This is a genomic window from Pseudomonas sp. MWU347 (assembly GCF_017947305.1).
Classification (GTDB): domain Bacteria; phylum Pseudomonadota; class Gammaproteobacteria; order Pseudomonadales; family Pseudomonadaceae; genus Aquipseudomonas; species Aquipseudomonas putida_A.
Genome location: NZ_JAFGZB010000003.1, coordinates 173,015 through 228,799, shown reverse-complemented (window position 1 = coordinate 228,799; position 55,785 = coordinate 173,015). Strand labels below are relative to the sequence as shown.

Annotated in this window: 56 protein-coding genes, 3 tRNA genes and 4 pseudogenes (2 of these 63 only partly in view); 41 read left to right on the top strand and 22 right to left on the bottom strand. The window is 59.5% G+C overall.

The genetic code is table 11. The features are described 5' to 3' along the window. Positions 1–492 carry the 3' portion of a hypothetical protein gene (locus KCG87_RS07460; RefSeq protein WP_027612700.1) on the top strand. 255 nt of this gene lie to the left of the window's left edge, so the window shows 492 of its 747 coding nt (coding positions 256–747); its start codon lies off the left edge, out of view; it ends in the stop codon at positions 490–492. A gap of 45 nt (positions 493–537) precedes the next feature. Continuing rightward, a complete protein-coding gene (locus tag KCG87_RS07455) occupies positions 538–1,860 on the top strand; it encodes a hypothetical protein (protein ID WP_098964145.1) in 1,323 nt (440 codons plus the stop codon). Between the two features lie 86 nt (positions 1,861–1,946). On the opposite strand, the gene KCG87_RS07450 is transcribed toward KCG87_RS07455, so the two are convergent. Beyond that, positions 1,947–3,272, bottom strand: coding sequence for a sigma-54 dependent transcriptional regulator (locus KCG87_RS07450; RefSeq protein WP_134786491.1), 1,326 nt, complete (start codon positions 3,270–3,272; stop codon positions 1,947–1,949). Positions 3,273–3,618: 346 nt separating this feature from the next. Here KCG87_RS07450 and KCG87_RS07445 point away from each other — a divergent pair, with 346 nt between their 5' ends. From KCG87_RS07445 to nhaB, 3 genes are all read left to right on the top strand, one after another. Continuing rightward, positions 3,619–3,885, top strand: a complete 267-nt coding sequence (locus KCG87_RS07445) for a hypothetical protein (protein ID WP_003225374.1) — start codon at positions 3,619–3,621, stop codon at positions 3,883–3,885. 278 nt (positions 3,886–4,163) lie between these two features. Continuing rightward, positions 4,164–5,453, top strand: coding sequence for a hypothetical protein (locus KCG87_RS07440; RefSeq protein WP_134786492.1), 1,290 nt, complete (start codon positions 4,164–4,166; stop codon positions 5,451–5,453). Between the two features lie 67 nt (positions 5,454–5,520). Further along, a complete protein-coding gene (gene nhaB, locus KCG87_RS07435) occupies positions 5,521–7,023 on the top strand; it encodes a sodium/proton antiporter NhaB (RefSeq protein ID WP_096796548.1) in 1,503 nt (500 codons plus the stop codon). Between the two features lie 317 nt (positions 7,024–7,340). Here the strand turns inward: nhaB and KCG87_RS07430 are convergent, their stop codons facing one another. Genes KCG87_RS07430 through gnd form a run of 3 tightly spaced genes read right to left on the bottom strand, consistent with a single transcriptional unit; the run spans position 7,341 to position 10,647 of the window. Continuing rightward, positions 7,341–8,150: an HAD family hydrolase gene (locus KCG87_RS07430; RefSeq protein WP_096796547.1), complete on the bottom strand. Its 810-nt coding sequence runs from the start codon at positions 8,148–8,150 to the stop codon at positions 7,341–7,343. Beyond that, positions 8,147–9,670 carry a glucose-6-phosphate dehydrogenase gene (zwf, locus tag KCG87_RS07425; protein WP_210557244.1) on the bottom strand — a complete coding sequence of 508 codons (1,524 nt, stop codon included), beginning with the start codon at positions 9,668–9,670 and terminating at the stop codon, positions 8,147–8,149. The genes KCG87_RS07430 and zwf overlap by 4 nt, the downstream gene beginning before the upstream one ends. After that, a complete protein-coding gene (gene gnd / locus KCG87_RS07420) occupies positions 9,667–10,647 on the bottom strand; it encodes a phosphogluconate dehydrogenase (NAD(+)-dependent, decarboxylating) (RefSeq protein WP_210557246.1) in 981 nt (326 codons plus the stop codon). Before gnd ends, zwf begins: the two co-directional genes overlap by 4 nt. A gap of 274 nt (positions 10,648–10,921) precedes the next feature. Here gnd and KCG87_RS07415 point away from each other — a divergent pair, with 274 nt between their 5' ends. Both KCG87_RS07415 and KCG87_RS07410 read left to right on the top strand, forming a co-directional pair. Next, entirely contained in the window at positions 10,922–11,104 is a 183-nt protein-coding gene (locus KCG87_RS07415) for a DUF6026 family protein (protein ID WP_007964649.1), read from the top strand. A gap of 199 nt (positions 11,105–11,303) precedes the next feature. Further along, positions 11,304–13,052: a phosphoethanolamine transferase CptA gene (locus KCG87_RS07410; protein WP_135295891.1), complete on the top strand. Its 1,749-nt coding sequence runs from the start codon at positions 11,304–11,306 to the stop codon at positions 13,050–13,052. Between the two features lie 341 nt (positions 13,053–13,393). Here the strand turns inward: KCG87_RS07410 and galU are convergent, their stop codons facing one another. Beyond that, on the bottom strand, positions 13,394–14,233 hold the full coding sequence (gene galU / locus KCG87_RS07405; RefSeq protein WP_007912230.1) for a UTP--glucose-1-phosphate uridylyltransferase GalU: 840 nt from the start codon (positions 14,231–14,233) through the stop codon (positions 13,394–13,396). 258 nt (positions 14,234–14,491) lie between these two features. On the opposite strand from galU, the gene KCG87_RS07400 reads away from it, so the two are divergent. Beyond that, a complete protein-coding gene (locus tag KCG87_RS07400) occupies positions 14,492–14,677 on the top strand; it encodes a hypothetical protein (RefSeq protein WP_007964653.1) in 186 nt (61 codons plus the stop codon). Between the two features lie 150 nt (positions 14,678–14,827). Then, positions 14,828–15,115: a hypothetical protein gene (locus KCG87_RS07395; protein WP_007964655.1), complete on the top strand. Its 288-nt coding sequence runs from the start codon at positions 14,828–14,830 to the stop codon at positions 15,113–15,115. Positions 15,116–15,118: 3 nt separating this feature from the next. Here KCG87_RS07395 and KCG87_RS07390 read toward each other — a convergent pair whose 3' ends face one another. Continuing rightward, positions 15,119–15,349 carry a hypothetical protein gene (locus tag KCG87_RS07390; RefSeq protein WP_007964656.1) on the bottom strand — a complete coding sequence of 77 codons (231 nt, stop codon included), beginning with the start codon at positions 15,347–15,349 and terminating at the stop codon, positions 15,119–15,121. A 72-nt stretch (positions 15,350–15,421) separates the two neighbouring features. Next, positions 15,422–15,778, bottom strand: coding sequence for a hypothetical protein (locus KCG87_RS07385; protein ID WP_027612690.1), 357 nt, complete (start codon positions 15,776–15,778; stop codon positions 15,422–15,424). Positions 15,779–15,990: 212 nt separating this feature from the next. Between KCG87_RS07385 and KCG87_RS07380 the strand changes: the two genes are divergently transcribed. The 5 genes from KCG87_RS07380 to ada all read left to right on the top strand — a co-directional run bounded on the left by KCG87_RS07380 (position 15,991) and on the right by ada (position 19,125). Further along, entirely contained in the window at positions 15,991–16,293 is a 303-nt protein-coding gene (locus KCG87_RS07380) for a DUF1883 domain-containing protein (protein ID WP_024164475.1), read from the top strand. 30 nt (positions 16,294–16,323) lie between these two features. Beyond that, the gene (locus tag KCG87_RS07375) at positions 16,324–16,494 is read left to right on the top strand and encodes a hypothetical protein (protein WP_096796544.1); all 171 of its coding nucleotides are present in this window, start codon (positions 16,324–16,326) and stop codon (positions 16,492–16,494) included. 95 nt (positions 16,495–16,589) lie between these two features. Continuing rightward, positions 16,590–17,300 carry a 2OG-Fe(II) oxygenase gene (locus KCG87_RS07370; protein WP_210557249.1) on the top strand — a complete coding sequence of 237 codons (711 nt, stop codon included), beginning with the start codon at positions 16,590–16,592 and terminating at the stop codon, positions 17,298–17,300. Between the two features lie 5 nt (positions 17,301–17,305). After that, positions 17,306–17,971: a DNA oxidative demethylase AlkB gene (gene alkB / locus KCG87_RS07365; RefSeq protein ID WP_210557432.1), complete on the top strand. Its 666-nt coding sequence runs from the start codon at positions 17,306–17,308 to the stop codon at positions 17,969–17,971. Between the two features lie 86 nt (positions 17,972–18,057). Beyond that, entirely contained in the window at positions 18,058–19,125 is a 1,068-nt protein-coding gene (ada, locus tag KCG87_RS07360; protein WP_210557251.1) for a bifunctional DNA-binding transcriptional regulator/O6-methylguanine-DNA methyltransferase Ada, read from the top strand. Here the strand turns inward: ada and KCG87_RS07355 are convergent. Further along, complete coding sequence (locus KCG87_RS07355) at positions 19,122–19,580, bottom strand: GyrI-like domain-containing protein (protein WP_139053887.1); 459 nt, start codon at positions 19,578–19,580, stop codon at positions 19,122–19,124. The two genes, ada and KCG87_RS07355, sit on opposite strands and share 4 nt — an antisense overlap. 61 nt (positions 19,581–19,641) lie before the next feature. Further along, the gene (locus tag KCG87_RS07350; RefSeq protein WP_210557252.1) at positions 19,642–20,625 is read right to left on the bottom strand and encodes an MDR family oxidoreductase; all 984 of its coding nucleotides are present in this window, start codon (positions 20,623–20,625) and stop codon (positions 19,642–19,644) included. Positions 20,626–20,815: 190 nt separating this feature from the next. Here KCG87_RS07350 and KCG87_RS07345 point away from each other — a divergent pair, with 190 nt between their 5' ends. From KCG87_RS07345 to KCG87_RS07280, 14 genes are all read left to right on the top strand, one after another. Further along, positions 20,816–23,278, top strand: coding sequence for an autotransporter (locus KCG87_RS07345; RefSeq protein WP_210557255.1), 2,463 nt, complete (start codon positions 20,816–20,818; stop codon positions 23,276–23,278). A gap of 101 nt (positions 23,279–23,379) precedes the next feature. Beyond that, positions 23,380–24,444 carry a nitronate monooxygenase gene (locus KCG87_RS07340; protein WP_210557256.1) on the top strand — a complete coding sequence of 355 codons (1,065 nt, stop codon included), beginning with the start codon at positions 23,380–23,382 and terminating at the stop codon, positions 24,442–24,444. 168 nt (positions 24,445–24,612) lie between these two features. Then, positions 24,613–25,380 carry a molybdate ABC transporter substrate-binding protein gene (modA, locus tag KCG87_RS07335; RefSeq protein ID WP_210557258.1) on the top strand — a complete coding sequence of 256 codons (768 nt, stop codon included), beginning with the start codon at positions 24,613–24,615 and terminating at the stop codon, positions 25,378–25,380. Further along, on the top strand, positions 25,381–26,061 hold the full coding sequence (gene modB / locus KCG87_RS07330) for a molybdate ABC transporter permease subunit (protein ID WP_003225407.1): 681 nt from the start codon (positions 25,381–25,383) through the stop codon (positions 26,059–26,061). A 3-nt stretch (positions 26,062–26,064) separates the two neighbouring features. Continuing rightward, positions 26,065–27,144 carry a molybdenum ABC transporter ATP-binding protein gene (modC, locus tag KCG87_RS07325; RefSeq protein WP_210557259.1) on the top strand — a complete coding sequence of 360 codons (1,080 nt, stop codon included), beginning with the start codon at positions 26,065–26,067 and terminating at the stop codon, positions 27,142–27,144. A gap of 69 nt (positions 27,145–27,213) precedes the next feature. Next, the gene (locus KCG87_RS07320) at positions 27,214–28,242 is read left to right on the top strand and encodes a DNA topoisomerase IB (protein ID WP_096796534.1); all 1,029 of its coding nucleotides are present in this window, start codon (positions 27,214–27,216) and stop codon (positions 28,240–28,242) included. A gap of 145 nt (positions 28,243–28,387) precedes the next feature. Next, a complete protein-coding gene (locus KCG87_RS07315) occupies positions 28,388–30,013 on the top strand; it encodes an ABC-F family ATP-binding cassette domain-containing protein (protein WP_210557262.1) in 1,626 nt (541 codons plus the stop codon). 70 nt (positions 30,014–30,083) lie between these two features. Then, positions 30,084–30,314 (top strand): hypothetical protein, encoded by a 231-nt coding sequence (locus KCG87_RS07310; RefSeq protein ID WP_027612678.1) that lies wholly within the window; start codon positions 30,084–30,086, stop codon positions 30,312–30,314. A 122-nt stretch (positions 30,315–30,436) separates the two neighbouring features. Beyond that, a complete protein-coding gene (locus tag KCG87_RS07305) occupies positions 30,437–30,667 on the top strand; it encodes a hypothetical protein (protein WP_007964939.1) in 231 nt (76 codons plus the stop codon). Between the two features lie 107 nt (positions 30,668–30,774). After that, positions 30,775–31,059 (top strand): hypothetical protein, encoded by a 285-nt coding sequence (locus tag KCG87_RS07300; RefSeq protein WP_210557264.1) that lies wholly within the window; start codon positions 30,775–30,777, stop codon positions 31,057–31,059. 207 nt (positions 31,060–31,266) lie between these two features. After that, positions 31,267–31,773 (top strand): peptide-methionine (S)-S-oxide reductase MsrA, encoded by a 507-nt coding sequence (gene msrA, locus KCG87_RS07295; protein ID WP_139053880.1) that lies wholly within the window; start codon positions 31,267–31,269, stop codon positions 31,771–31,773. A 201-nt stretch (positions 31,774–31,974) separates the two neighbouring features. Then, positions 31,975–32,136: a hypothetical protein gene (locus KCG87_RS07290; protein ID WP_166495875.1), complete on the top strand. Its 162-nt coding sequence runs from the start codon at positions 31,975–31,977 to the stop codon at positions 32,134–32,136. Positions 32,137–32,422: 286 nt separating this feature from the next. Then, positions 32,423–32,773 carry a hypothetical protein gene (locus tag KCG87_RS07285; RefSeq protein WP_210557266.1) on the top strand — a complete coding sequence of 117 codons (351 nt, stop codon included), beginning with the start codon at positions 32,423–32,425 and terminating at the stop codon, positions 32,771–32,773. A gap of 346 nt (positions 32,774–33,119) precedes the next feature. Next, entirely contained in the window at positions 33,120–33,458 is a 339-nt protein-coding gene (locus tag KCG87_RS07280; protein WP_098964164.1) for a YceK/YidQ family lipoprotein, read from the top strand. Positions 33,459–33,496: 38 nt separating this feature from the next. On the opposite strand, the pseudogene KCG87_RS07275 reads toward KCG87_RS07280, so the two are convergent. Continuing rightward, a pseudogene (locus tag KCG87_RS07275) lies at positions 33,497–33,844 on the bottom strand (hypothetical protein). Next, positions 33,841–34,177: pseudogene (locus KCG87_RS07270) on the bottom strand (MFS transporter). Before KCG87_RS07270 ends, KCG87_RS07275 begins: the two co-directional pseudogenes overlap by 4 nt. Positions 34,178–34,205: 28 nt before the next feature. On the opposite strand from KCG87_RS07270, the pseudogene KCG87_RS07265 reads away from it, so the two are divergent. Further along, positions 34,206–34,391: pseudogene (locus KCG87_RS07265) on the top strand (IS4 family transposase); the annotation flags it as partial. Positions 34,392–34,434: 43 nt separating this feature from the next. Here KCG87_RS07265 and KCG87_RS07260 read toward each other — a convergent pair. Next, positions 34,435–34,848 (bottom strand): hypothetical protein, encoded by a 414-nt coding sequence (locus KCG87_RS07260; protein ID WP_210557268.1) that lies wholly within the window; start codon positions 34,846–34,848, stop codon positions 34,435–34,437. A 245-nt stretch (positions 34,849–35,093) separates the two neighbouring features. Next, positions 35,094–35,441 (bottom strand): hypothetical protein, encoded by a 348-nt coding sequence (locus tag KCG87_RS07255; protein WP_098964167.1) that lies wholly within the window; start codon positions 35,439–35,441, stop codon positions 35,094–35,096. A gap of 229 nt (positions 35,442–35,670) precedes the next feature. Between KCG87_RS07255 and KCG87_RS07250 the strand changes: the two are divergent. Beyond that, positions 35,671–36,159: pseudogene (locus KCG87_RS07250) on the top strand (tyrosine-type recombinase/integrase); the annotation flags it as partial. A gap of 82 nt (positions 36,160–36,241) precedes the next feature. On the opposite strand, the gene KCG87_RS07245 reads toward KCG87_RS07250, so the two are convergent. The 8 genes from KCG87_RS07245 to KCG87_RS07210 all read right to left on the bottom strand — a co-directional run bounded on the left by KCG87_RS07245 (position 36,242) and on the right by KCG87_RS07210 (position 41,168). Then, a tRNA-Leu gene (locus tag KCG87_RS07245) sits at positions 36,242–36,328 on the bottom strand. Positions 36,329–36,522: 194 nt separating this feature from the next. Further along, positions 36,523–36,596 (bottom strand) — tRNA-Cys (locus tag KCG87_RS07240). A gap of 46 nt (positions 36,597–36,642) precedes the next feature. Next, a tRNA-Gly gene (locus tag KCG87_RS07235) sits at positions 36,643–36,718 on the bottom strand. Positions 36,719–36,778: 60 nt separating this feature from the next. After that, positions 36,779–37,339, bottom strand: a complete 561-nt coding sequence (gene pgsA / locus KCG87_RS07230) for a CDP-diacylglycerol--glycerol-3-phosphate 3-phosphatidyltransferase (protein WP_003225417.1) — start codon at positions 37,337–37,339, stop codon at positions 36,779–36,781. Between the two features lie 32 nt (positions 37,340–37,371). Beyond that, positions 37,372–39,195, bottom strand: a complete 1,824-nt coding sequence (uvrC, locus tag KCG87_RS07225) for an excinuclease ABC subunit UvrC (protein ID WP_027612674.1) — start codon at positions 39,193–39,195, stop codon at positions 37,372–37,374. 2 nt (positions 39,196–39,197) lie between these two features. Beyond that, positions 39,198–39,839, bottom strand: coding sequence for a UvrY/SirA/GacA family response regulator transcription factor (gene uvrY / locus KCG87_RS07220; RefSeq protein ID WP_024012761.1), 642 nt, complete (start codon positions 39,837–39,839; stop codon positions 39,198–39,200). A 127-nt stretch (positions 39,840–39,966) separates the two neighbouring features. Beyond that, positions 39,967–40,410: a GNAT family N-acetyltransferase gene (locus tag KCG87_RS07215; protein ID WP_210557270.1), complete on the bottom strand. Its 444-nt coding sequence runs from the start codon at positions 40,408–40,410 to the stop codon at positions 39,967–39,969. Then, complete coding sequence (locus tag KCG87_RS07210; RefSeq protein ID WP_210557272.1) at positions 40,407–41,168, bottom strand: carbon-nitrogen hydrolase family protein; 762 nt, start codon at positions 41,166–41,168, stop codon at positions 40,407–40,409. Before KCG87_RS07210 ends, KCG87_RS07215 begins: the two co-directional genes overlap by 4 nt. A gap of 615 nt (positions 41,169–41,783) precedes the next feature. Between KCG87_RS07210 and KCG87_RS07205 the strand changes: the two genes are divergently transcribed. Further along, a complete protein-coding gene (locus KCG87_RS07205; RefSeq protein ID WP_210557274.1) occupies positions 41,784–42,848 on the top strand; it encodes a 3-deoxy-7-phosphoheptulonate synthase in 1,065 nt (354 codons plus the stop codon). 73 nt (positions 42,849–42,921) lie between these two features. Here KCG87_RS07205 and KCG87_RS07200 read toward each other — a convergent pair whose 3' ends face one another. Beyond that, on the bottom strand, positions 42,922–44,100 hold the full coding sequence (locus tag KCG87_RS07200; RefSeq protein ID WP_210557276.1) for a hypothetical protein: 1,179 nt from the start codon (positions 44,098–44,100) through the stop codon (positions 42,922–42,924). A 337-nt stretch (positions 44,101–44,437) separates the two neighbouring features. Here KCG87_RS07200 and KCG87_RS07195 point away from each other — a divergent pair, with 337 nt between their 5' ends. From KCG87_RS07195 to KCG87_RS07150, 10 genes are all read left to right on the top strand, one after another. Beyond that, the gene (locus KCG87_RS07195) at positions 44,438–45,307 is read left to right on the top strand and encodes a triacylglycerol lipase (protein WP_210557278.1); all 870 of its coding nucleotides are present in this window, start codon (positions 44,438–44,440) and stop codon (positions 45,305–45,307) included. A gap of 96 nt (positions 45,308–45,403) precedes the next feature. After that, on the top strand, positions 45,404–45,685 hold the full coding sequence (locus tag KCG87_RS07190) for a peptidylprolyl isomerase (protein ID WP_039758565.1): 282 nt from the start codon (positions 45,404–45,406) through the stop codon (positions 45,683–45,685). Between the two features lie 135 nt (positions 45,686–45,820). Beyond that, positions 45,821–47,689, top strand: coding sequence for an extracellular solute-binding protein (locus tag KCG87_RS07185; RefSeq protein ID WP_139053683.1), 1,869 nt, complete (start codon positions 45,821–45,823; stop codon positions 47,687–47,689). Then, positions 47,689–48,750, top strand: a complete 1,062-nt coding sequence (locus KCG87_RS07180; protein WP_027612667.1) for a microcin C ABC transporter permease YejB — start codon at positions 47,689–47,691, stop codon at positions 48,748–48,750. Before KCG87_RS07185 ends, KCG87_RS07180 begins: the two co-directional genes overlap by 1 nt. Continuing rightward, on the top strand, positions 48,750–49,772 hold the full coding sequence (locus KCG87_RS07175) for an ABC transporter permease (RefSeq protein ID WP_098964175.1): 1,023 nt from the start codon (positions 48,750–48,752) through the stop codon (positions 49,770–49,772). The genes KCG87_RS07180 and KCG87_RS07175 overlap by 1 nt, the downstream gene beginning before the upstream one ends. A 9-nt stretch (positions 49,773–49,781) precedes the next feature. Further along, complete coding sequence (locus tag KCG87_RS07170; protein ID WP_135295905.1) at positions 49,782–51,356, top strand: ABC transporter ATP-binding protein; 1,575 nt, start codon at positions 49,782–49,784, stop codon at positions 51,354–51,356. A 169-nt stretch (positions 51,357–51,525) separates the two neighbouring features. After that, on the top strand, positions 51,526–52,941 hold the full coding sequence (locus KCG87_RS07165; protein ID WP_210557280.1) for a sigma 54-interacting transcriptional regulator: 1,416 nt from the start codon (positions 51,526–51,528) through the stop codon (positions 52,939–52,941). Between the two features lie 277 nt (positions 52,942–53,218). After that, entirely contained in the window at positions 53,219–54,610 is a 1,392-nt protein-coding gene (locus KCG87_RS07160) for a GntP family permease (protein ID WP_027612663.1), read from the top strand. Between the two features lie 7 nt (positions 54,611–54,617). Beyond that, positions 54,618–55,391, top strand: coding sequence for a 3-hydroxybutyrate dehydrogenase (hbdH, locus tag KCG87_RS07155; protein WP_047294787.1), 774 nt, complete (start codon positions 54,618–54,620; stop codon positions 55,389–55,391). A gap of 139 nt (positions 55,392–55,530) precedes the next feature. Continuing rightward, positions 55,531–55,785 carry the 5' end (the start) of an acetoacetate--CoA ligase gene (locus KCG87_RS07150; RefSeq protein WP_210557282.1) on the top strand. 1,701 nt of this gene lie beyond the right edge of the window, so only the first 255 of its 1,956 coding nucleotides appear in the window; its start codon is at positions 55,531–55,533; its stop codon lies beyond the right edge, outside the window.

Here is a 55,785-nt window from a genome sequence, read left to right as displayed (position 1 = left end):
TCGACCATCAAGGAACAGGGCAACGGCAGCACCCCGACGCCGGGTACTGGCAATGTCATTGGTGGCGCGGCGCTCAACAGCAGCCAGGGCGTGACCCAAAGCGTACGCGCCGCCGGCGACGGCAACACCGCCAGCAACAATGTGGCCATCAATGTAAAAGAAGCCAACACCCCTCCTCCGCTGGCACCCGCACAAGGCCAGGCCCTGATGGCCGGGCAGACCATCGGGGCCAGCAATGCCGCTGGCAGTGTCGCCGTTTCGGCCACCAACAGTGGCGTGCAAATGGCCATTCAGGCCTCGGGCAATCAAGGCACCGCCCTGCAACAAGTGGCCCAGGGTGGCCTGCTGCAGAACACCCGCCTGCTCGGCAGCGCCAACGTGGTCAACAACATGACCCAACTCAATGTTGTGCTTAACAATAACGGCATCAGCCCCGGCGCACTGGACTGCAACCTGACTCAACTCAGGGCACTACGCAATATCGGATATTGAACTACGCTGAGTCTCGATCATTGGGCTTAAAGGGACGGCTTATTCATGTATCGATCAGTATCACTGCGTGCCGCTGTATGTCTGAGTACTCTTCTACCCGCGGCGATGCTGCAAGCAGCACCCGACGCAGATGTGGAGACCCTGAAACAGGAACTTCTGGAGCTGAAGCAACGATACGAAGTGCAACAAAAGGCCCTGGCGGTGCTCGAACAACGGGTCCGTCAGGTCGAAGATCAACCGGCAGCCCCGCAACCCAAACGGCTGGCCAAGTCGCCGTCTGACATGAAAGGCAATCCAAAAGTCGCGACCGGTACCGGGGCTCCCGGAGTTGGCGCGGCAGCAGCATCGGGGGGCGCCGCCGGGGGCAGCGGCGCTTCTTACGGCCAGTCGCTGGCCGACGATTCGCAACCGGCCCAGAGTGTGTCCAACCTCTACGACGAGGCCAGCGGCTTCTTCGGCGGCGGTAAATTCAGCTTTGAAACCGGCGTGACCTATTCGCGTTACGACACCCGGCAGCTGATCCTCAACGGCTTCCTCGCGCTGGACTCGATCTTTCTGGGCAACATCAACCTCGACCGGATCAAGGCCGACACCTGGACGCTGGACCTGACCGGGCGCTACAACTTCGACAACCGTTGGCAGTTCGACGTGAACGTGCCGGTGGTTTACCGCGAATCGACCTACCAGTCCGGTGGCGGCAACGGTGGTGCGTCCAACGTCACGACGGAACAGGATGTTTCGCGCGATCCGACCATCGGCGACGTCAACTTCGGTATTGCCTACAAGTTCCTCGACGAGTCGGTCAACACGCCGGACGCCGTGGTCACCCTGCGGGTCAAGGCGCCAACCGGCAAGGATCCGTTCGGCATCAAACTGCGCCAGACCGACGCCAACTCCAACCTGTTCGTGCCTGACACGCTGCCAACCGGTAACGGTGTCTGGTCGATCACACCCGGGGTTTCGCTGGTCAAGACGTTCGACCCGGCAGTGCTGTTCGGCAGCTTGTCCTACACCCACAACCTGGAGGAGTCGTTCGACGACATCAGCTCGACCGTCAACCAGAAAACCCCGGGCAAGGTCAGCATTGGCGACAGCTTCCAGATCGGCGCCGGTATTGCGTTTGCACTGAACGAAAAGATGAGTATGTCGTTTTCGATGTCTGATCTGGTGCAACGCAGGAGCAAACTCAAACCCGATGGCGGGGATTGGCAATCGGTGGTGTCCAGTGACGCCAACGCAGGCTACTTCAACGTCGGCATGACCATTGCCGCCACGGACAACCTGACTATCGTGCCCAACCTGTCGATCGGCATGACCCCGGATGCCCCCGACTTTTCCTTCAGCCTGAAATTCCCGTACTACTTCTAAAGCAAAAGATCGCGGCCTGCGGCATCTCCTACAGGGTTAATCCCTGTAAGAGTTGCCGCAGGCTGCGATCTTTTGGGCTTTGGTCTCTAGCGAATCTGGTGTTTGTGCAGCAGGCGATAAAACGTCGGCCGCGACACGCCCAGTACTTTCGCCGCCACACTAAGGTTGTCGCTGTGGCGGTTCAACACATCGCACAGCGCCTGGCGTTCGGCGCGCGTTTTGTAGTCTTCCAGCGTACCCATCGGCGTCGAAATCGTGTGCTGACTGAGCAATCCCAGGTCCCGGGCTTCGATCTGTCGGCCTTCCGCCAGAACCAGACCCCGTCGCACTCGGTTGGCCAGTTCTCGAACGTTGCCTGGCCAGTCGTGCTTGCCCATGGCGATCAACGCATCCTCACTGAAGCTGCGCGGGCGGCGGCCGGTTTCGTGGCTGTAGAAATGCGAGAAATGGTTGGCCAGCATCGACAGATCACCGTGGCGCTCGCGCAATGGCGCGGTCACCACTTGCAGCACATTGAGGCGGTAATACAGGTCTTCGCGAAAACGCTTTTTCTCGATTGCCGCCTCGAGATCGACGTGGGTGGCCGCCAGCACGCGCACATCAACCGGAATCGGCTGACTGCCACCGACGCGCTCGATGTGTTTCTCCTGCAGAAAACGCAGCAGATTGGCCTGCAATTCCAGCGGCAGATCGCCGATTTCATCGAGAAACAGCGTGCCACCATTCGCGGCCTCGATGCGCCCGACCTTGCGCTGATGCGCCCCAGTAAAGGCGCCTTTTTCGTGACCGAACAGTTCGGATTGAATCAAGTGTTCGGGAATCGCACCGCAATTGATCGCCACGAACGGCTTGCTGTGGCGCTGGGACTGGCGATGCAGCGTGCGCGCCACCAGTTCTTTACCGGTGCCGCTTTCACCGCGGATCAGTACCGGGGATTCGGTCGGTGCCAGTTTACTCAATAATTTGCGCAGTTCGCGGATCGGCTTGCTGTCGCCAAGCAGCTCATGTTCCGGCTGGTCGACGTGAATCGTGCCTTGTCCGCGCAGACGTGCCATGCCGAATGCGCGCCCCAGGGTCACCTGGACGCGCGAGACATCGAACGGCAAGGTATGAAAATCGAAAAACCATTCGCAGACGAAGTCACCGACGTTCTGCAACCGCAGGACTTCCTGGTTCAACACCGCAATCCACTCGGTGCCGCTACGGCTGATCAGTTCCTTGACCGCTTCGGGACGTTCAAGGTGAAAAGGTTGCAGTCGCAGCAGCCCGACATCGCATGTCCGATCGGCGGCATTTTCCAGGGTGCAACTGTCGACATCCCAGCCCACCGAGCGCAAACCAGGTAATAACCGGTGACAGTCGTCGCACGGGTCGACCACCAATAAACGTCGTAACGCAGGCGCTTCGATCATGACTGTTCCTTGGCGCCAAATTTAAGGAAATTATTGTAAAAACAGTCATTTGGCAGACCCGACTGTAACATTAGCAAGAAATTGACAGAGCCTTGTATCGATTGCTTATAGGTGTACAAGCTAACGAGTTATAAGAAGCAAGTTTATTAGTCAGCTATCGAGTTGCTATCTTTCACCAGGCTTTCAAAAACGTTCGGAATGTTGAGCCTGAGCAATTAAGTTGAAATTTCTTTGTTTCGTGTGTGACCTGCCACGGGGTTGCGTGCATCAGTACAAGTAACCAGCCGAACGGTAAGCCCAACCGACGGCACATCACTTGATTGGGCACGACAGAGAGAAGACCCCAATGACCGCCCCGCTCCGTATCAACGAAGCTCTTTTGATTGCCAACCACGCGTTCAAACCCTTTCAGTGCGTGGCCTGGGCCCCACAAGACGGCAATGGCGAACTGAACCTGACCGTCATCGATCGTACCAACTCGCACATCGGTCGCCAGCAGATTCCGAGCAGCGCCTACTCTGACCCGGCGCAACTGGAACTGCTGTTGCAACAGGCCCGCGCCGAATTGAGCAAAGAAGGTTACCTGCTGCAATCGTGGTCGATGCCACATTGATCAGAGGCTGATGCGGATGACTTTCACGTCATCCGCTCTGTTCTTTGTTAGTTATCCGCTGCTGTTTATCTTCAATACTTCTGTACAACTTTCTTCAACCTGCCAGGCGCCACTGCTTGGCAGGCTTTCGTTTGGTTCAAAAAGACACTGTTATGGCACAGTGCGACCCTCCACCTGTTAGTTCTGTCAGTTGAACTTGCGTGTATTCAGGGATTGAATGTTCCGCTCATGCAGTTACCGCCCATTCGGGCCTGGTCAACTTGCAAGGAGAGGCATGCATGTCACCCGAGAACGCCTTTGCGCGCCCGGCACTACTCAACAGTTCCGGGCAACTCGACAAACAATTTGCCAACACTGGCGTCGCCCAAGTGTATTTCGCCGGCAGTGTTTCCAGCATGACTCAGGGTGTCGCACTGGATCGACAGGGGCGCGTGCTGGTCGCCGCCAAGGTCGGCACTGCTCAAGGCAGTCGTTTCGGTCTGGCACGCCTACTTGCGGACGGTTCGGCCGACCTCGCTTTCGGCCAGCATGGCAGCGTGATTGGCGAGTTCGAACGCGGTTTTGAGGCCACCGGTGGCAAGGTCCAGGTATTGCCCGACGGACGAATCCTGCTGGCCGGGCTGCATTATCAAAACGCCCATCGCACCCTGCCCGCCCTTGCCCTGTTCAGCACCGAGGGTATCCCCGACCCGAGCTTTGGTGAAAATGGTCGCAAAGTAGTGCGCCTGCCCGGCGACCTGTCCATCGGTTCCCGTGACTGCTGGCTGCCTCCCGGCGTACCGGGTGCTGAAGCCTGTGACATCGCCGTGCAGGACGACGGGCATATTCTGCTGATCGCCAATCACCACTTCGAACTCGCCGACCATGCCGGAATGCTGATCCGCCTGACGCCAGACGGGACGCTCGATGCAAGCTTCAATGGGCGCGGTTTCGTGATGATTCGACATTTGCTGCTCAACACGTGGCTCAGCAGCCTCGTATTGCAGAAGGACGGGCGGATCCTTGTCGCCGGCTCAATTGATTTTCCCCAGGAGGGGCTGGTGGCGCGCTACCTGCCTGACGGGCGTCTTGATGAGCGCTTCGCGGTGGATGGCTTCCTGGCTTTCAAAGCCAACGGCAAAAGCGCGATGGTCTGTCAGGTCATCGAGTCAAAGGAACATCTGCACTGTTTTGGCAGCAGTCGCGATCCGATCCGCTGCCTGGCGCTGAGCCTGCATCCTAACGGCCGCCCGGACTGGCGCAACGACACTGGCCACCCGCATCTGCTGGAAATCGGTCCCAGTGGTTGCCAGTGGAGCGCCGCGCAACGCATGGCGGATGGTCGGATCATGGCGGTGGGTGCAACGATCGGCGGCGTCGAGGCCGACTTCATCGTTGCTCGCTATAAAGCTGATGGTCATCTCGACCGAAGCTTTGGCAACGGCCACGGCTGGTTGCGCACGCGCCTGGGCCGCAGCCTGGATACCGCCAATTCTCTCGCGATCCAGCCAGACCGGAAAATTCTTGTCGGCGGCTACTCGCTCGACGGCAACTACCGCGCCATGGTCGCGCGTTATCTGAATCAATAACTTCCCGGACTTGAACTTGCCAGACACATGCGGCAACTTGCGCGCTTCTTAATACAAGGAGCAACCGATGTCCGGTTCACTGGCCCAGGCGTTCGCGCATAATTTTCTCGGGCACTCGCCCCGCTGGTACAAGGCGTGCATCGTAGGGTTCCTGATCCTCAACGCCGTGGTGCTGTTCACTGTCGGCCCGGTCGCCGCCGGCTGGCTGCTGGTGATCGAATTCATTTTCACCCTGGCCATGGCCCTCAAGTGCTATCCATTGATGCCCGGTGGCTTGTTGCTGATCGAAGCCCTGCTGCTGAAGATGACCTCACCACAGGCCCTGTACGATGAACTGGTGCACAACTTCCCGGTGATCCTGCTGCTGATGTTCATGGTCGCGGGCATCTACTTCATGAAGGATCTGCTGCTGTTTCTGTTCTCACGGTTGCTGCTGGGCGTGCGCTCCAAGGCGCTGCTGGCGCTGATGTTCTGCTTTCTCTCAGCTTTTTTGTCGGCGTTTCTCGATGCCTTGACCGTAACCGCGGTGATCATCAGCGCGGCGGTCGGCTTCTATTCGGTCTACCACCGCGTGGCCTCGGGCAATGATCCGCGTCAGGACAGCGAATTCAGCGACGACCGCCATCTGCCGGCCCTGCACCATGAAGACCTGGAGCAATTCCGCGCATTCCTGCGCAGCCTGCTGATGCACGGCGCGGTCGGCACCGCACTCGGTGGGGTCTGCACCCTGGTGGGTGAGCCGCAGAATCTGCTGATCGGTCATGAAATGGGCTGGCACTTCGCAGAGTTTTTCCAGAAAGTCGCGCCGGTTTCGTTGCCGGTGCTGGCGGCGGGTCTGGTGACCTGCGTGCTGCTGGAAAAACTGCGCTGGTTTGGCTACGGCACCCTGCTGCCGGACAACGTCCGCGCCGTGCTGGCCAATTACGCCGCCGAAGACAACGCCGAACGCACCCCGCGTCAGCGTGCCGCCCTGCTGGTGCAAGGCGCTGCCGCATTGATCCTGATTGGCTGCCTGGCGTTTCACGTCGCGGAGGTCGGGCTGATCGGCCTGATGGTGATCGTGCTGATCACCGCGTTCACCGGCATCACCGACGAGCATCGTCTGGGCAGCGCGTTCAAGGACGCCATGCCGTTCACCGCATTGCTGGTGGTGTTCTTTGCCGTGGTCGCGGTGATTCACGATCAGCAACTGTTCGCCCCGTTGATCCAGTGGGTGCTGGCGCTGCCGGCGGAACAACAGCCGGGCATGCTGTTCATCGCCAACGGCCTGCTCTCGGCGATCAGCGATAACGTGTTCGTCGCCACGATCTACATCACCGAAGTGAAACAGGCTTTCCTGTCCGGGCACATGAGCCGCGAGCATTTCGAGACCCTGGCGATCGCGATCAACACTGGCACCAATCTGCCAAGCGTGGCGACGCCGAACGGTCAAGCGGCATTCCTGTTCCTGCTGACCTCGGCGATTGCGCCGCTGGTGCGCCTGTCGTACGGGCGGATGGTGTGGATGGCGTTGCCGTACACCGTAGTGATGGGGTTGCTGGGCTGGTATGCGGTGAGTTACTGGCTCTGACAACACGCGATAAAACTGTGGGAGCGGGCTGACGGAGTGTCAGGCACTTGATGTGTTGACTGATGCACCGCATTCGCGAGCAAGCTCGCTCCCACATTGTCAGGGCGGTGAGCCAATGGCGCTGGCAACTCTCGATCAACCGGTATGAGCAGGCTCACTCCCACATTGGCAGGCGCTCAGCCAATGGCTCTGACTACACGCGATTAAAACTGTGGGAGCGGGCTTGCTCGCGAAGACGGAGTGTCAGGCACTTGATGTGTTGACTGATACTCCGCATTCGCGAGCAAGCCCGCTCCCACAGTTTGTTTCCGGATGAATCAGCGACCGAGGATGTACTTCTCGATCGCCTGCGCCACGCCGTCGTCGGTGTTTGGCGCGGTGACCACGTCAGCCTGGCGCTTCACCGCCTCTTCCGCCTGCCCCATGGCAATCGACAATCCCGCGCAATGGAACATCGCCGGGTCGTTGCCGCCATCGCCAATCGCGGCGGTCTGCGCCAGCGGGATATCGAGGTGCGCGGCAATGGTTGCCAGTGCGGTGCCCTTGTTGGCCTCCAGCGCCGTCACGTCCAGGTACACCGGTTGCGAACGCGAAACCTGAGCCATGCCGCTGACCTTGGCTAACAGGCGCGCCTCAAGCTCGATCAGCAGATCGGTGTTGTTACTGGTGGCGACGATCTTGTCGATGCGCTCCAGGTACGGCTCGAAACTCTCGACCACCACCGGCGGATAACCGAGGCCGTGCTGTTCGCGCGGCACCATCGGCCCGTGCGGATCCTTGAGCAACCAATCGCCACCGCTGAACACCCAGATTTCCACATCCGGCTGGTCGGCAAACAACGCCAGAGCAATCAGCGCGGTCGGCACCGGCAGGTAATGCGCCACCAACAGACTGCCATCCGGATTGACGATGGTGCCGCCATTGAAAGCGGCGGTCGGCAGATCGACGCCCAAGGCTTCGATCTGCTGCAACATGGCTTTGGGTGGGCGCCCGGTGGCCAGGCTGAACAACACGCCGGCCTCGCGCAGCGAACGAACGGCGTCAATGGTGCGCTGGCTCAGACTGTGATCGGGCAGCAGCAGCGTGCCGTCCATGTCACTCAATAAAAAGCGGATCGATTCACTCATCCCAGACCATGCCAGACGCGACCGTCGCGAGTCAGCAGATCATTGGCGGCTTGCGGGCCGTCTTCCCCGGCAGCGTAAGTCTGCACACTCGCATCCTGTTGCCAGGCATCGAGGAAGGGCTGCACCGCGCGCCAGCCGTTCTCGATGTTGTCGGCGCGCTGGAACAGCGTCTGGTCGCCGGTCAGGCAGTCGTAGATCAGCGTTTCGTAGCCGGTGGACGGCTGCATCTCGAAGAAATCCTTGTAGGCAAAACCCAGCTCGATGTTGGCCATGTTCAACGCCGGCCCCGGCCGTTTGGCCAGCAGGTCGAACCACATGCCTTCGTTAGGCTGGATCTGAATGCGCAGATAGGTCGGCTGCAACTCGTCGACCTCGGTGTCACGGAACTGTGCGTACGGCGCTGGTTTGAAGCAGATGACGATCTCGGTGTCGCGCACGCTCATGCGCTTGCCGGTACGCAGGTAGAACGGCACGCCGACCCAGCGCCAGTTGTCGATCATGACTTTCAGCGCGACGTAGGTTTCGGTGTTGCTGTCAGGCGCTACGTTGGCTTCCTGCCGATAGCCATTCAACGCTTTGCCATCGACTTCACCGGCGCGGTACTGACCGCGTACCGAGTTGGCTCGCGCCTCTTCAACGCTCCACGGGCGGATCGCGCCGACCACTTTGGCCTTCTCGCCGCGCACGGCGTCAGCGCCGAACGCGGCCGGCGGTTCCATGGCGACCATCGCCAGCAACTGGAACAGGTGATTGGGCACCATGTCACGCAGCGCACCGGTGTGCTCGTAAAAACTGCCACGGGTTTCGACGCCGACGGTTTCTGCCGCGGTGATTTGCACGTGGTCGATGTAATGGTTGTTCCAGAAGGCCTCGAACAGGCTGTTGGAGAACCGGCTGACCAGAATGTTCTGCACGGTTTCCTTACCCAGGTAATGGTCGATCCGATAGATCTGTTTTTCGGACATGACCTTGAGCAGGCAGGCGTTCAACGCTTCGGCAGTTTGCAGATCGGAGCCGAACGGCTTCTCGATCACCACCCTTCTGAACGCTTCCGGGGTTTCCTCCAGCAGTTTGGCCGCGCCGAGACGGCGTACCACTTCACTGAAGAAACGTGGCGCGGTGGCCAGGTAGAACACCGCATTGCCAGTGCCGCTGTCGGCAATTTTTGCCGCCAGCGCGGAATAAGTGCTGTCGTCCAGGAAGTCGCCCTGGACGTAGCTGATGCCTTTGGCGAGCTTGGCCCACAAGACCGGATCAAGCATCTGATCGCCCTTGCCGACTTTCGCCGCCACTTCGGTACGGATGAAGTCTTCGAGTTTTTGCGCGAAGGCTTCATCGGTAATGGCGTTGTGATCAACGCCGACGATCCGCAGATTCTCGTCAAGCAAGCCGTCGCGACTGAGGTTGTACAGCGCCGGCATCAGCAAGCGCTTGACCAGGTCGCCGTGGGCACCGAACAAAAACAGCGTGGTCGGTGGTGCGGGTTCTGCCTTGGATTTTCTGCGGATCGTATGGGTCATTTCTTCGGTGTCTCCACGTGGCCGCCGAAGCCGAAGCGCTGGGCCGAGAGAATCTTGTCGCCAAAAGTGCCCTGCCCGCGCGAGCGGTAGCGCGAGAACAGCGAGTTGGACAGCACCGGAACCGGCACCGCCTGCTCCATGGCCGCTTCGATGGTCCATTGACCTTCGCCGCTGTCAGCCACCGAACCGGAGAAGCCGTCGAGTTTCGGGTCGTTGGCCAGTGCGTCGGCGGTCAGGTCGAGCAGCCAGGACGAGACCACGCTGCCACGACGCCAGACTTCGGCGATGTCGGCCACGTTCAGGTCGAAACGCTGATCTTCTGGCAGACGCTCGCTGGACTTGGTCTTGAGGATGTCGAAGCCTTCGGCGAACGCGGCCATCATGCCGTACTCGATGCCGTTGTGAATCATCTTCACGAAGTGCCCGGCACCGGCAGGACCGGCGTGGATGTAGCCGTGCTCGGCGCGGTGATCCTCGGATTTGCGATCCCTGGTACGCGGAATGTTGCCCATGCCCGGCGCCAGCGCTGCGAACAGTGGGTCCAGACGGTTCACGGTCTCGGCGTCGCCGCCGATCATCATGCAGTAGCCGCGCTCCAGGCCCCAGACGCCGCCGGAGGTACCGACGTCGATGTAGTGCAGGCCCTTCTCGGCCAGGGTTTTCGCCCGGCGAATGTCATCCTTATAGTTGGTGTTGCCGCCGTCGATGATGGTGTCACCGGCTTCCAGCAAGTCGCTCAGAGTGTTGATGGTGTCTTCGGTCGGCGCGCCGGCCGGCAACATGACCCATACGGCACGTGGCTTGGCCAGGCCTGCCACCAGAGCGGGCAGGTCGGCAACGCCGGTGGAGCCCTCGGCGACCAGGTTATCGATGAAAGCGGTATTGCGGTCGTAAACAACGGTGGTGTGACCGTTGAGCATCAGACGTCGCGCAATATTGCCGCCCATGCGGCCCAGTCCAATAATCCCGAGTTGCATGTGCTGATGCTCCTTACTACAAATAAATGTGTGTCATTGGTTATAGCCCAACGCGACTGATGGAGGTTAGTCCAGAGCGTTGCGATGAAGTTTCCGGGCATTGTGCCCGATCCAGACTGATAACGCCCCGAATCCTGCCGAAGACACACCGACCATGAAAAATAAAAAAGTTCCATTCACGGGCAAAAGAAATCAAAATTGGCGCCGATAGCAAGTCAGTAGCCCCGACGCGGGGACGATTTGCAGTTGAGACACGCCATTTGCGAGGTGAGCAATGGGCACAGTACACACAGCAATGCCGCCACAAACCCTGTACGTCACGATCCGTCGCGATGAATTGCGCCAGTTGAAAGACGAGCGCGACCAATTGAAGCAGGAGCTGGCGCAGCTGCGCTCGCTGACCCAGGGCGCTCAGCCCAAACCTCTGCCGGTGGTCCAGCGCCATCCGCACGCCTGACCTGCCCCGCCAGCTTCGGGAACGGCGCCTGTCGTTCCCGACATGATGCTCCCCTGCCCCTGATCAGCAACTAACGAAGTTTTCACACTGCCTTGGTGATACTCCGGCCCATTCTGGCCGTGCGTTTGCGCGCGGCTTCCGTTCGTCGGTTTGATGTAGCGCTCCGACGGTGGTTAGTGACGATGAGCTGGAGTGCTGAATGGCATTGTTCAAACGCAGCAAAACGACTGCGACAGGTTTCGACTGGGCCGGGGTTCTCTGGCTGTTCGCTTTCTTCTGGTATTTCTCGGGCATCACCCAACTGTTGATTCAACTGACCGGTACCTCCGGTTTCAGCGGTTTCCGTCAGGCCTTCGTGATGAGCGCGCTGTGGCTCGCCCCGATGCTGGCGTTTCCCAAACGCACCAAACTGCTGGCCGCGCTGATCGGTATCGTCCTGTGGGCCTGCTCGATGGCCAGCCTGGGTTATTTCTTCATCTATCAGCAGGAATTCTCGCAAAGCGTCATCTTCATCATGTTCGAGTCGAACATCTCTGAAGCCGGCGAGTACATGACCCAGTACTTTGCCTGGTGGATGATCCCGGCGTTCCTTGCCCATACCGCTTTCGCCTATTTCCTGTGGACCCGCCTGCGCCCGGTGTACATGCCCCGAGGCCGCGCGTTCGTGGCTGCGATCGCGATCGTTTTCGCCGTAGTCGGCTACCCGCTGATCAAACAGACCCAACGTACCGGCAGTTTCGCCGGCGGTTTCGAGAAGTTCGAAGACCGTATCGAGCCAGCCGTGCCTTGGCAGATGGCGGTGGCTTACCACCGTTACCTCGACACCCTGGCCGGCATGCAGGACATGCTGCACAGCACCAGCAAAGTGCCGCCGCTGCATAACCTCAAGGTGACCGATGCCGATAAACCGTCGACCCTGGTGCTGGTGATCGGCGAGTCGACCAACCGTCAGCGCATGAGCCTGTACGGCTATGGACGTAAGACCACGCCGGAACTGGACAAGCTCAAGGATCAGCTCGCGGTGTTCGACAACGTCATCACCCCGCGCCCTTACACCATTGAAGCGCTGCAGCAGGTCCTGACCTTCGCCGACGAAGAGAACCCTGATCTGTACCTGTCCACGCCGTCGCTGGTCAGCATGATGAAACAGGCCGGTTACAAGACCTTCTGGATCACCAACCAGCAGACCATGACCAAGCGCAACACCATGCTCACGACCTTCTCCGAGCAGGCCGACGAGCAGGTGTACCTGAACAACAACCGCAACCAGAACGCCGCGCAGTACGACGGTGACGTGATCGAGCCGTTCAACAAGGCGCTGACCGACCCGGCGCAGCGCAAGCTGATCGTCGTGCACTTGCTCGGCACTCACATGAGCTACCAGTACCGTTATCCGCCGACCTTCGACAAGTTCCAGGACCGTACCGGCGTGCCGGCCGGCGTGCGTGACGATCAGGTGCCGACCTACAACAGCTACGACAACGCCGTGCTGTACAACGATTTCGTGGTGTCCAGCCTGATCAAGGACTACGCCAAGTCCGATCCGAACGGTTTCCTGCTGTACCTCTCCGACCACGGTGAAGACGTGTTCGACTCCGCCGGCCACAACACCCTCGGCCGTAACGAGAACAAACCGACCGCGCCGATGTACACCATTCCGTTCATGGCCTGGGCGTCGCCGAAATGGCGCGAGAACCACGACTGGAACTTCGCCGCCGACCTGGGCCGGCCGTACAGCAGCTCGCACCTGATCCACACCTGGGCGGACATGGCCGGTTTGAGTTTCGATGAACTGGACCGCAGCAAGAGTCTGGTCAGCGACAGCTTCAAACCACGTCCGCTGATGATCGGCAACCCGTACGAGCGCGAGCAGCGCGCCTTGATCGACTTCAGCCTGATGAAGCCGAAAAAGGTCGACCCTGCCGCAGCGAATGTCGTGCAGCAGTAACCGCTCGGAAGGCATCGGTTTCGAGAGATCGCAACCGGTGTAACGCATAAAGAAAAAGCTCCGTATCGCAAGATACGGAGCTTTTTTCGTTTTGGGCGGTCAGGTAGCCCGCTTTATGGGGCTCTACTGTACCGCCTGAGGGAAATCGGAGCAGCCAGCATGCTCGCACGTACCCTCCTCCCTGAAAGAGCAGCCAGCGCGCTCACAGGGCGCCAGTAAATTGCACCAGCAGGATCAAGGATTGTTCCAGCACAAAAACAAACGCCCCGAACAAGTCGGGGCGTTTGTGGGTGCGTTCACTTGGGTGCTTTCACACCCTTCGCGATGCAGGTCCGGCGCTATCAGTAAGCCTTGCCGGTCTTGTAGAAGTTCTCGAAGCAGAAGTTGGTGGCTTCGATGTAGCCTTCGGCGCCACCGCAGTCAAAACGCTTGCCCTTGAACTTGTAGGCCATGACGCAGCCGTTCTGGGCCTGCTTCATCAGGGCGTCGGTGATCTGGATTTCACCACCCTTGCCTGGTTCGGTCTGTTCGATCAGGTCGAAGATGTCCGGGGTCAGGATGTAACGACCGATGATCGCCAGGTTCGACGGCGCGTCTTCCGGCTTTGGCTTCTCGACCATGCTGTGTACGCGGTAGATGTCGTCGCGGATCATCTCGCCGGCGATCACGCCGTACTTGCTGGTTTCCTGCGGATCGACTTCCTGGATGGCGATGATCGAGCAGCGGAACTGCTTGTACAGCTTGACCATCTGGGTCAGTACGCCGTCGCCTTCGAGGTTGACGCACAGGTCGTCCGCCAGTACCACGGCGAACGGTTCGTCACCGATCAGCGGGCGACCGGTGAGGATCGCGTGGCCCAGACCTTTCATTTCGGTCTGACGGGTGTAGGAGAACGAGCACTCGTCGAGCAGCTTGCGGATGCCGACCAGGTATTTCTCCTTGTCGGTGCCTTTGATCTGGTTTTCCAGCTCATAGCTGATGTCGAAGTGGTCTTCCAGAGCGCGCTTGCCACGACCGGTCACGATCGAGATTTCAGTCAGGCCAGCGTCCAGAGCTTCTTCAACGCCGTACTGGATCAGTGGCTTGTTTACCACCGGCAGCATTTCTTTGGGCATGGCTTTAGTCGCTGGCAGGAAGCGAGTACCGTAACCGGCTGCTGGGAACAAGCATTTCTTGATCATATAAGTCCTTGAAAGGGCTGTGTGTACGAGTTTCGGCGCAGTCTAATCAGGCGGCGTGCACCTTACAATGCCCCGCACTGGCTAACCAATGCCAACATAGAGAAATATTCTCGCCGATAGTTCCGTTGGCGACTGCGACCCGCGAAAACAGAGTAGCTCAAACACGCAAATGCGCTGCATCACCATACGCTCATCATCCCCCAATGTGAGGATTTGTCGGTATCATGGCGCCTTTGAACCAGCGAACGAGACAGATAGATGGCCGCGGTAAAAATCATCAACGGGTATGTGATCGACAAGAAAGACGGCAAGTGGAACCTGACCACGACCAATGGCGAACACATCGCCGGTCCTTTCGACAGCGAGCAGCTGGCGACTGATGTAGCGTCGGTATTCACCGACACCCCTGCGTCGTCCAAACGCCGTGGCAAAGATCAGGACTGATCTGTTGCGACACGCGCCGAGCCCTGCCCTTGTGCAGGGCTTTTTTGTGGCCGCTCGCAGCATGATGAAAACAAGTGGCCAATCGCTATAACCTTTTCATGCTGGCGCTGTCAGAGCGTTTAGCCCCTCCCTCGCTGAAGACGACACACTATGAACATGAACAGAATGCTGCCGCTGATCGCGGTATTGGCCCTCGGTGGCTGTGCCACCTCGGAAACCACCTACCTGAACAACGGCGAACAGGGCTTGAGCATCGACTGCTCCGGGGAAGCCAACTCCTGGGCTACGTGCTACGAAAAGGCTGACGCCTCCTGCGCCGGCACCGGCTATCGCATCGTCGGTACCGACGGCACGCCAGCGCCCAAGGAGAGTGACAAAACCCTGGGGGTCGACGTCGGCAACTACAAGAACCGCAGTGTGGTGGTGGTCTGCAAATAGACCCTACATGTGGATCTCGGCGAACTTGATCCCGAGCCCGCGCACGACCTCGATCAGGTCGTCTAGCCGGGCAAAGGATTCGACTTCGTCGTTATCGTCCACCAGAAAATAGCTGCGACCGGCGCTCTTCTTGAAAAACACGATCCACTCGCCCGAGTTCGCCGGATTTTGAATCACATGCGTGGCAGAGATAAGGCCCTCTGCATGCCGTTCCCGTACTTGCTCTCGCTTCATGCGCGACTCCAGAAATGAAAATGCCGTCACAGCAAGACTGTGACGGCATCGGTGCTGATGGCCGCTATTCTATCAGCCGGAAATACAGGCATTGGCGGCGTTTTGCACGTCACGGGGACGAACCGGCACATTGGACATCCGCTCATGCAGCTTGATGCTGCTGCCGCCGGAACGGTCTTCGATATCAAACACCGCAGCCGCGCCGGTGGAAAATTTCCCGGGAACAATCACTCGCACGCCATCCTTGTGCGGCTGCATCTGCAGCGCGCCGCGGCTGTTGGCAAGCTTGTCGGCCAGGCACTGAGCATACTCATGGGGTTTCTTGCCGGAAATCACGCTCATGGTGGGCAAGGTTTCGTTGATTTCGGAAACACTCGCGCAACCACCCACGACCAACATCAACGGCAGACACACCACACCCCACTTCATACAAATACCTCCCATAAAGACCCTCGGACAGCAGTAATGCCATTTTTCTCCGAGGCTTACTCCATTAAACCCGCATGGAATCGCGAATAACTGTTTTTAATTGTCAAAGCAGCGCTCGACGGCGGGATAATAACCCGTTCGGGCTGATAAACTGCGCCAATCGCACATGCTATCGTTTTGATTTAGTAGAAAAAGCCCTTCTGGAGGCGCCCATGAAATTCATTCACCAGCGCGAGCACCTCAACGAAGACGACATCGTCGTCATCCAATGCTCGCAAACCTGCAACATCCGCTTGATGAACGACGCCAACTTCCGCGCGTTCAAGAACGGCGGCCGCCACACCTACCACGGCGGCGCTTTCGACACGTTTCCTGCGCGCATCACCGCGCCGAGCACCGGTTTCTGGAACATCACCATCGACACCGTCAACCGTCGCGCCATCAGCGTCACGCGCAAGCCGACCCTGACCCACTCGATCAAGATCATCCGCCGCTCCAGCTCCAAACTGAGCTGAGTCGCCCCTGACAAAAAGGTAAGCACGACCGTGGCCCAAACGACCAAATACGTCATCAAATACAAGCTCAACGGTGAACGCCGTTTCGAGTTCGCGCAACTGGAAAACGGCACCGTCGAAGAGGCCAAGGCCGCACTGGATGCCATCCATGGCACCACCGAAGACGTGATCAGCGACATCGCCGTGAGCAAAGCCCTGTAACACCACATTACGGGATTCGACCGCAAGCGGCGGAGTGTTCTGCCGCCGGTATTTGCCCAGACTGACAGCCTCGACCAAAGGGTTCAGGAGTCAGCATGTCAATGTCCCCGTCTCGGCTGGATGCGCTCGATTGGGCAAGCCTCGAACAGCATCTGGATCAATATGGCTATGCCATCGTCCGCTCGTTGCTGTCGGCGCAAACCTGTGAACGCTTGAGCGCCCTGTATTCGCAGACCGAACCGTTTCGTTCGCAGGTCATCATGGCCCGCCACGGTTTCGGTCGCGGGGAATACAAGTACTTCAGCTATCCCCTGCCGACAGCCATCGAACGTCTGCGCACTGCGTTTTACCCGCGCCTGGTGCCACTGGCCAACCGCTGGTACGAACGCATGAATGTGCCTGTACGCTTTCCCGCAACCCATTCCGAGTTTGTGCAGCGCTGTCAGGCTGCCGGCCAGCTGCGGCCGACACCCTTGCTGTTGCAATACGGCCCGCAGGACTACAACTGCCTGCATCAGGATCTGTACGGAGAACTGGTTTTCCCACTGCAAGTGGCGATTCTTCTGTCGCAGCCCGGAGAGGATTTTGCCGGTGGTGAGTTCGTCCTGACCGAGCAGCGTCCACGCATGCAGTCGCGCCCGCACGTTGTGGCTCTGCACAAGGGTGACGCGGTTATATTCGCGGTCAACCAGCGCCCGGTCAACGGCACACGCGGCGATTATCGAGTGACCATGCGTCACGGCGTCAGTCGCCTGCACAGCGGAAATCGGCATACTCTGGGCATCATCTTCCACGACGCATCATGAACACCATGCACCCGACCACCTTCGACCTGTTCGCCGACCACGAACCCGAGCAACAACCCCGCGCCGAGCAGATCGGCGAACAATCGTGGGTGTTGCGCGGCTTCGCCCTGCCGGTGATCGATCAACTATTGCCAGCGCTGGAAGCCATTCTCGCCGTAGCACCGTTGCGCCACATGATGACCCCGGGCGGTTTCAGCATGTCGGTGGGCACCAGCAGTTGCGGAACCCTGGGCTGGATCACCGACCGTAGCGGTTATCGCTACAGCACCGTCGACCCGCTGAGTGGCCAGCCCTGGCCGGCGATGCCAGAAGTGTTGTCGGAACTGGCGCGCAAAGCAGCACAGCGCGCTGGATTTGCCGACTTTCATCCAGACTCCTGCCTGATCAACCAATATGTCCCCGGCGCGAAAATGTCTTTGCATCAGGACAAAGACGAAAATGCCTACGCGGCGCCGATCGTTTCGCTGTCATTGGGGTTGCCGGCGATGTTCCTGTTCGGTGGTTTTTTGCGCAGCGACAAGAGCCAGCGCATTCCTCTGCTGCACGGCGATATGGTGGTCTGGGGCGGGGTCGATCGCTTGCGTTTTCACGGTGTGCTGCCGATCAAACCCGGGCGGCATCCACAGTTGGGCGAACGCCGGATCAACCTGACCTTGCGTGTCGCCGGGTGATCTGAAAAGTTTGACCGCAAGGCCCGGAGTGCTACCAACATTGCCGCTGGTTAACCTGAATCAAACAGGTCAACGGACTACTCGCCATGAAAAAGCTTTCGCCCCTCATCAACGTTGAAACCGATCCACGCTGGGCCGCTGTCGTTGCACGGGACCCGCGGGCCGACGGGCAGTTTGTCTATGCGGTGAAAACCACCGGCATCTATTGCCGCCCCAGCAGCCTTTCACGTTTGCCCAAGCCGCAGAACGTCGAGTTCTTCGAAAGTGCTCAAGCTGCCGAGGCGGCGGGTTACCGCCCAAGCAAGCGCACCCGCAAGGATCAGACTGAAGTCGCCAGCCAGCACGCCGCGACCGTGGCGATGGCCTGTCGGCAGATCGAGTCGAGTGAAACAGTGCCCTCGCTCAATGAACTCGCCGAAACCGCCGGCCTCAGCCCTTTCCATTTTCATCGGGTGTTCAAGGCCGCAACCGGCCTGACACCAAAGGGTTACGCGGCGGCGCATCGTTCGCGCCGGGTGCGTGAACGGCTCGCGGATGGCGGCACGGTGACCGATGCGCTGTACAACGCGGGTTTCAATTCCAACAGCCGCTTTTATGAGGCAGCCGACAAGGTGCTGGGGATGAAACCCGGTGACTACCGCGCTGCAGGACGCAACAACGACATTCATTTTGCGGTTGGCCAATGTTCGCTCGGGGCAATTCTGGTGGCGCAGAGTGAGCGCGGCGTGTGCGCGATTCTGTTGGGCGACGATCCGCATCAACTGGTGTGCGATCTGCAGGATCAGTTCCGTCAGGCCAACCTGATTGGCGCCGATGCCGGCTTCGAGCAGTTGATTGCCAAGGTGGTGGGTTTCATCGAAGCGCCAGCGCTCGGCCTCGACTTGCCACTGGATGTGCGTGGCACAGCGTTCCAGGAGCGGGTGTGGCAGGCGTTGCGGGAAATCCCGGTGGGTCGCACCGCCAGTTACGCCGAAATCGCCCAACGCATTGGCGCGCCGACGTCCATGCGCGCCGTGGCGCAAGCCTGCGGCGCCAACCGTCTGGCCGTGGCAATCCCCTGCCATCGCGTGGTGCGTAGCGATGGCAATCTGTCGGGGTATCGCTGGGGAGTAGAGCGTAAGCGCCAGTTGCTGGAACGCGAAACCCAGTCTTAGCGCACGCCGATGTAGACCGACACGGACTCGGGGCCGGTGTAGGCCTCGAAGTCGGTAGCGTAACGGCGCTGAATCTGCGGATTGGCTGCAAAGAAGTCCCAGATCTTTCCCCAGGTCGAGATGACCGCATCAGGCAACGGCCCCTGCGCTTCGAACACCAGATACTCGCCCGCTTCGATCCGCACGGACTCAAAGTCTTTGACTGAAGCATTCACGGCAACGCCAGCGGTAACGTCAAACGCACCCGAAGCATCCGACTCGTAAGCCGAATACACGCCATAAATCGGCGAATGGGCTGACTTGCCGGGAATGGATTCGGCCAACTCCTCGCCGAAAAACCGGCCCCACATCGGGCCGATTTTCGCGGTTTCGGGTTGGTGCTCTGCGGCGTTGGTGGTGCGAACCTGCAGGCCAGCAACGGTGAAGGCGTCGATTTGCTGTCGTTTCAAATCCATCGAAATTGCGGCTCCCTGTATAGAAGTGCGGCCACACAGGGCCGCAATGACACCTACTTTGTCAGCGATTGACGTCGACCACAACCCTGCCGCGAAGCTGTCCGGCGAGCAGTTTTGGCGCCGCGTCGATGGCTTCGCTGAGGGCGATTTCATGACTGATCAATGGCAACAGGGCGAAGTCCAGATCCTTGGCCAGACGCGCCCAGGCCTCGATCCGCCGCGCTTTGGGCTGAGTTACGCTGTTGATCCCTGCCAGCGTCACGCCGCGCAAAATGAACGGCGCCACCGACGCCGGAAAATCCATGCCCTGAGCCAGACCGCAGGCAGCGACGGTGCCCTCGGCGCGGGTACTGGCGCAAGCGTTGGCCAAGGTGTGACTGCCGACCGAATCGATCACTGCGGCCCAGCGTTCCTTAGCCAAGGGCTTGCCCGGCTCAGACAAAGTTGCGCGGTCGATGATCTCGCTGGCACCCAGTTGCTTCAGGTACTCATGCTCGGACACCCGGCCGGTGGACGCCACCACGCGATAACCGAGTTTGCTGAGCAAGGCGATGGCGAAACTGCCCACCCCGCCATTGGCGCCAGTCACCAGCACTTCGCCCTGATCCGGGGACACGCCGTTACGCTCCAGCGCCAGAATGCACAGCATCGCCGTGTAGCCGGCGGTACCGATGGCCATGGCTTGCGCGGCGGTAAAGGCTTTGGGCAACGGAATCAGCCAGTCGCCATTGAGCCGCGCCTTCTGCGCCAAACCGCCCCAGTGACTTTCGCCCACCCCCCAACCATTGAGCAGCACCTGATCACCGGCCTGGTAGTCGGGATGCGAACTGACTTCCACCGTGCCCGCCAGATCGATCCCCGGCACCATCGGAAACTTGCGCACCACCGGACTGCTGCCGGTGATCGCCAGACCGTCCTTGAAGTTCAGCGTGCTGTACGCGACCTTCACCGTCACGTCGCCATCGGGCAACTGCGCTTCGCTGATCTGCTGCAGGCTGGCGCGGTAACCGTCGTCGTCTTTGTCGATCAAAATGCCGTTGAACATGGCTGCCTCTCAATCAATGATTTCAAATCCTCGTGCCCTGAAATAACACAAAGCAACACATTGCCCCACCCGACTTTGCGCCAATTCGCAAATCCGCCAAGTAATTGTGAAGCGGGCGGCTATGCTTTTTCGACGGTCGTGCTTTCGCTGTCATCCCTGCTGAAAGCGGCCCCTGTCGATGGAGCTGACAATGCCTTACCCGCGCTCATTGCTTGCGATACTGATGCTGTGCCTGCTGACGGTTGGCAACACTTGGGCTGCCCCGGCTACCGCCAGCAAACCTGCTGCTGCCGACGCTGCCCCGAGCGCGCCGACGTGGCCGCAAGTGATCACCAGCGGCAAGGCCAAACTGACCGTGTACCAGCCGCAACTCGACAGCTGGGATGGCTACACCCTCAATGCCCGGGCTGCCGTCGAAGCCACCGGCGCCGACGGCAAACCCACCTTCGGCATCGTCCAGTTCAGCGCGCACACGCTGGTCGACAAGGCCACGCGCTGGGTCGCACTGGATCAGTACAAGATCATCAAGGCCGACTTCCCTGCCGACGCCAGTCAGGCCGACGTCTGGCTCGGCGCGCTGCAGAAAGATGCCGAAAGTCGCAAGAAAACCATCTCCCTCGATCAACTTGAAGCCGCCGTCGGCGTGCTGTCAGCCGAGCAGAAAGCCGACAGCGCACCGCTGGAAAACACCCCGCCGACGATCATCAGTTCCGACGTCCCCGCACTGCTCGTCTACATCGATGGCGACGCCGTGTACCGTGCGATCGACGGCACTGCGTTGCAGCGGGTGATCAACACCCGCCCGCTATTGCTCAAGGACGCCGAGGGCAAGCACTACCTGCACGTGTTCGATGGCTGGATGGTCGCTGACAGCCTCAGCGGCGAATACACCCGTCTGACCACACCACCGGCCGATCTGGAGAAGGCCAAACAGGCGGCGATCCAGAGCCGTCAGGTCGATCTGCTGACCGGGCAGAGTGATCCGAAAGACAAGGTGCCAAATCTGGCCAAACCGCCGCAGCCGAAAATTTTCATCGCTACCACGCCCACCGAGCTGATCGTCACCGACGGCGCAGCGCAGTGGCTGCCAATTCAGGGCACCAGCCTGCTTTACGTGAGCAACACCACCGGGCACATCTTCAAGGAAATCGGTGACCAGAACAGTTACGTGCTGATCTCCGGGCGCTGGTTTCGCGCTGCCGACATGCGCGGCCCATGGACGTTTACCCCGGCGGACAAACTGCCGGCAGATTTCGCCAACATCCCGGATGACAGCCCGAAAGAGAACGTCAAGGCTTCGGTCGCCGGCACACCGCAGGCCAAGGAAGCCGCGATCGCGGCGACCATCCCGCAAACCTCGGCGATCAAGAAAAGCGCAGTGAAAATGACCGCACCGCAGTTCGATGGCGAGCCACAGTTGAAGGCAATCAACAGCACATCCCTGCAGTACGTGGTCAACAGCGCGACGCCGATTATTCGTGTCGACAACGACAACTGGTATGCGGTGGAAAACGGTATCTGGTTCAGCGCCACCTCGGTGAACGGGCCATGGAGCGTCGCCAGTTCGGTGCCGGCGGTGATCTATTCGATCCCGCCGAGTTCGCCGATGCATTACCTCACCTACGTCAAAGTCTATGAGTCCAGCGGCGACACTGTGGTGGTCGGCTATACCCCGGGTTATCAAGGGTCGAATCTGGATCCGGCCACCGGCGTGGTGGTCTACGGCACCGGTTATCCTTACACGCCGTGGGTCGGCAGCGTCTGGTACGGGCCACCGGTGACCTACGGTTTCGGCGTCTCCATGCGCTATACGCCGTGGACAGGCTGGACCTTCGGTTTCGGCTTCGGCTGGAGCTGGGGCGGCAACACCGTGGCGATGGGTTGGGGCTGGGGCGCTTATCCATGGTGGGGCAATTATGGCTGGGGTTACGCCTGGGGCCCGCGCCTGTACCCCGCGCCACTGGCCTGGGGCGGCGCCGCTTATGGCTATCGTGGCGGTGCTGTGGCCTGGGGGCCCGGTGGCTGGGCAGGCACCACCGGCAACATTTATCGTCAGTGGGGGGATCGCGCGACGGTGAGTCGCTATGGCGCCGGATACAACGCCTGGACCGGCAATCGCTGGGCCGGTCAGGTTGGCTCGTCCTATAACTCGCGCACCGGCATTGCGGCGGCAGGCCAACGCGGCGCGGTGCACAACGCCTACACCGGCAACTACGCGGCTGGACGCAGCGGTGAAGTGGTCGGGCCGAATGGTGGCGCCATCGCCGGTGGCCGGGTCACCGCAGGTAATGCTCGCACCGGCACCCAGGTCACCGCCAATCGTGGCGCGGTGTACAACCCCAACACCGACAAGACCACGCAGTATGCCGGCGTGAAAGGCCGCAACGGCGGCGCCGCACGGGTTGGCGACAACGTCTATGCCGGGCGCGACGGCAACGTCTACAAGAAAACCGACAACGGCTGGCAATCGATGGTCAAGGGCAGCCCGGCCCGCACGGCGCCGGTCAACAACAATGCGCAACTGCAGAACCTCAATCGCGAGTCTGCTGCGCGCAACTTCGGCAACCAGCGCACCAACAACTTTCACAACTCCTCGCAAGTCATGAACCGCTCATTTGGGGGCGGCGGGGGCGGCGGTTTTCATCGCCGCTGATGGCTGCATTGAAAATTCAGACTGGCCCCGAGCCCGGTTTTGCTGTTAAAAAACCGGCTCTGCCGTCCCTGCCCCGTTTCATCGTTCGGAGAACCGCTTTCATGAGCCAATGGCCTGACACTCGCATTCTTGACCTGCTCGGCATCGAGCTGCCGATCATTCAGGCCCCGATGGCCGGCGCCACGACTTCGGCAATGGTGATCGCCGTGTGCAACGCCGGCGGCTTGGGTTCGATGCCTGCCGCAATGCTGAGCATCGAGCAGTTGCGCGAAGAGCTGAAGACCATTCGCGAGCACACCCGCAAACCGTTCAACGTCAATTTCTTCTGCCACCAGCCACCGGCCGCCGATGAGCAGCGCGCGCAAGACTGGAAAAACCTGCTGGAGCCTTACTACCGCGAATTGGGCGTGGATTTCGACGCACCGACACCGGTTTCCAACCGCGCGCCATTCGATGCGGCAGCGTGCGCCGTGCTCGAAGAGTTTCGTCCTGAGGTGGTGAGCTTTCACTTTGGTCTGCCCGAAAAATCCCTGCTGGATCGGGTCAAGGCCACTGGCGCGAAAATCCTCTCGTCCGCCACCACTGTCGATGAAGCGATGTGGCTTGAGCAAAACGGTTGCGACGCGATCATCGCCATGGGTTACGAGGCTGGCGGGCATCGCGGGATGTTTCTCAGCGATGATTTGAGCAGTCAGGTCGGCACCTTTGCGCTGGTGCCGCAGATCGTCGATGCGGTCAAGGTGCCGGTGATCGCTGCCGGCGCCATTGCCGATGCACGCGGTGTCGCCGCAGCATTGGTACTCGGTGCGTCAGCGGTGCAGGTCGGCACCGCGTATCTGTTCACCCCGGAAGCGAAAGTCAGCGCCTCGCATCACCAGGCGCTGCGCAGCGCCAAGGAATGTGAAACTGCGATTACCAACCTGTTCACCGGCCGCCCGGCTCGCGGCATTCTCAATCGGGTGATGCGCGAAATCGGCCCGATGTCACCGAAAGCCCCGGCCTTCCCGCTGGCCGGCGGGGCGCTGATGCCGTTGCGTGCCAAAAGTGAAGCGCAGTTCAGCAACCTCTGGGCCGGTCAGGCGTTCCCATTGGGCGAAGAGCTGAACAGCGCTGATCTGACCCGGCAACTGGCGGATGGCGCTCTGGCAAAACTGCTCCGCCGCTGATCCGGCGCAGGGTGAGACATGGCACCACCTCACCCTGTGTTCACCAGCACTTCCTGTTTAGCGGCATTTCGCTATATATTTCGCTATATAGCGTTCCACCCTTCGCATCGGTGCAGTCCACCTCCAACAATAACTGCCCTCTGCACTCGCCCATAACGGAGCTGTTACATGACCATTCGTGCCCCACGTTTTGCCCCAACCTGCCTGGCCACCCTGCTTTCGGTATTCGCCTTCGGTACCGCTCAGGCTGATGAAGTGCAGGTGGCCGTTGCCGCCAACTTCACCGCGCCGATCCAGGCAATTGCTGCCGATTTCGAAAAAGACACCGGGCACAAACTGGTCGCCGCCTACGGTGCCACCGGTCAGTTCTATACCCAGATCAAAAACGGCGCGCCGTTCGAAGTGTTCCTCTCGGCGGACGACACCACGCCGGAAAAACTGGAAAAAGAAGGCGACACCGTCAAGGGTTCGCGCTTCACCTACGCCATCGGCACCCTGGCCCTGTGGTCGGCGAAAGATGGTTATGTCGACGCCAAAGGTGAAGTCCTGAAGAAGAATGAATACCAGCACCTGTCCATCGCCAATCCGAAAGCCGCGCCATACGGTCTGGCCGCTACTCAAGTGCTGGAAAAACTCAATCTGACTGAGGCGACCAAGGCGAAGATCGTCGAAGGCCAGAACATCACCCAGGCCTACCAGTTCGTGTCCACCGGCAACGCCGAACTGGGTTTTGTCGCACTGTCGCAGATCTACAAGGACGGCAAGGTCACCAGCGGTTCGGCGTGGATCGTTCCAGCGAGCATGCACGACCCGATCAAACAGGACGCGGTGATTCTCAACAAAGGCAAGGACAGCGCCGCCGCCAAAGCGCTGGTTGAATACCTCAAGGGTTCGAAAGCCGCTGCGGTGATCAAGTCCTACGGTTACCAGCTCTAAATGTCGCTGACGAGTGCCGACTTCGCGGCGATCTGGCTGACCCTGAAACTGGCGTCCCTGACCACCGCTATCCTGCTGGTCGTCGGCACGCCGATTGCCCTGTGGTTGTCGCGCAGCCGTTCCTGGCTGCGCGGCCCCATCGGCGCAATCGTCGCCCTGCCCCTCGTACTGCCGCCGACCGTGATCGGCTTTTATCTGCTGCTGGCGATGGGGCCCAATGGCTTTCTCGGCCACTTCACGCAATGGCTGGGTCTGGGCACTCTGACCTTCAGTTTTACCGGGCTGGTGATCGGTTCGGTGATCTATTCCATGCCGTTTGTGGTGCAACCGTTGCAGAACGCGTTCTCCGCCATCGGCACCCGCCCACTGGAAGTGGCCGCGACCCTGCGCGCCAATCCCTGGGACACTTTTTTCAGCGTGATCCTGCCGTTGGCCCGCCCCGGTTTCGTGACGGCGGCGATCCTCGGTTTCGCGCATACCGTTGGTGAATTCGGCGTGGTCCTGATGATCGGCGGCAACATTCCCGACAAGACCCGCGTGGTCTCGGTGCAGATCTACGACCATGTCGAGGCGATGGAATATGCCCAGGCCCATTGGCTGGCCGGGGCGATGCTGGTGTTTTCGTTTCTGGTGTTGCTGGCGCTCTACTCCAGCCGCAAGACCCGCGCGGGCTGGAGCTGATCGATGATTGATGCACGTCTGAAAATCACTTATCCGGGTTTCAGCCTGGATGTCGATCTGCACTTGCCGGGGCGTGGCGTGACTGCGCTGTATGGCCATTCCGGGTCGGGCAAAACCACTTGCCTGCGCTGTATCGCCGGGCTTGAGCGAGCCGAGCAGGGTTTCATTCAGATCAACGACGAAGTCTGGCAGGACAGCGAACGGCGGATTTTTGTCCCGCCGCACAAACGTGCAATCGGTTACGTGTTCCAGGAAGCCAGTTTGTTTCCGCACCTGTCAGTGCTGGCCAACCTGCAATTTGGCCTTAAACGCATTGCCAAGGGTCAGCGCCGGGTCGACATGGCGCAAGCCACCGAACTGCTGGGCATCGGTCATTTGCTGGAGCGTCATCCGCAGCATCTGTCCGGGGGTGAACGTCAGCGTGTCGGCATCGCCCGCGCGCTGTTGACCAGCCCGAAACTGTTGCTGATGGATGAGCCATTGGCCGCTCTCGACAGCCAGCGCAAAAACGAAATCCTGCCGTACCTGCAACGTCTGCACGACGAGCTGGACATCCCGGTGCTTTACGTCAGCCATGCGCAGGATGAGGTGGCCCGCCTGGCCGATCATCTGGTGCTGCTCAGCGACGGCAAGGCCCTGGCCAGCGGCCCGATTGGCGAGACCCTTGCCCGGCTGGACCTGCCAATGGCGTTGGGCGATGACGCCGGAGTGATCATCGAAGGCCAGGTCAGCGCCTATGATGCCGAGTACCAGTTGCTGAGTCTGCAATTGCCGGCGACTGCCATGAACATCCGGGTGACTCACGCGCCGATGGCGGTCGGTCAGGCCCTGCGCTGCAAGGTGCACGCCCGCGATATCAGTCTGGCCCTGCACAACAGCGAGGCCAGCAGCATCCTCAATCGCTTGCCGGTGATCGTGGTCAGCGAGCTGGCGGCGGACAATGCCGCGCATGTGCTGATTCGGCTCGATGCCGGCGGCACACCGTTGCTGGCGCGGATCACGCGGTTTTCCCGGGATCAGCTCGGCATCCACCCGGGCCAGCATTTATGGGCGCAGATCAAGGCCGTCGCCGTGCTGGCCTGAATTGGTTGGCACGACGGCCACGGCGCGCGGTCAATCGCTGTAACAGAGCGATTCGCCAAGGACACCGCCATGCCCGACACCGCACTAGCCGACGTCTTACCGCCCGACCTGCATTACGTCGACGATACCCAACCCGGCCTCACCCGTAAAAAGCTGCGCGGCAAGTTCGCCTATTTCGATCCGGCCGGGCAGCGCATCACCGACCCTGATGAGATCAAACGGATCAATTCGCTGGCAGTGCCGCCGGCCTACACCGACGTGTGGATCTGCGCCGATCCGCGTGGCCATTTGCAGGCCACCGGACGCGATGCCCGGGGCCGCAAGCAGTATCGCTATCACCCGCGCTGGCGCGAGGTGCGTGATGCCGACAAGTACTCGCGCTTGCGTGAGTTCGGCATGGCATTGCCGAAGTTGCGCAAACAGCTTGAAACCCTGCTGGACGCCCCCGGCTTCAGCCGCGACAAAGTCATGGCCACGGTCATCACGCTGCTCGACGCCACATTGATTCGTGTCGGCAATACCCAATACGCGCGGGACAACCGCTCCTATGGCCTGACCACCCTGCGCAGCCGGCATGTCGAGGTCAACGGCAGCGCGATCCTGTTCCAGTTTCGCGGCAAAAGCGGCATCGAACACCAGATCACCGTCAAGGATCGTCGCCTGGCGCGCATCATCAAGCGCTGCCTGGAAATCCCCGGACAGAATCTGTTTCAGTATCTGGACGAAAACGGCGAGCGGCACACCGTCAGTTCCCATGACGTCAACAGCTACCTGCAAACCCTCACCGGTGCCGACTTCACCGCCAAGGATTACCGCACCTGGGCCGGCAGCGCACTGGCTTTGGCGGTATTACGCGAACTGCAATGGGAGTCGGAAGCCGAGGCGAAACGGCATGTGGTGGAGATGGTCAAGAGCGTGTCCAAACAGCTGGGCAACACCCCGGCGGTGTGCCGCAAGTGCTACATCCATCCAGCCGTGGTCGAGCGCTTCCTGCTCGGCGCGCTGGCCGAACTGCCACGCCCTAGGGTGCGCAAGGGCTTGCGCTCCGAGGAAGTGGCGCTGGCGATGTTTCTCGAGCAAATGATGGACGCGTCTTGATCGCGGCGGATGGGTGATCTAGGCTAGCCACCTTTCCCCCGTCCGGACGACCGCAGACAGTGAACAATCAAGCCTTCTGAAAATGTAATCGCGATAAGCGCTGAATAGCGCCTGTCAGTCTTCACGACATTTTTCGGAGGTGCCGATGACTCACGTCTCGCGTACGCCTGCCCTCGTCTCCCTGAATCAAACCAGTTTTCAGTTCGCTAATGGCGAGACGATTTTCAACGACCTGAATCTGCAATTCGATCACACCCACACCGCCATCGTCGGGCGCAACGGCGTCGGTAAAAGCGTGCTGGCCAAGCTGATCGCCGGGCACTTGCAACCGACTGCCGGCAGCCTGACGTGCTCGGTTCCATTGGCCTATGTAGCGCAAACATTCACCACCGAAGCGGGACAGACCGTGGCCGACGCCACCGGCACCACCGCCGCCCTTCGCGCATTGCAACGGCTGCAGTCTGGCGAGGCGGCAGCAGAAGATTTCGAGATCCTCGGCGAGCGCTGGGATCTGCCCGAACGCCTGCGCCAATCGCTGGATAACGCCGGTCTGCCGGACATTGCTCCCACGGATCTGACCCAACCGCTGAGCGGTGGCCAGCAGGCACGGCTGGCCTTGATCGGGGCGTTTCTGAGTCCGGCGCGCCTGTTGGTGCTGGATGAGCCGACCAATCATCTCGACGGCCCCGGCCGCGACTGGTTGATGAGCGAACTGGAACGCTGGCGCGGCGGATTGATCGTCATCAGCCACGATCGGCAATTGCTTGAACGCATGCAGCGTATCGTCGAGCTGACGCCGCTGGGTGTCACGGTGTACGGCGGCAATTTTTCCGCTTACCAGCAGCAACGACAGATCCATCAGGCGGCGGCGCAAGCGACGCTGGATCAAAGCCGAACCGAGCGCCGGCGCGAGCAGCAGCGCTTGCAAAACGAGCACGACACCATCCAGCGGCATGCCGCCCGCTCACTGCGCAATGCCAAAACCGCCAACGTCTCGGGTTTCGAACGCGCCGGCCTCAAAGGCGCCGCGAGGCAGATCATGGGCCAGGTGCGTCATGGTCATCAGCAGCGCAAATCGGAGCTTGATGCACGGGTGCGCGATGCCTATGCCAAAGTGCTCGCGGATGATGCGGTGCTGATGAACCTGCCCGGCAGCGCAGTGCCTGCTGCGCGCAAAGTCTGTACGCTGATTGATGCCTGCGTGCCATGGTTGCCGGCGCAACCGTTCAATCTCACGCTGAGCGGTCCTGTGCGCGTCGCCGTCAATGGTCCGAATGGCTGCGGCAAATCGACGTTGCTCAGGATGCTCGCGGGTCAACTGCATCCCGCCAGCGGCGAATGCATCACCCATGTTCCTGCGGCTTATCTGGACCAGCATCTGAAGCTGCTGGATGACCGTCTCAGCGTCATCGAGCAACTGCTCGCGCTGCAGAGTCCGTTGAGTGAGAGCGAATTGCGCAGCCATCTGGCGCATCTACAACTGGACGCGCAGCGGGTGACCCGACCGAGCATTTCACTGAGCGGTGGCGAACGCTTGAAAGCCGCGCTGGCGGTGGCCTTGTGGGGCAAGACACCTGCGCAATTGTTGCTGCTCGATGAGCCGAGCAATCATCTGGATCTGGCATCGGTTCAGGCTTTCGAGCAGGCATTGCAGACGTTTCCCGGCGCAATTGTTGCGGTTTCCCACGACACTGAGTTTCTACAGGCGTTGAAACCGACGCACCGCCTGGATTGGCATGCCACGGAGTGGCGGCTGCAACCGACGAACTGACTGGCTATTTTTTGCACGATTGGCCAAGGCTTCTATAGTTGATCTGACACCTATTTGCTGTGGTGACGCCATGGAAGACATCTTTGTCGTAAAACGCTGCAACAAGATCATCATTCACGGCCGCCGCGCCGGGGAAAGTAAGCATGAACCCGCTGAGGCCAGCAGTTGGTTTCGGATCAACGACACCCGCACCGGCGGCTTCATCGGCGACGGCTACGATCTTGAGGAAGATGCCCGACGCGAATGCCGACGGCTCAATGCGGCCAGCTCGCCGCTGCCGGCGCGACAATCGGCCGGCTGATGCAATTGACAGGCGGGGTCTATACTCAAAGCAGCTGACGGACCAGCGCCCCAACGGCAGAGAGCTCGCAGCCCGCGGGCTTTTTGCTGCCTCTCAACGGTTTGTCTGAACGGAGGTGTTCCATGTCCGAAAAAGAGTCCATCACCACCCTCCTCACCTTGCTCGACTCTCGTCAGGCGCGACTTGCCGCGGCCTGCAAGGAAATCGCCGACTGGGTCGATCATCAAGGCGGCCATCCGACTGCCCTGCGCATCCGCGATCGACTGAACGACATCGAAAAAGACACACCGCTGATCCGCAGCACCCTGTCGTCGCTACAACCGGTCGAACGGCCACTGCCACGTTTCAGATGACTGCACCGCGATAAACGACAGCTAACCGGCGTACCGTCTGGCCGATGTACCGAACGCCCCGAGGTGTGGGCGGTCAAAACCTGTACACGTCACCCAGGAGACGGTTCATGGTTATCCATTTCAAAACAGACGGACATCTGGCTTGTGGTCACAAGGGCGACAACCTTGCCTCAAGCCTGGAACTCAATCGCGTCAAATGCCGCAGCTGCCGCAACACAGACGCCTACAAAGAAGCACGCAAGATCCAGCGCAATGCCGCACGCCGCGCAGCGCGCCACACCAAAACTGATCATGGTGCGTCGAACTGGCGTTCGGAGTGGATCGAACGCCTGACCGCGCTGGCCGGGCCGCAGCGCCTGCCAAGGGGCTTTTTCGGGCAAGCGTTCGTATAACCGATTGATGTCGTGTTTTTAGTCCATCACTCGACGTGAATTGTCCCGAATTCACCGCTCGAACCCATCAATGCCCTGGCCTTATCGTCAGGGCTTTTTGTTGAAAACACCGGTTCGAGCAGCCCGTAGCCCTGAGGCAAGCTTGCAAATAGCCAACGCGCCCTCATAACCAGAACCGTATCCACAGTCAGCGAGAGGCAAAAAATCATGACCGGACAAACCGAAACCGCGATTCTCGCCGGGGGCTGCTTCTGGGGCATGCAGGACCTGCTGCGGCGTTATCCCGGCGTATTGCAGACGCGAGTCGGCTACAGCGGCGGCGATGTACCGAACGCCACCTACCGCAACCACGGCAATCACGCTGAAGCCATCGAAATCATCTTCGACCCGGCGGTGATCAGCTACCGGCAGATCCTCGAGTTCTTCTTCCAGATCCACGATCCGAGTACGCCCAACCGTCAAGGCAACGATCTCGGCCCCAGCTATCGTTCGGCGATTTATTATCTCAGCGAAGAGCAACGCGACATCGCCGAGGATACCGCCGCCGACGTTGACGCTTCCGGTCTCTGGCCGGGCCGAGTAGTCACCGAAATCGAACCGGCGGGGCCGTTCTGGGAAGCGGAACCTGAGCACCAGGACTACCTGGAGCGGATACCGAACGGTTACACCTGCCATTTCATCCGCCCAAACTGGAAGCTGCCGAAACGCAGCTGAAAACACACCTGCGTAATCACTCAACGCACGGCGCTGGCCTCAACTGAAGGCCGGCACTTGCGCACCTCTGGAATCGATCATTTTGGTGAGCCTTCCGTAGCACAGTTCAAGCGCCCGAGGATGAACATACGTTCATCGCAAGCATGGCTCAAAGCGTCTAGCCTGCGGGTTCCAACATAGTGCCTACAGGAGTACCCCACCATGTTCTCGCACGAAAGCCTCCCGCTGATTGCCATTTTCACCATCATGCTACTGTGCGTACTGGCTGCGTTTTTGCACCCGGTACATGCATTCTTCAGCTGGCTGCGCAGGCGCAAGGAACGATCAAACGCCCAGGCTGCAAAAGAGGTTGATTCGCGCTGAATGTATTCCCTGAACCGGCCCGGGTATGCCTGAGCTTTTTGTTTTCTGGCCGAACAGCAGATACAAAAAAGCCCAGCGCGGGGCTGGGCCTGATTTCTCGTCAACGTTAAAAACATCGCCGCCATCTTGCCGACGTTGAAGTCCATGCCGATAAACAGCGGCTCACCGGGCAGCACAGAGTCGAAGCACTGGTTCAGCTTGCGGTCGTAAGCGTGGTAGATCGATCCGGACTGCTGCCGCAACTCTCTTCGGATGCGTCGCGATTCCAGAAGAGACCTGGACCAACTTGGGTCCGTCTAATCTCGTCACCGAGGCTGGAAAAATTGTTTGCTACACAGATGCCAACATTATTGATGGCAAGCGGATTGTAGGTACTCTGTGCGCCACTCCGCGCTCGGGCTTTATGAGCGATGGCGAGCCACAAGTTCTCGCAGGCGTGAACTACCGTCAACCGTTCCGAATAGACCTCAGTAAAGCCACAAAGGGCGAACAACTGCCATTCGGTGACAAGACGGGCCTTCTTGAATGCGAGCCAGATGAGGCCGACGGGGCAAAATCCACCCCCGTGAAATTCTGCAAGGTAACAATCAACGGACAAGCTCTAGTCAGCGCTAAGATTACCTTCGCATTCAAGTAACCAAGTCAAAGCCGCAGTATCCCTGCGGCACGCCTACCGCACCATCACCATTCCGAACCACTCTTCAATGATCCGGCGCATGACTGGCTCTGTCAGGATTGCGGATGTTTTTTCGCCGGCGATCACTGAACGCACAAGGTCACAGGGCAGCACGTGGACAACGTCTTCAGCCGTTACCGTCAGGTGTGATCGCTGATCCGCAATGTCATGAATTTATGCGGTCATGCGCTGCTCCCGTGTCGCGACACAATTTGCTGATTAGCGAAACGTGTCGCGACCTGGAAAATTGGAATTCTTCACTCCAGATAAACAGCTACCATTCATTTCTTTCGAACGGAATCGACCAATGACCTTCAGATACATTGTTTTGATGCTCGCGGCCGCTTCAGTGACCGGGTGCGGAACGATAAACACGACCTTCAGGGACGATGCCGTGGCTAGCAATAAACTGGCTCGTTGGCATTCCCATTGTGACTCGGTTCCGCGAATCTACAGCGGTACAGTCTTTAATTACTGCACGCTAGACGCGGAACCACGGCGAAGCACTGGTTTCGATGGATATCCTGCGCCCGCACTTATTGTTCTCGACATGGGGCTCTCAGCGGTTACAGACACTGTCGTGCTGCCCTATTCCATCTACCTGCAGAACAAGCACGGCGATATCAAGAAGGCTCGTTTCGAGTAGCAACTGTACTGACCACTTCGATGAGATGGTGGCGCGACCTACTTGCCGCGCCGCTCGATCCCGCCCGGCGTCTTTTCACAACGCATGCAGTGCTCACAGTTCAGCGTTCGGCACAGGCAGGCCTTCACCCGCCGCCACCAGATGACCATGAAGATGTGACGCATACCGGCAAGGGCCAGCGAGACGTGAAGCGTGATCCCGGCGGTGGTCGGGCCGATGATGAAGATGTTCTGGTTGCGGCTCATCACCACAAACCCGCTGATGGCGATCGCTGACTAGATCAGCTTGCCGAGGATTCCGTCCCGCACTCGACCGCTCAGAACACACCAAGTCGCCCACAAGGCAATAAAGCCGCAGGCGATAGAGTTGATCAGTTCAAAACTCATGGTGGATTGCCTCCCCCGAACCGCTGGCGAATGAGCACCCGGAGGTCAGCGGCTCTGATGGCTCGGTTGATGGCCGCAAGAGCGATCCGCCGAAGGTGCCCAGCAGGAAGCCAATGCCGCGACAATCTTCGGCTCAGTCACACCCAGATAGGTGCTGACCTTGCTCGTCAGGTACAGCGAGCAAGCGATGCCGGTGATCAGGAAGATCAGCCAGGCGTGCCAGTCGGCCAGATCGTCTTTGTGCCACCAGCTTGCGACGACAGCGCCGACCAGTCCTGCGATCAGCAATTCAAACCTGTCGATCTTGTCGAGCAGGCGCTGCAATAACTCCATGCACTCGACTCCTTAAATGCGAATGGCTATCCCTGCGGAAAAACTGGTTCAGCGCTTGTTGGAACTAGCCAGAAACATCCAGCCAAAACAAGTTGTGAAAAGCCCCCGAGGCTCCAAGGTGCCAAAGCCTAAGACGTGGGTCCAAAGCACAGCGGTGCATGCTCATGTTTCAACGGGCAGGGTAATCAAGGCCGCCAAAACGAGAAGACCTTGAAAGGGATGGTTCTAAGAGCGGGCTTTGGGATGTAGACCAGGTGCTACCAACTTTTCCGAGAGCTGATTATCTGCTGGCATCTATCAGCCATCTCCGGGAGTGATACAGCCACATCAGACAGCACTCGATCCATCTCGCGCTCGTCCAGAAACGGATAGACGTCGAGATTGAGAGCGATCTGAACCTTGCGCAAATTGGTGCCTTCTACCAGCCAACGCTCAATAGCGCGAGTCATCGCTGACCCGTTGTCCTCCGTCTGCCAGGCAAGAAAGTCGAAGAGCCGGGCCACCTGCATGAAAGAGATTGAATCGGGAATATCGGCAAAAAGCCGGTCAGCCAGATTTTCCTCCCCAAACTCAAGGACGACTGCCCGCGCAGCGCTGAACGCTTCAGTGAATTCGGGCTCGCTGCTCTCTGCTGCGATCACGTTCAACGCCCTTTCAACAACCTGATGCATAGCAATTGCGCGCTCCGAAAAGGAGTTCGATGCTACCAGCCTTCAGCGCTACGGGCTAAACAACCAGCGCCACGCAGCCTGTCGTTAACTACCCGATCCTCTCTATGAGAGCGCATCGGGGTGTGATCTGAGGCCAAGCCTCAGGCGGCGGATGTGCCAACAGGAAGTCTTCAGGACTGCCCCATCCGCTTAATGCCGGTTGAGCCCCGGTCAGATCACACCCCGATGCGAAAGAAAACTGTGGCCTACTCCCGCCCCTTTGCATCTCGGTAATAGCTATCACATATCACTTCAAGTAATTCTTGGGTGGCCTCGGTCCGCATGCGTACAACCATTTGCTCAAGCTCCGCTTTGTGTTTTGGCTGCGAGGAGAATTCCCGAATGTCGTTTGCTAATTGAGTCGACATGTGTGGATGTAGCGATATGAATTGCTCTAAAGAAAGCTCCTTTTCTGGATGCTTCTCTCCGCAGACTTGGTAGAGAGCTGCACCACCGACGGCCATCTCATGTTCGCTGGCAGCATGTGCGGTCGATGCAAGAGTGCAGCCAATAAGTGCGGCGAACACGCCAATTCGCGATCTTTCCAACGGCATTTCATACTCCAGCGTTCATGTTTGGCATCAATACAGACGCAAGCCTATCGGCTTAGCCCCTTCATTTCTTTAACCCCTCCCCGCTGCCGACACCACTCGAATGCACTCCCTCTCGCCTGCACTATGTATGTACCGGAGACATGGTGGACAGGTGTTCGGAGACATGGTGGACACTTTTTAATAGACACATTGCTCATCGCCAAGGAGATGACCTGTGTCTTGGGAAGAGGTGCACGACAAGGCTGACGCCGGACTGCGCGATGCCATGGACTTGGCCTATTTGACTGGCCAGCGAGTAACAGACACGCGGCTTATGGATGAACGAAACGTGCGCGACGGCCAAATCTGGGTGCTCCAGGGGAAAACGAAGGCCAAACGACGGATTGAGGTAACCGGTGAGCTGAAAGTTTTGATTGATCGAATCATAGCCAGGAAGTCCGGACACAAAGTCCGCTCGACGCGGCTGATCGTGGCAGAAAACGGCACTCCGATGACGGAGGCAATGTTGCGCAGGAGATTTGATGTGGCCAGGGAGGCAGTTGGTGTTGAAAAGGCCGAGTTTCAAATGCGTGATTTACGCGCCAAGGCTAGTACTGATAAGGCTGAATCGAGCGGCGACATCATGCGGGCCAAGGATCAACTTGGGCATACCACCGTAGGGATGACAGAGCAGTACATTCGCAATCGAAAGGGTAAAAAGGTCATGCCCACAAAGTGAATTGCGAACCGATGTCAGAATTGCGACCCGGAAACAAACAAGGGTTTGCCTCAGCTTTCGCCCGCAAACCCTTGATTTTAGATGGTGCCCGAAGCCGGAATCGAACCGGCACGCCCTTACGAGCGGGGGATTTTAAGTCCCATGCGTCTACCAGTTTCGCCATTCGGGCGGTAGCGCTGTTGTAGTGCTCAAATCAGTCGACCAGAGAATCTGTCTTTGTTGAGCCTTTGAAGCAGAGCGGGAAATATATACATCACGTCCCGGTGAAGCAAGTTCACAGTGGCTGATTTCAAGACTAAATCTTGCAGTGCACTGAAAATAAAAAAGCTCCGTAAATCATGGATCTACGGAGCTTGTTTATAGTGGAGGCCGAGGTCGGAATCGAACCGGCGTAGGCGGATTTGCAATCCGCTGCATAACCATTTTGCTACTCGGCCTCAAACGATCGCTGTTTAGTAGCACAACAACAACCGCGTACAAACTTGGAGCGGGAAACGAGACTCGAACTCGCGACCCCGACCTTGGCAAGGTCGTGCTCTACCAACTGAGCTATTCCCGCTTGGTGTGGCGCATTCTATAGATTTCAGATGCCCCGTCAACCCTTTGATTCAAAAAAGTTTTATTTCTTTTCAACGTCGGTTTTCAGATGCGGCCAGGCGGCCCGCAGGTATTGAACCATCGACCACAACGTCAGGCCCGCCGAGATCATCAGCAAGGCGTAACCCAGCAGCACCCAGAAGCTGAAATCGCGGGGATTGGCCAGCAGGATCACCAGCGCCAGCATCTGCGCCGCGGTTTTCCACTTGCCGAGATTGGATACTGCTACATGAGCGCGAGCACCGAGTTCGGCCATCCATTCACGCAAGGCCGATACGACAATCTCGCGGCCGATGATGACGGCTGCGGGAAGTGTCAGCCACAAATTGCCGTGTTCCTGAACCAGCAGTACCAAAGCGACTGCCACCATCAGCTTGTCGGCAACCGGATCGAGAAACGCGCCGAACGGCGTGCTTTGTTCAAGGCGGCGGGCCAGATAGCCATCCAGCCAGTCAGTTGCCGCCGCAAAGGCGAATACCGAAGCGGAGGCCATGTAGCTCCACTGGTAAGGCAGGTAAAACAGCAAAATGAAGATCGGGATGAGCAGGACGCGGAGAACGGTAATCAGATTAGGGATATTCATCGGCACAACTGGCTACGAGGTGAGTTGGCATTCTACTCGCTATGCAGGTTTGCATAAATCGACTCTGCGAGCTTTTTACTGATCCCCGGTGCTTTGGCGATCTCTTCGATGCTTGCACGAGACAGCTCCTGCAATCCACCAAAATGTTTCAACAAGTCCCGACGTCGGGTCGGCCCGACACCCGCAACGCCTTCCAGCGTCGAGGTGCGGCGGGTCTTGCCGCGCCGCGCACGGTGGCCGGTGATTGCGAAGCGGTGCGCCTCGTCACGAATCTGCTGGATCAGGTGCAACGCCGGGGAATCGCCACGCAGCGTGAACTCATGCGCGGCATCATTGAGATACAAAGTTTCGAAGCCGGCCTTACGTGTTGCGCCCTTGGCCACACCCAGCAGGATCAGATCCGGCACCGCCAATTCATTGAGCACGTCACGGGCCATCGACAACTGACCTTTGCCGCCGTCCACCAACAGAATGTCCGGCAGCTTGCCCTCGCCATCCTTCAGTTTGCTGAAGCGCCGGGTCAACGCCTGGTGCATGGCTGCATAGTCATCACCCGCCGTGACGCCTTCAATGTTGTAACGACGATAGTCGGATTTGATCGCGCCTTCCGGGCCGAACACGACACAGGAAGCGACGGTGGCCTCACCACTGGAGTGACTGATGTCATAGCACTCAAGACGCTGCGGCGGCTCATCCAGGTTCAGCACTTCAGCCAGCGCATCGAAACGCGCAGCCGTGTGTTGACGATTGGCCAGGCGTGCGCCCAGCGCTTGCTCGGCATTGGTGACCGCCAACTGCTGCCATCGAGCTCGCGTGCCGCGTACCCGGTGGCTGATGCTCAGCTCCCGACCGCGCAGCTCGTGGATGGCGTCGATCAGAGCCGTGGCGTCTTCGGGAACCACGTTGACGATCAGTTCGCCTGGCAGGTCGCGCTCCGGACTGCTGATGTAGTACTGACCGAGGAACGCCGCCATGACTTCAGCGACCTCCTCCTCGATACCCACCTGCGGAAAGAAGTTCTTGCTGCCCAACACCCGACCGCCGCGCACACTGATCAAGTGAACGCAAGCGCCGCCCGGGTTGACGAAAGCTGCGATAACATCGATGTCGCCCGTTCCACCTTCCATGCTTTGCTGATCCTGAACACGGCGCAGCAAGGCAATCTGGTCACGCAACTCGGCGGCGCGCTCGAATTCGAGATTGATTGCCGCCTCTTCCATTGCCGTGGACAGCTCATTGGTCAGGGCATGACTGCGCCCCTCGAGAAACATCACCGAATGGCGTACATCCTCGGCGTAGACCTCAGGTTCGACCAGACCGACACAAGGCGCCTTGCAACGCTTGATCTGATATTGAAGACACGGGCGCGTGCGATTTTTGTAATAGCTGTCTTCGCACTGACGGACGAAAAAGGTCTTTTGCAAGAGGCTGAGGCTTTCGCGAATGGCCCCGGCGCTCGGGTACGGGCCGAAATACTTGCCCTTGGCCTTCTTCGCGCCACGGTGGATGCTCAGACGTGGGAATTGGCCGTCAGACAGAAAGACATAGGGATAGGACTTATCGTCGCGCAGCAGAATGTTGTACGGCGGCCGCCACTCTTTGATCAGCGTCTGCTCAAGCAGCAACGCCTCGGTTTCGTTGGCGGTAATGGTCGTTTCGACCTGCGCGATACGCCCGACTAGCGCAGCGGTTTTTGGCGCCAGCCCGGTCTTGCGAAAATAGCTGGCAAGGCGCTTCTTAAGGTTCTTGGCCTTGCCGACATACAGCAGGCGCGCATCGCTGTCGAACATGCGATAGACGCCGGGGCGCCCACTGACAGTCGCCAGGAAGGCGCCGGAATCGAATACTTCAGTCATGATCAGGCGCTGGCATCCACCATGCCGTGGCGCACAGCTAGCAACGTCAGCTCGACGTCACTGCTGATCGACAGCTTTTCGAAAATCCGGTAGCGGTAGGTGTTCACCGTTTTCGGCGACAGGCAGAGTTTGTCGGAGATGATCTGCACCTTCTGGCAGCCGACAATCATCAACGCGATCTGGATTTCCCGCTCGGACAAGGCGTCGAAAGGTGAATCGTTGGTTGGCTGGAACGATTTGATCGCCAGTTGCTGGGCAATCTGCGGGCTGATGTATCGCTGCCCGGCAAACACCAGACGGATCGCCTGAACCATTTCCGGCAAACCAGCGCCCTTGGTCAGGTAGCCGGCGGCACCAGCCTGTAACAGGCGCGTAGGAAATGGATCTTCCTCGCACACGGTCACCGCGACGACCTTGATGTCCGGGTGGCTGCGCAACAGCTTGCGCGTGGCCTCCAGGCCACCAATACCGGGCATCTTTACGTCCATCAGGACCACATCGGGTTTCAACTCACGGGCCTTGATCAGGGATTCTTCCCCGGACTCGGCCTGTCCAACCACCTGCAAGCCATCAATATCGGCCAGCATACGTGTAATGCCTGTACGAACGAGATCATGGTCGTCGACCACTAGCACCCTAATCAAGCAGACACCTCGCGATATGGTCTTATTGGGATGCCGGACACCTTAGCAAAAAGTGCCAGACAGACCTAGCGGCAAGCATCATTTAAAAAGTTTCAATTCATCATAGAAGGCTTGCCGGCCGTGGGTTTCAGAGCACAAGTGTACCGAAATCGAGCTCCATCCTCAGGAAACACTCGTCCTCACCGCACACCTTGAAGCCTTTTCTCTTATACAGACTTCGTGCCGGATTATTTTTGAATACTGTCAAACGCAGTGCTGACAGTTTTTCGCCGCGAGCCAAAGCGACAACCTGATCAATCGCCCAGGATCCTGCACCTTGCCTGCGAGAGACCTCGGCTATTTGCAGCTCGCGGATGTACAAGGCCCGGCGATCATGACTGAGACTGAAAAAACCCACAGGAACTTCACCAAGAAGGATCAGCCAGTTGTCCCGCCCATCCCAGGCAACGTCGAACGCTTCGTCCTGCCACAGCAGCTCGTGGTCAATGTAATAGCGCAGCATGTTCTGGCACGTCAGCTTTCGGGCGAACGCCCGATCTGCCGATTCGGCACGACGCAATGCCCAGGTCACAGGTCTACCGCCACGGGTACTACCCGCCCCTGCCATGCGCCGGCATCACGCCGGGCAATAACCAACACTTCACCCGGCCCTCGCGCCGCCACCACCAGCGTCCCGCTTTCAGACCAGAACGCGCTGCGACCCGCCGATTGCCATCCACCCGTGAGCCCGGCGTGATTGGCCATCAGCACCGCCATTGAGTGGTTTTGGGCATAGCCCTGCAGCAGCGCGCTATCCACGCCGTAGCCTTTTTCCCCGATCAGCACGCCTGCTGCGTACAGGTCGGCACCAAGATCGGCGGCCGCTGCCGCGTGACTGGCATGGGAAAAGTCAGCGCAGACCGCAAGCGCTACGGTATCGCCGCCAATGCTCAAGGACGAACCACCAGCACCTGGGGCATAGAAAAGCTCTTCGCCACTGTGCAGATGTTGTTTGCTGTAAACCTCAAGAGAACCATCCCCTCCTAATGTCAGCGCGCCGATCAATACCTTCGAACTGTCCCTATCGCGAATCGGCATACCGACGACAGCGGTGAGGCCTAGCTCGCGAGCGCAATCGCGCAAGGGTTGCAGCACAGCATCCTGCGGATCGATTGCCAGGTCTGCGGCCATCTGGCCTTCGTAGCCTGTCAGCGACAGCTCCGGGAACACCAGCAGCTCGACGCCCTGCTCCGCCGCCACGGCCATGAAGCGCAAATGACGGGCGAGGTTCGCCGCCAGATCACCGGCAATGGAGAGCGACTGGGCTGCAGCGACCGTGAACATCGACATGAATCATCCTTGGTGTTTGTGCAAAGCAACCAGTGTGTCACAACGCCTGCAGCACTCAAGCGATAGGTAACCTCCGCAATGGCGATAGCAATTTCTGATTGCTCAGCCGTACGGGCCTCTAGTAAGCTCGGCGCATTCATCGGAGACAAACCATGTTCAACGCCCTCTCACAGCTTCGTTCCGCCAGCGCCCTGCGCTCGGTTGCGGCTGCCCGGGCGAATGACGTTTGCGCTCCTGTCAGCTTTTATTTTGGGTATTGGTTTAGCCACTGGCGCGCCTGATACCCACCGGCGCCCATAAAAACGGGTCGCCTACCAGAGAATTCTCAACCCCCGGTCGGCCTCCCGACCGGGGGTTTTGTTTTTTCAGGCCCCAAATTTTTCAGCAACACACCAGAACTTTGAGGAATCACGACATGAACTACGTCACTTATTACCGTTACGACACTTTTACCGCCTGGCGATTTAGCAACCTCCGCTCGGGACAGCCTGCCGCCTCCGATCGGTCACCCACAGGTGGCAAGCACACACACGCAGCCAATCCGGCCAATTGTCGAACACCCCAGTAGGGCCGAGTGAGCGGGAAACACCCGCCGCCAGCCCAGGAATCCCGAATATGAACTCGTCTGTTTCTGCTCTGCCACTGACCACCCTTGATTCTGCCAACGAAGCACTGACCCTGCGTCTGCCCAGCGCATTGCAGCTCAAACAGCAATTGCCCCTGAGCAATGCCCTCGCCCAGCAAGTCGCAGCCCACCGCCAGGCGGTCCGCGCGATCCTCAATGGCGAAGACCATCGCCTGCTGGTCGTCGTCGGCCCTTGCTCGATTCACGACCCGCGATCCGCACTCGAATACGCCGAAAAACTTTCCCGCCTGGCCCATGAAGTCAGAGACGAGATGCTGCTGGTGATGCGCGCCTACATCGAAAAACCCCGCACCACCGTCGGCTGGAAAGGTCTGGCTTACGACCCGCACCTGGATGGCAGCGACGACATGGCTGGCGGCCTGACCCTGTCGCGTGAATTGATGCTTGAGATGATCCGCCTGGGCCTGCCCATCGCTACTGAGTTGCTGCAACCAATGGCGGCCGGCTACTTCGACGACCTGCTCAGTTGGGTTGCTATCGGTGCACGCACCACCGAATCGCAGATTCACCGGGAAATGGCCAGCGGCCTGAACATGCCCGTAGGTTTCAAGAACGGCACCGACGGTGGCGTAGGTGTAGCCGTCGACGCCATGCGCTCAGCAGCACATCCGCACCGACACTTCGGCGTCGACAGCCAAGGACACCCGGCGATTATCCAGACCCCGGGCAACCCCGACACTCATATAGTGCTGCGCGGCGGTCATCACGGTCCTAACTACGATCGCGAAAGCGTCGCCCGGGTACATGCCGACCTGAGCCGACTGAAAATTCCGAGCCGGATCATGGTCGACTGCAGCCACGCCAACAGCGGCAAGGACCCATTGCGCCAGCCCGACGTGTTCAACGAGGTGCTCGAACAACGCCTGCAAGGTGATCGCGCCTTGATCGGCATGATGATTGAGTCCCATCTGTTCGAGGGCTGCCAGCCTTTGAGCCCTGCACTGCGTTATGGCGTATCGATCACCGATGGTTGCCTGGGGTTCAGCGCGACGGAGCAGTTGCTGTCGAATGCCGCCAAGCGACTTCGAGCCTGATGATCCGAGCAGCCTTTGCGGGCTTATCAAAATCCCGCAAAGGCTGAGTCATCGCTCAGACTTCACCACCGGGTTATGCCCGCACCCGGATGCGTGTTATCTCGGAAGCCTGGCTGACATCATCCAGCCGCTCCACTGAATACGACACCTGCACCACAGTTTCCCGATGCTCTCGCCAGAAACGATAAGGCACGATGAATACCAAGGGCTCGCCTGCAGTTTCCCGGGTGATGTCCCGATCATCGCGGTGACTGAAATACTCACCATCGCATTTCAAGTAAACCAGCTCCCCCTCCTCGGCCTGGGCATTGCCGATCACCACGGTAATGCCATCCTCGGCATCTGCTACCTCCAGTTCGCCATCTTGCGCTTCCAGTACCTGCGGAGCTGCGAGCTCGCCTCGCATCAATGGCGCGATCAGAATTCGCGAGGTTGCAGAGTTCCTCACCTGCGCCGACCTTGATTCCACCCGGTAGCTGACGCTCACCTCCTGCATACGATGAGTGGCGATGCGATCTGCGGGTATCCAGAAAGACAGCGCTTCGCCGACAGCAAACGGCTCCACGAGCAACACATCACTGATCACCGGCAGTCCTTCGACACCTTGCCACGACAGGGTGACCCGGTCCCCGACAGCCATGCGGGCGTAAGGTCGCACGATAACGCCAGTGCCCTGCGGGACACGGGCCGGATCGAGCGTCCCGCCCACCGTCTCTTCAAGGATCGGAGCCAGCAGATCGGGTTCCGGATCACCCACATTCAGCTGCAAACGCCTGGATGACACGGGCTTCTGAAGCGCAACGCTGTACAGCGTCCAGTAAACCTCCAGCGAGCCGCGCTCCAGCGCTGCGATGTGCAAACCCTTTATGACAAAGACGAGTTCCTGACCCACCTGGTTTTCACTGACCGCACGAGTGGTTTCGTGAATATAGGGCAATCCTTCGTCATCCAGTCCTTGCCAGCTCAGCACAAGTTTGTCGCCGCACAACATGTTCGGGTAAGGCGCCACCCTGACGAATGCATGGTCCAGTGAAGGATCAAGCATTCCACCCTCCATAACCTCAAGCATCGGTGCAGGCAGCCACGAGTCTGGAGAGTCTGCCGCCGCAGAGGCGTGTCGATAGCAGAATTCGAAGTGGTCGCCGTCCACCTTCAAACTCAGAAGACGGTGTTCACCGGATTCATCCGCTACAGGGGACATATTTGACGCTGGTGCCACAGAAGAATCGCCGGTGGCTTCGTATATAGACATTCGTAGCTCCATTCCTTGGATAAAACGCCGCCGTGAAGGCCGCGTCGAACGAAATCCATTGAACACCATCCAGCGACCGGCGGAAGTCAGCACAACGCCTTCCGTCGGCAGGGTAAATACACCGCATGACGTAGGCTTACGAAGCAGAATCCAGCGATACCGGGCAAAAGATTGCCAAATGTTCCGACTACCCTCTCAAGCAGAAGCGAAAATTCGTACCGCTTTTAGTCCAATTTCCTGTCAGTACAGAGGATTTTTCAGACATCGCCGACCCGCAGGCCTGTTTTACAGTGGCACGCACCAACCACTGACAAGCATCTGCAAAAGAGGCAGGAACATGCAACGGAATGCGACAACCCGCTACCCCATCCTTTTGGTCCATGGCCTGTTCGGGTTTGACCGTATCGGCCATTTCGAGCTTTTTCATGATGTCAAGCAAGCGCTGAGGGAGGCAGGCGGGCAAGTGTTTGTGCCGCAGCTGTCCGCAACCCATGACAACGAAGTTCGCGGCCAGCAATTGATGTTCCAGATCGAGCGCGTTCTGCGAGGCACCGACGCCGGTAAAGTCAACCTGATCGGACATAGCCAGGGCGCGCTGGCATGCCGTTATGCCGCTGCGCTCGCGCCGGAGAAAGTCGCCTCGGTGACATCGGTCAGCGGCCCCAATCACGGCTCGGAACTGGCTGACGCCTTACGCCTGGCGCTGGTTCCAGGAGGCCTGCCGGAGCAGGTGGCGGAGCACGCTGCGACACAGTTTGCGCGATTCCTCTCGCTGCTCAGCGGTCAGCCGGGTCTGCCGCAGAACGCCGTAGCCGCACTCAATGCCCTGACGACTGCGGACGTCGGGCAATTCAACAAAAAATACCCTCAAGGCCTGCCTTCGACGTGGGGCGGCCAGGGGGCGGAACGGGTCAATGACGTCCACTACTACTCCTGGAGCGGCACGCTGCAGGACAATTTGTTGCAGGCTCTGGATCCAGTGCATTCCGTCTGCCACGCATTATCCAGCCATTTCGTCACGGAGGCCGGACAGAACGATGGTTTCGTGGGCCGTTACAGTTCTCACCTGGGCCGGGTCATCCGCTCCGACTATCCCCTCAATCACCTTGGCAGCTTGCGCCATCCGGGCGGGTTGCGAATACCCGGCGCGGATCCCGTCGACCTCTATGTCGAACACGCGATGCGCCTGAAAGCCGCGCAACTGTAGATGTACGTCAATGTACCGAGTGGAACTTTGCAGAGAAATCGCTTACTGAATCCGGTAGGCTCCACACTTTACTGAAATAGATTGGAGAATTTCCCCATGGCTAAAGCCACTGCCCGCCACATCCTGGTTTCCAGCGAAGACAAGTGCAACGAACTCAAGGCCCAGATCGAAGGCGGTGCTGATTTCGCCGAGGTCGCCAAGGCCAACTCCAGCTGCCCGTCCAGCCGTCAGGGTGGCGATCTGGGTTCCTTCGGTCCTGGCCAGATGGTCAAGGAATTCGACACCGTAGTCTTCAGCGCGCCAATCAACGTCGTGCAAGGCCCGGTGAAGACCCAGTTCGGTTATCACCTGCTCGAAGTCACCAGCCGTCAGGACTGATCCGTCGCCTGATTGCTGTCCCAACGGCCCGCCTTTTGGTGGGCCGTTGTGTTTTGGTTACAGGATACGGCTGGCGACTGACGCGCCGCTCGCGTACAAATTGCGCTTATCGATCACCCGGCTTTAAGGCTGACAATGCGACTGGCTTTCCCGACTTTACTGTTCACTGCCGTGGCCCTGCTATTGGGCGCCGCCGGTGTGAACGCCACCCCGCAACATGCGTTGACCGTCTATGGCGAACCTGCCAAATACCCGGCCGGTTTCAGCCACTTCGACTACACCAATCCGCAGGCGCCCAAGGGCGGCACCATGCGCCGCTCGGCGATAGAGATCGGGCATTTCGATCACATCCTGCCTTATATAGATAAAGGCATCGGCGTCACCCAGATCGACGGCATGCTCTATTCGCCGCTGGCCCAGCGCTCGATGGACGAGCCCTACACGGTCTATGGCCTGGTGGCGCAAAAGATGGAGCGCTCGGAGGATGGTCTGTCGCTGCGCTTCTTCATCGATCCCAAGGCGCGTTTTGCCGACGGCAAGCCGATCACTGCCGAGGACGTGCGCTACACCTATGACCTGTTGATGACCCAGGGCAGCCTGCGCTATCGCACGCAGTTCGCCGACGTCAAAGGCGTGGAAGTGGAAGCGCCGCTGACCGTGCGCTTCGATTTCAAGAGTAACGAGAACCGCACCCTGCCGCTGGACATTGCCACCCTGCCGGTGTTTCCCGAGCACTGGTGGAAAACCCGCGACTTCGCCGGTGGCGGTGGCTATGAACCACCACTGGGCAGCGGCCCGTATCGGGTCGGCAAGGTCGACTCCGGGCGCAGCATCACCTTTGAACGCAACCCCGACTGGTGGGGCAAGGACCTGCCGGTCAGTCGCGGCCTGTATAACTTCGATCACTTCAGCATCGAATATTTCGGCGACACCGATGTCGCCCGCCAGGTATTGCGCGGCGGTGCCTATGACTACAACCGCGAGTTTTCCGCCACCGGCTATTCGATCGGTTACGACAGCCCTGCGCTGAGTGACGGACGTTTGCAGAAAGCCCACCTGGCCACCGAGGCCCCGCAATCTGCGCAGGGCTTCGTGTTCAACCTGCAGAAACCGATGTTCCAGGATCGTCGGGTGCGCCAGGCGCTGGCGATGCTCTGGGATTTCGAGTGGAGCAACCGGCAGATGATGCGCAACATGTACATCCGCCAGCAGAGCTATTTCTCCAATACCGCACTGGCAGCCCGCGAGTTGCCGGATGCCGCCGAGCTGAAAATCCTCGAGCCGTTGCGCGGGCAGGTTCCCGACGAAGTGTTCACCCAGGTCTTCGAGGCGCCGAAAACCGATGGCAGCGGGCTGATCCGCGACAAGCAACTGCAAGCCCTGGAACTGCTCGAACAGGCTGGCTGGAAACCCGAGGGCGACCAACTGGTCAACGCCGAAGGCGAACCTTTGAGTTTCACCTTTCTGGTCAGCCAGAACGGTATGGATCGCCTGCTTCTGCCTTACAAGCGCACGCTGAAGCAGATCGGCATTGAGCTGAATATCCGTCGCATCGACTCCTCGCAATACGTCAATCGCCTGATGAGCCGTGATTACGACATGATCGTCACCGGCTACCCGGTCAGCACGTCTCCGGGGGGCGAGCTGCTCAACTACTTCGGTTCGATATCGGCCAACGACCCCGGCGCCAACAACTACATGGTGCTGAAGAATCCGGCGGTCGACACCCTGATCAACGGCCTGATCCGCGCCTCGACCCAAAGCGACATGTTGCACTACGCCCACGCTCTGGACCGGGTGCTGCAATGGAACTACTACTGGATTCCCAACTATTACCCGCCGGGCACCTCCACCGTCTGGTGGAACCGCTTCGGCATGCCGGCGATCCAGGCCAGCAATGACGAAGCCATCGAGAGCTGGTGGGAAATCAGCAGTACGCCGCTGACCAACCAGCAGATGACCGCCGAAAAAATCGGGCGTGGCAGACCCGGAGGACCGCACTGATGTGGGCATACATTCTGCGGCGACTGCTGCTGATCATTCCGACGCTGGTGATCATCCTGCTGGTCAATTTCGTGATCATTCAGGCGGCACCCGGCGGCCCGGTCGAACAGGCCATCGCCCATCTGCAAGGCATCGGCGGTGCGAGTGTCGGCGGCAGTTCCAGCGAGACCATGAGCAACACTTCGCGCGCCAGCCGTGGCCTCGATCCGCAACTGATCAAGGACATCGAAAAGCAGTACGGTTTTGACAAACCGGCGCATGAGCGGCTGTGGCTGATGCTCAAGAACTACGCGCAGCTGGACTTCGGCAAAAGCTTTTTCCGCGGTGCGACGGTCACCGATCTGATTCTGGAAAAAATGCCGGTGACCATTTCCCTCGGCTTGTGGGCGACGCTGATCACCTATCTGGTGTCGATCCCGCTGGGCATCCGCAAAGCGGTGCATCACGGCAGCCATTTCGACATCTGGAGCAGCACCGCGATCATCATCGGCTACGCGATGCCGGCGTTTCTGTTCGCAATGTTTCTGATCGTGGTGTTTGCCGGCGGCACCTCATTGAACTGGTTTCCAGTGCGCGGTCTGGTCTCGGACAACTTCGAATCGCTGTCGACCCTGGGCAAGATTGCCGATTACTTCTGGCACCTGGTGTTGCCGGTGACGGCGCTGGTGATTGGCGGCTTCGCCACGCTGACGATTCTCACCAAGAATTCGTTCCTCAATGAAATCACCCGCCAGTACGTAGTCACCGCCCGCGCCAAAGGCTTGAGCGAGCGCCGCGTGCTTTACGGCCATGTGTTCCGCAATGCGATGCTGCTGGTGGTCTCGGGGATTCCGCAGGCGTTCATCAGTGTGTTCTTTGCCGGTTCGCTGTTGATCGAAGTGATCTTCTCTCTCGACGGCCTCGGCCGCATGAGTTACGAAGCGGCGGTTTCTCGCGACTATCCGGTGGTGTTCGGCTCGCTGTTCATCTTCACCCTGTTCGGCCTCCTGATAAAACTGATCGGCGACTTGTGCTACACCCTGGTCGACCCACGTATCGACTTCGCCGCGAGGAACGCCTGATGTTCAAGCTCTCGCCTCTGGGCCGTCGCCGTTTCGCGCGATTCAAGAAAAACCGCCGTGGCTGGTGGTCGTTGTGGCTGTTTATCGGACTGTTCGTGGTGACGCTGGGCGGTGAACTGATCGCCAATGACAAACCACTGGTGGTCAGCTATCAGAACCAGCTCTACTTCCCGGTCTTCAAGCGCTACACCGAACAGGAGTTTGGCGGGCAATTGCCGTTCCAGGCCGATTATCGCAGTGACTATGTGCAGAACCTGATCCGCAAGGACGGTGGCTGGCTGCTGTTCCCGCCAATCCCGTTCAGCGACGACACGCCCAACTACGACCTCAATCAACCTGCGCCGAGCCCGCCCTCAAAGGTCAACTGGCTCGGCACCGACGATCAGGCGCGTGATGTGTTGGCGCGGGTGATTTTCGGTGCCCGGGTATCGATCCTGTTTGCCCTGATGCTGACCGCCGTCAGCGCGCTGATCGGCATAGCTGCCGGCGCCCTGCAAGGCTATTACGGCGGTTGGGTCGATCTGCTCGGGCAGCGTTTGCTGGAGGTCTGGAGCGGATTGCCGGTGCTGTACCTGCTGATCATTTTGTCCGGCTTTGTCGAGCCGAATTTCTGGTGGCTGCTGGGGATCATGGCGCTGTTTTCATGGCTGGCACTGGTGGATGTGGTGCGCGCCGAGTTCCTGCGCGGGCGTAATCTGGAATACGTCAAAGCGGCGCGCGCGTTGGGCCTGAGCGACCGCAAGGTGATTTTCCGGCACATCCTGCCCAATGCGATGAACGCGACGCTGAGTTACTTGCCGTTCATTCTCACCGGCGCAATTTCCACCCTTACCGCTCTCGACTTCCTCGGTTTCGGCATGCCCGCCGGCAGTGCCTCGCTGGGCGAGCTGATTGGCCAGGGCAAACAGAATCTGCAAGCGCCGTGGCTCGGGCTGACGGCATTCTTCACCCTGGCGCTGATTCTTTCTTTACTGGTGTTCATCGGCGAAGCGTTACGTGACGCGTTCGACCCTCGATCCTGAAGTGTGACCATGACTGATAACCTGATCGAAATCCGTGACCTGAACGTCGCCTTCCATGGCCAGCCGGCGGTGCGCGACCTGTGCCTGGACATCCGGCCCGGCGAGTGCCTGGCGCTGGTCGGCGAGTCGGGCTCGGGCAAATCGGTGACTGCGCATTCGATTCTGCAGTTGCTCCCCGAAGGCGATGCGCAAACCAGCGGCAGCATTCGCTATCGCGGTCAGGAGCTGCTCGGCGCCGATCCGAAGGTCCTGCGTGAACTGCGCGGCAACCGGATCGCGATGATCTTTCAGGAGCCGATGACCTCGCTCAATCCGCTGCACACCATCGAAAAGCAAATCGGTGAAACGCTGCTGGTGCATCGTGGCCTGGGCGGTAAAGCGGCGCAGCAGCGGATTCTTGAACTGCTGGAACTGGTGGGCATTCAGAAGCCCAAAGAGCGCCTCAAGGCCTATCCGCATCAACTGTCCGGCGGCCAGCGGCAACGAGTAATGATTGCCATGGCGCTGGCTTGCGAGCCGGAACTGCTGATCGCTGACGAGCCGACCACGGCGCTGGATGTGACAGTGCAACGCAAGATCCTGCTGCTGCTCAAATCCCTGCAACAACGCCTGGGCATGTCGCTGCTGCTGATCAGTCACGACCTCAATCTGGTGCGCAGCATTGCGCAACGGGTGTGCGTGATGAAGGCTGGCGAAATCGTCGAGCAAGCCCCGTGCGAAACCCTGTTTACCGAGCCAAAGCATCCTTACAGCTGCGTGCTGCTCAACGCCGAGCCGGAAGGCGAAGCCCTGCCCCGCGATGAACGCGAGAACGTGCTGGAGGTGGATGATCTGCGCGTCGAGTTCGTCGTCGGTGGCGGGCTGTTCCAGCGCAAACAATATTTGCGCGCGGTGGACGGCATCAGCCTGAATATCCAGCGCGGCAAAACCCTGGGCATTGTCGGTGAGTCCGGTTCGGGCAAGTCGACCCTGGGTCAGGCGATTCTGCGGTTGCTCGATTCCGAGGGCAGTATCCGTTTTCAGGGCACCGCCCTCGACGGCCTCGATCAGAAGCAATTGCGACCATGGCGTCGGCAGATGCAGGTGGTGTTTCAGGATCCGTTCGGCAGCCTCAGTCCACGGATGTCGGTGGCGCAAATCATCAGCGAAGGGCTGGAGGTACACTGTCAGTCCAGCGCCGATGAGTGCGATGCACAGGTGATCCGTGTACTCAAGGAAGTCGGCCTGGATCCGGAAAGCCGTCATCGCTACCCGCACGAATTTTCCGGCGGTCAGCGCCAGCGCATCGCCATCGCCAGGGCACTGGTGCTGAAACCGGCGCTGATCCTGCTCGACGAGCCGACCTCGGCCCTTGATCGTACCGTGCAGAAACAAGTGGTCGCCCTGCTCCGCGATCTTCAGGAAAAACACGGCCTGACCTACCTGTTCATCAGCCACGACCTGGCGGTGGTGCGGGCGCTGGCGCATGACATGATCGTGATCAAGGACGGCAAAGTGGTTGAGCGCGGTGCCAGCCATGATGTGTTCGACTCACCGCAGCATCCTTACACCAAAGAGCTGTTGGCAGCGGCGCATCCGGGGTAGGCATAATCGGCGCTTGCCTTGATACCGAGTCGCGGCCTTCGCGAGCAAGCCCGCTCCCACAGGGATTCGGGTTGTACCCAAATATGGGGTACCCCAGAGAAACCTGTGGGAGCTGGCTTGCCAGCGAAGAGGCCCGAACAGACAACTCAAACTCCGGATCCGCCAACCCATGAACACCACCGAAAGCCTCAAGGACTACCAACGCGTGCGCACGCTGGCGATCCGCTCGCTGTTCGAGATCATCGAGCAGTCCAGCGAAGGCACGGTGATTGTCGATCGTGACGCGAACATCGTCTGGATGAACGAGCGCTATGCGCGGCGTTTCGGTCTTGAGTCAGCGAAAAAAGCCATCGGCCAACCCTGCGAAAGCGTGATCCCCGGCAGCTTGTTGCGTGAAGTGGTGCGCACCGGCCGGCCGATCCTGCTGGACATGCAGGACACGCCGAAAGAGCCGCTGGTGGTGATGCGCCTGCCGATCCACGACGATGTTGGCGCAGTGATCGGCGCCATCGGGTTTGCTCTGTTCGACGAATTGCGCAGCCTGTCACCGATGCTCAAGCGCTACCTGAGCATGCAGGAAGAACTGGCTTCGACCCGCTCGCTGCTGCGGGCGCGGCAGACCAAATACAACTTCGCCCATTTCATCGGCACCAGCAGCGCCAGCCTCGAAGTCAAACGCCGTGCCCGCCGCAGTGCGAGCACCGATTCACCCGTGTTGTTGCTCGGCGAAACCGGCACCGGCAAGGAGTTGCTGGCTCAGGCGATTCACAGCGCTTCGCCACGGGCACATAAAGCCTTCGTCAGCATCAACAGCGCCGCAATCCCGGAGGCGTTGCTCGAAGCGGAATTCTTCGGCACCGCGCCTGGCGCGTTTACCGGCGCCGACCGCAAGGGTCGCACCGGCAAGTTGCAGATCGCTCAGGGCGGTACGCTGTTTCTCGATGAGATCGGCGACATGCCGTTGCCGCTGCAAAGCAAACTGCTGCGGGTGCTGCAGGAAAAGGAGTTCGAACCGGTTGGCTCCAACGACGTGATCCAGAGCGATGTACGAGTGATCGCGGCGACTTCGACCGATCTGCAAGGCGCGATCAAGCGCGGTGAGTTCCGCGCCGACCTGTATTACCGACTTAACGTGCTGCCGATCCAGGTTCCGCCGCTGCGCGAACGTCTCGACGATCTGCCGGCACTCAGCGAGGCGATTCTTGAAGAACTGCGCAGTCAGCATGAGCTGAGTCGCGCAGCGCTGGATCTGCTCGGGCAACATGCGTGGCCGGGCAACATCCGCGAATTGCGCAACGTGCTGGAGCGCGCGGCGCTGCTCAGCGATGACCTGATCCTCACCGAAGAGGATATTCGCGCGGCCATCGGCACCTTTACCCCGGTTGAGCGTCCGTCGGTTTCGACGCTGGAACCGTTGGCCGAGGAGACATTCGCCGAGGCACGGCAGCGGTTTGAGCGGCAGTTGATCCAGTCTGCCCTCGCGCAATGTGCAGGCAAAGTGCCGGAGGCGGCGGCTCGACTGGGACTGGGACGCTCGACGCTGTACAAGAAGATGCTGGCCTTGGGCATCACCGAGTCTCAATAAAGAGACTTAAGTCTCCACAAAAAGACAACAACAAAAGCTTCGCGAGCAAGCCCGCTCCCACAGGGGATATGCATTCCAACTGTGGGAGCGGGCTCGCTCGCGAAGGCGTCCGCCCTCTCTACAAAAATCTCAAAAGAGAGACAGCTCTTCAACTCTCAACACGCTTCAACCAATAAAACCCTTATATTTCAATGACTTGAGCATCTGGCACAGATCTCGCTAACACCTCTACTGCATCCGCTTCACCCACAAAAATAACAATCCCTGGAGACACTCCATGAGTGTGATCATCGCCTTGGCAGCCCTCGCGCTGCTGATGCTCGCCGCCTACCGTGGCTACAGCGTCATCCTCTTCGCCCCGATTGCCGCCCTCGGCGCTGTCCTGCTGACCGATCCTTCTGCCGTCGCCCCTGCCTTTACCGGCGTGTTCATGGAGAAAATGGTCGGTTTCATCAAACTGTATTTCCCGGTATTCCTGCTCGGTGCCGTGTTCGGCAAGTTGATCGAATTGTCGGGGTTCTCCCGTTCGATCGTAGCCGCAGCGATTCGCTTGCTCGGCACCCGTCAGGCGATGCTGGTGATCGTGCTGGTCTGCGCCCTGCTCACTTACGGCGGCGTGTCGTTGTTCGTGGTGGTGTTTGCGGTGTATCCATTTGCCGCGGAAATGTTCCGCCAGAGCAATATCCCCAAGCGCCTGATCCCGGCGACCATCGCCCTCGGCGCGTTCTCCTTCACCATGGACGCCCTGCCCGGCACGCCACAGATTCAAAACATCATCCCCAGCACCTTCTTCAATACCACCGCGTGGGCCGCGCCGTGGCTGGGGGTGATCGGCACGATTTTCGTGTTCTGCGCCGGCATGCTGTTCCTGCAGCGCCAACGCAACAAGGCCCAGCGTGCTGGCGAAGGTTACGGCACCGAGCTGCGTAACGAGCCGGAAACCGCCGAAGACCTGAAACTGCCGAACCCATGGATCGCCCTGTCGCCGCTGCTGGCGGTGGGCATCATGAACCTGCTGTTCACCCAGTGGATTCCGCAGTGGTACGGCAAGACCCACAGCCTCGCGTTGCCGGGGATGGCCACGCCGGTGACCACGGAAATCGCCAAGCTCACCGCAATCTGGGCGGTGCAGGCGGCATTGCTGATCGGCATCCTGATGGTGTTGGTGTTCGGCTTCAAGGCGATCCGCAGCAAACTCGCCGAAGGCAGCAAAAGCGCGGTCAGCGGTGCACTGCTGGCGGCGATGAACACCGCCTCGGAATACGGTTTCGGTGCGGTAATCGCTTCGTTGCCGGGCTTTCTGGTACTGGCCGACTGGCTCAAGCAAATCCCCAATCCGCTGGTCAACGAAGCGATCACCGTGACCCTGCTGGCGGGTATCACCGGTTCGGCGTCGGGCGGCATGAGCATTGCTCTGGCGGCGATGTCCGAGCAATTCATCGCGGCGGCGCACGCGGCGAACATTCCGCTGGAAGTGCTGCACCGCGTGGCCGCGATGGCCAGCGGCGGCATGGACACCCTGCCGCACAACGGCGCGGTGATCACCCTGCTGGCGGTCACTGGCCTGACCCACCGCGAGGCCTATAAAGACATTTTCTGTATTACGCTGATCAAGACCCTGGCGGTCTTCGTAGTGATCGGCACTTTCTACGCCACTGGCATTGTGTGAGGTATTCATGACGACTCTTTCGGGCAAGACCGCACTGGTCACCGGCTCCACCAGCGGCATCGGTCTGGGCATCGCGCTGAGCCTGGCCAAGGCCGGCGCCAATCTGATTCTCAACGGTTTCGGTGATGCGTCGAGCGTGATCGCAGAAGTCGGCCAGTTTGGCGGCAAGGTCGGTCATCATCCGGCGGACGTCAGCGATCCGGCGCAGATTGCCGACATGATCGCTTACGCCGAACGCGAATTCGGCGGCGTCGACATTCTGGTCAACAACGCCGGGATTCAGCACGTGGCGGCCGTGGAGGAGTTTCCGGTGGAGCGCTGGGACTCGATCATCGCGATCAACTTGTCATCGGTGTTCCACAGCACCCGCCTCAGCTTGCCGGGGATGCGCGCCAAGGGCTGGGGGCGGATCGTCAACATTGCCTCGGTGCACGGCCAGGTCGGCTCGACCGGCAAAGCCGCGTATGTTGCGGCCAAGCACGGCGTGATTGGTTTGACCAAAGTGGTCGGCCTCGAAACGGCTACCAGTAACGTCACCTGCAACGCGATCTGTCCGGGCTGGGTATTGACGCCGCTGGTGCAGAAACAGATCGATGATCGTGCCGCCAAAGGCGTCGATCCGCAGCAGGCGCAGCATGATTTGCTGGCGGAGAAGCAGCCGTCGCTGGAGTTCGTCACGCCGCAGCATCTTGGGGAATTGGTGTTGTTTCTATGCAGCGAGGCTGGCAGCCAGGTGCGCGGGGCGGCGTGGAATATTGATGGGGGGTGGTTGGCGCAGTAATGCTGCGCCCCTGTGGGAGCGAGCCTGCTCGCGATAGCGGTGTATCAGCCAACATCAATGTTGAGTGTAATTCCGCTATCGCGAGCAGGCTCACTCCTACAAGTGATGTGTCATGAACAACACAACAAGAGGCAAACCAATGTCCGACCTCCTCTGGCAACCCGACGCCGAGCGTATCGCCCAATCGCGCATGGATCAGTTCCGCCGCGACATCAATCAGCGCCATGGCCTGGCGCTGAGCAGCTACACCGACCTGCACCGCTGGAGCGTGGAACAGCGCGAAGCGTTCTGGCAGGCGATCGTCGATTTCTTCGACATCCGCTTTCACACCCAGCCCGACGCCGTCCTGCGTGAAGGCGCGCAGATGCCCAGTGCCGAATGGTTTCCCGGTGCG

Bases quoted from the DNA above. Each gene is read 5' to 3' on its own strand.
- KCG87_RS07455 (WP_098964145.1), top strand. From the start codon at position 538: ATGTATCGATCAGTATCACTGCGTGCCGCTGTATGTCTGAGTACTCTT.
- KCG87_RS07450 (WP_134786491.1), bottom strand. From the start codon at position 3,272: ATGATCGAAGCGCCTGCGTTACGACGTTTATTGGTGGTCGACCCGTGC.
- KCG87_RS07445 (WP_003225374.1), top strand. From the start codon at position 3,619: ATGACCGCCCCGCTCCGTATCAACGAAGCTCTTTTGATTGCCAACCAC.
- KCG87_RS07440 (WP_134786492.1), top strand. From the start codon at position 4,164: ATGTCACCCGAGAACGCCTTTGCGCGCCCGGCACTACTCAACAGTTCC.
- nhaB (WP_096796548.1), top strand. From the start codon at position 5,521: ATGTCCGGTTCACTGGCCCAGGCGTTCGCGCATAATTTTCTCGGGCAC.
- KCG87_RS07430 (WP_096796547.1), bottom strand. From the start codon at position 8,150: ATGAGTGAATCGATCCGCTTTTTATTGAGTGACATGGACGGCACGCTG.
- zwf (WP_210557244.1), bottom strand. From the start codon at position 9,670: ATGACCCATACGATCCGCAGAAAATCCAAGGCAGAACCCGCACCACCG.
- gnd (WP_210557246.1), bottom strand. From the start codon at position 10,647: ATGCAACTCGGGATTATTGGACTGGGCCGCATGGGCGGCAATATTGCG.
- KCG87_RS07415 (WP_007964649.1), top strand. From the start codon at position 10,922: ATGGGCACAGTACACACAGCAATGCCGCCACAAACCCTGTACGTCACG.
- KCG87_RS07410 (WP_135295891.1), top strand. From the start codon at position 11,304: ATGGCATTGTTCAAACGCAGCAAAACGACTGCGACAGGTTTCGACTGG.
- galU (WP_007912230.1), bottom strand. From the start codon at position 14,233: ATGATCAAGAAATGCTTGTTCCCAGCAGCCGGTTACGGTACTCGCTTC.
- KCG87_RS07400 (WP_007964653.1), top strand. From the start codon at position 14,492: ATGGCCGCGGTAAAAATCATCAACGGGTATGTGATCGACAAGAAAGAC.
- KCG87_RS07395 (WP_007964655.1), top strand. From the start codon at position 14,828: ATGAACATGAACAGAATGCTGCCGCTGATCGCGGTATTGGCCCTCGGT.
- KCG87_RS07390 (WP_007964656.1), bottom strand. From the start codon at position 15,349: ATGAAGCGAGAGCAAGTACGGGAACGGCATGCAGAGGGCCTTATCTCT.
- KCG87_RS07385 (WP_027612690.1), bottom strand. From the start codon at position 15,778: ATGAAGTGGGGTGTGGTGTGTCTGCCGTTGATGTTGGTCGTGGGTGGT.
- KCG87_RS07380 (WP_024164475.1), top strand. From the start codon at position 15,991: ATGAAATTCATTCACCAGCGCGAGCACCTCAACGAAGACGACATCGTC.
- KCG87_RS07370 (WP_210557249.1), top strand. From the start codon at position 16,590: ATGTCAATGTCCCCGTCTCGGCTGGATGCGCTCGATTGGGCAAGCCTC.
- alkB (WP_210557432.1), top strand. From the start codon at position 17,306: ATGCACCCGACCACCTTCGACCTGTTCGCCGACCACGAACCCGAGCAA.
- ada (WP_210557251.1), top strand. From the start codon at position 18,058: ATGAAAAAGCTTTCGCCCCTCATCAACGTTGAAACCGATCCACGCTGG.
- KCG87_RS07355 (WP_139053887.1), bottom strand. From the start codon at position 19,580: ATGGATTTGAAACGACAGCAAATCGACGCCTTCACCGTTGCTGGCCTG.
- KCG87_RS07350 (WP_210557252.1), bottom strand. From the start codon at position 20,625: ATGTTCAACGGCATTTTGATCGACAAAGACGACGACGGTTACCGCGCC.
- KCG87_RS07345 (WP_210557255.1), top strand. From the start codon at position 20,816: ATGCCTTACCCGCGCTCATTGCTTGCGATACTGATGCTGTGCCTGCTG.
- KCG87_RS07340 (WP_210557256.1), top strand. From the start codon at position 23,380: ATGAGCCAATGGCCTGACACTCGCATTCTTGACCTGCTCGGCATCGAG.
- modA (WP_210557258.1), top strand. From the start codon at position 24,613: ATGACCATTCGTGCCCCACGTTTTGCCCCAACCTGCCTGGCCACCCTG.
- modB (WP_003225407.1), top strand. From the start codon at position 25,381: ATGTCGCTGACGAGTGCCGACTTCGCGGCGATCTGGCTGACCCTGAAA.
- modC (WP_210557259.1), top strand. From the start codon at position 26,065: ATGATTGATGCACGTCTGAAAATCACTTATCCGGGTTTCAGCCTGGAT.
- KCG87_RS07320 (WP_096796534.1), top strand. From the start codon at position 27,214: ATGCCCGACACCGCACTAGCCGACGTCTTACCGCCCGACCTGCATTAC.
- KCG87_RS07315 (WP_210557262.1), top strand. From the start codon at position 28,388: ATGACTCACGTCTCGCGTACGCCTGCCCTCGTCTCCCTGAATCAAACC.
- KCG87_RS07310 (WP_027612678.1), top strand. From the start codon at position 30,084: ATGGAAGACATCTTTGTCGTAAAACGCTGCAACAAGATCATCATTCAC.
- KCG87_RS07305 (WP_007964939.1), top strand. From the start codon at position 30,437: ATGTCCGAAAAAGAGTCCATCACCACCCTCCTCACCTTGCTCGACTCT.
- KCG87_RS07300 (WP_210557264.1), top strand. From the start codon at position 30,775: ATGGTTATCCATTTCAAAACAGACGGACATCTGGCTTGTGGTCACAAG.
- msrA (WP_139053880.1), top strand. From the start codon at position 31,267: ATGACCGGACAAACCGAAACCGCGATTCTCGCCGGGGGCTGCTTCTGG.
- KCG87_RS07290 (WP_166495875.1), top strand. From the start codon at position 31,975: ATGTTCTCGCACGAAAGCCTCCCGCTGATTGCCATTTTCACCATCATG.
- KCG87_RS07280 (WP_098964164.1), top strand. From the start codon at position 33,120: ATGACCTTCAGATACATTGTTTTGATGCTCGCGGCCGCTTCAGTGACC.
- KCG87_RS07260 (WP_210557268.1), bottom strand. From the start codon at position 34,848: ATGCATCAGGTTGTTGAAAGGGCGTTGAACGTGATCGCAGCAGAGAGC.
- KCG87_RS07255 (WP_098964167.1), bottom strand. From the start codon at position 35,441: ATGCCGTTGGAAAGATCGCGAATTGGCGTGTTCGCCGCACTTATTGGC.
- pgsA (WP_003225417.1), bottom strand. From the start codon at position 37,339: ATGAATATCCCTAATCTGATTACCGTTCTCCGCGTCCTGCTCATCCCG.
- uvrC (WP_027612674.1), bottom strand. From the start codon at position 39,195: ATGACTGAAGTATTCGATTCCGGCGCCTTCCTGGCGACTGTCAGTGGG.
- KCG87_RS07210 (WP_210557272.1), bottom strand. From the start codon at position 41,168: ATGTCGATGTTCACGGTCGCTGCAGCCCAGTCGCTCTCCATTGCCGGT.
- KCG87_RS07205 (WP_210557274.1), top strand. From the start codon at position 41,784: ATGAACTCGTCTGTTTCTGCTCTGCCACTGACCACCCTTGATTCTGCC.
- KCG87_RS07200 (WP_210557276.1), bottom strand. From the start codon at position 44,100: ATGTCTATATACGAAGCCACCGGCGATTCTTCTGTGGCACCAGCGTCA.
- KCG87_RS07195 (WP_210557278.1), top strand. From the start codon at position 44,438: ATGCAACGGAATGCGACAACCCGCTACCCCATCCTTTTGGTCCATGGC.
- KCG87_RS07190 (WP_039758565.1), top strand. From the start codon at position 45,404: ATGGCTAAAGCCACTGCCCGCCACATCCTGGTTTCCAGCGAAGACAAG.
- KCG87_RS07185 (WP_139053683.1), top strand. From the start codon at position 45,821: ATGCGACTGGCTTTCCCGACTTTACTGTTCACTGCCGTGGCCCTGCTA.
- KCG87_RS07180 (WP_027612667.1), top strand. From the start codon at position 47,689: ATGTGGGCATACATTCTGCGGCGACTGCTGCTGATCATTCCGACGCTG.
- KCG87_RS07175 (WP_098964175.1), top strand. From the start codon at position 48,750: ATGTTCAAGCTCTCGCCTCTGGGCCGTCGCCGTTTCGCGCGATTCAAG.
- KCG87_RS07170 (WP_135295905.1), top strand. From the start codon at position 49,782: ATGACTGATAACCTGATCGAAATCCGTGACCTGAACGTCGCCTTCCAT.
- KCG87_RS07165 (WP_210557280.1), top strand. From the start codon at position 51,526: ATGAACACCACCGAAAGCCTCAAGGACTACCAACGCGTGCGCACGCTG.
- KCG87_RS07160 (WP_027612663.1), top strand. From the start codon at position 53,219: ATGAGTGTGATCATCGCCTTGGCAGCCCTCGCGCTGCTGATGCTCGCC.
- hbdH (WP_047294787.1), top strand. From the start codon at position 54,618: ATGACGACTCTTTCGGGCAAGACCGCACTGGTCACCGGCTCCACCAGC.